Origin of the sequence: Streptomyces sp. NPDC097981 (assembly GCF_040302565.1) — a bacterium.
GTDB lineage: Bacteria > Actinomycetota > Actinomycetes > Streptomycetales > Streptomycetaceae > Streptomyces.
The window spans coordinates 1-54,593 of the sequence record NZ_JBEORW010000050.1 but is presented as its reverse complement, the minus strand read 5'-3'; the positions used below and the strand labels follow the sequence as shown (position 1 = coordinate 54,593).

The following is a 54,593-nucleotide window of genomic DNA, read 5'->3' as shown; positions in this document are numbered from 1 at the left end:
CCACGCCAAAATCCGGTGCCTCGGAGAGCAGGCCATGGCCGTCCTGAAGGGCTGGCGCCTGCTACGCAAGCTCCGCTGCAGCACCAACCGGATCAGCGACATCGTGAAGGCCGTCGTCGTCCTTCACCACGCCTCAACCTGAGGTTGGAAAGGGCTCACTGCCGCGTGACAAGATGCCAGGTCACGATCTACAGCTGGAGTACCAAGCAGAACTCGGCAGACAGCACGGGCTGTCGACCTTTCGGTCGCCCGGCCTTCGGCGCCACGGACACCAGCGTCCCGCGAGCCCGTTCCCGTCGTGGTCACGTGGCCGCGCCGCCAGGGGCCGGGGTCGGCATCAGCGCGTTCCAGAGGGGCGTGGCCTTCGCCGCGGTTGCGAGCACTGAGCTCCTCCCAGTACCAGTCCTGGCCGAGGAGCTGCTTGACGCGCGCGATCGCCTCGGCGTCGGGGCCGCTGTAGTAGTGGACCTTGCGGGTGTTGCCACCGGTGACCATGCGGAACATCACGTCGGCGGTGATCGCCGGGTCGGAGCGGACGAGGTTGAGTTTGCTCCTGCTTGGCGGACAGGTTGGATGTGTCGCTCAGGCCCACATCCACAAACGCGCACCCCACCACGGCCTGCCCCGCTGGGACGACTACACCGTCAGCGGCCGGCCAGCACGATGAATCCGCCGCCGGCAGCATCGGGTACCCGCCGTGCACAGGGTTCCTCCGCAAGCGGCTTCCAGACGGGGAATCGGGGCGATACCCGCAAACGAGGCAGTGGCTCAGCCGGAGTAGGGGCTCCAACGACCCAGACGTGCCAGCTCGGTGCGGGCGGCATCCTCATCCAGACCGAGCGCAGCAGCCACCTGAGCGTCGTCCAGGTCCTGTCGTGTGGCGCGGGCGGCCCAGTAGCCGGCCCGCTCGGCCGTGATCCGCGTCCACCGGGCTGCCCGCACCGCCGCGACGGGAGAGGTCTTGGCCAGCTTGCCGATCTCCTGCTCCAGTTGCTCCAGCAGCATGGTGAGGGTCTCGGGCAGGGGGACGGTCGTCGCCTCGACGGCAGTGGTGTGCCCGTCCCAGTCCCGCGTACAGGCATCCGCCTCGTTGTCGGCGGCCTCGTCGAGTTCCTGCTCGCCGATCGCCTCCCAGTCCAGATGGTGCTCAGGGCCGGTCCAGCCGCAGGAACACACCGCGCGAAGAGCAGCCGCACGCGGTGCGTGGGGGAAGCGGCCGTCGTAGACGCTCCACTGGGACGTTGACTGCACGTGGGAGCCCGACCCGGTGTCGAAGTACGCCGGGCCCGGCACCCTCCCGTCAGCCAGCAGGACACCGACCGCTCCCTCGTGAGAGCTGCCGAACTCCTCGCTCGTCCACGTCTCCCGCTCGCTCATGACACCCCTCCTGCAACCGGCCCCGCGTTCCCGGGCGCCCCGGGGAAGGGGTGCCGGACTACGACGATGCCCCAACCGGCACCACCAGAACGCCCGAATCCACGAACGAGGCGACGGGACGGGCCCCGCTGCAGGACACGCGCCCAGGAGCAGCCCCGGAGCATGGCGGACATGCACCAGGCAGGCCCACGACCGGGCGCAGAACATCCGACGATCCCGGGTCATCGGCATGCCGACCACCGGATCCATGAGGCGCGCGCCCTACTACCAGCGCTTCTACCACGGGTGCGCTGCCTCCTGCGGCAGCGCACCCGTGCCGGGCTGTCGGCGGCGAACCGTCAGCCGCGCCGTCCTTCGCGGGCGAGGGCGGGCACGAAGCGGGCCGCGTCCAGCGTGCCGACGCCGGTGGCCATGTCGTAGCCGTTCACCGCGGTGTAGCCGGTGACGCCCTGGTAGCTGTTGTTCGTACCGTCGTTGACGTCGACGATGCCGGTGGAGCGGTCGTAGGCGGAGCGCCCGTACAGGCAGTACAGCGCCTCGTTGATGTTCCCCAGGCGCTTGCCCGCGGCCTGGTCGGCCAGGGCCACGATGCCGGAAAACAGCGGGCTGGACTCGCTGGTGCCGCCGGAGACGTCCCAGCCGGTGGTCGCCGGGTCGTAGCTGCTGTAGATCCACGCGCCGCCGTCGACCGCGGCGGCCATCGAGATGTCCGGGGTGCCGCGCTGCGCGCCGACGATGTTCTTGACGCCGTTCTGGAAGGCCGGACGCTTGAACACGTGCGACTGGCCTCCGCCGCCTGCGCCGTTGTCGTTGTAGACGCTCTCGGGGGCGGTCCGCTTGCCCGCGTCGTTCAGGTGCAGCTGGGTGCCGCCGATGGAGGTCACCAGCGGGTCGGAGGAGGGCCAGGAGTTGACGGGGTGGTCGTAGTAGGCGCTGCCGTCGGCGTTGTAGTCGGTGGCTCCGCCGTCGCCGGAGGAGGCGAGCACGGTGACGTGGTTGCGCGCCGCGGCCTCGAAGGCGTAGCGCAGGTTCTTGATGCTGGAGAAGTCACCCTTGTCGAAGCCGGGGAAGGTGTTCTCGGTCGCGCCGAAGCTCTGCGTGATCACATCGCCGATACCGCGGTCGATCAGGGACTTCTCGGCGTCCATCATCTCCGGCAGGCCGGTGGTGCCTTCGGTCTCCGCGACCGCCGTCTCGACCAGGACGATCTTCGCGTCCGGCGCCACGGCGTGCGCCATCTCCACGTCGAGGGTCGTCTCGCCGGCCCAGCCCAGCATGTCGGCGTTCTTCGGGTCCCACGCGGGGACGTTGCCCCACTTGACGACCTCCACCTTGGTGCTGGGTATCCCGAACTGCTTGCTGTAGACGTCCAGGTCGTGCTGGACGGTCGGCGAGCCGAAGGAGTCCACGATGACGATCGTGCGGCCCTTGCCGGTGATGCCCGCCTTGTACAGCGGGTTCAGGTTGTACGCCTCGCGGTACTGCAGCGGGGTGTAGCAGGCGATCTTCCACTTGGTCCGGCACTCCTTTATGGAGAGCGGGCTGCCCACGGAGCGGATCAGCTGGTGTCCCGCGACGGCCGGACGGGCCACGGTGCGCGGGACCGCGGAGGTGTGCGGTGCGGAGGCGGTCGCGGTACCGGTCAGTGGGGCGGCCGCCATCGCGGTGAGCGCGAGGCCGGTGGCAGCGGCCGTTGCGGCTGCGGAACGCGGCCACGTACGACGAACTGGATGCATTGCAGACTCCCTGGGGGGGGTGGCACCGCGCAGAGCGGCTTTCGAGATCTCACCCGGCAAGTCATGTGCAGGACAAGGGTATTTGACGCTTGATGCCGAACGCTTTACCTGAATGCGCAGTACGCCGCCTCCACGGCAGCCTCCACCGCCACGCCCCGGCCACCGGCGTGCGCCCGCAGTAGATCCGGCCCCCGGCCGGAGCAAGTCCCGCTCCAGGTCAGCCCTGTCGGGTATGCCCGCGGCGGCCGATTGCCACCCCGGAGCGTCCGCTCACCGAACACCGAACGGCGAAATCCGGACTCGATTCGGCCAATTCATGACGTGCTCCTGACAATGATCGCGATCGCTGGCACTCTCTCCCCATCCCCAGCACGGACCAGCTCCGCCACGCTCTGCCCGGCCGGCCTCATCCCAGCCGCCCGGTAACCCCCCACAGGCAAAAGGAGTCAGCGTGAAGTCCACGCATCGTCGTAACGCCACCGCCACAGGTGCCCTGCTCGCCGCGGCCGCCCTGCTCACCGTAGGTGTCCAGGCAGGCAGCGCCAGCGCGCAGCCCGACGAATCCGCGAACGCCGCGGCCCCCAAGGGCCAGCCGGTGCGCAACCCGGGCGCGCTGCCCGCACAGCTCTCCCCGTCCCAGCGCGCCGAGCTCATAGCCAAGGCCCAGAGCACCACGGCCGCCACGGCCAAGGAGCTCGGCCTCACCTCCCAGGAGAAGCTCCTCGTCCACGATGTGGTCAAGGACCAGGACGGTACCACCCACACCCGGTACGAGCGCACGTACGAGGGACTCCCGGTCCTCGGCGGCGACTTGGTCGTCAACCGTACGGCGGCCAACACGACGCAGAGCGTCAGCAAGGCGTCCACCGCCCAGCTCGCGGGCGTCTCCACCTCCGCCCCGGCCGACGCTCCGGCGGCCGCCTCCACACAGGCCCTCGACGCCGCGAAGGCGGTCGGCTCCAAGGCCACCAAGGCCGACGCCGCGCCCCGCAAGATCGTGTGGATGGCCAAGGGCGTGCCGACCCTCGCCTACGAGACCGTCATCGGCGGACTCCAGGACGACGGCACCCCCAACCAGCTCCACGTCATCACCGATGCCAAGACCGGCGCCAAGCTCCACCAGTGGCAGGGCATCGAAACCGGTGTCGGCAACACCCACTACAGCGGCCAGGTCACCCTCGGCACCTCGAAGTCCGGTTCGAACTTCACGCTGAACGACACGGGCCGCGGCAGCCACAAGACGTACAACCTGAACCACGGTACGTCCGGCACGGACTCGCTGTTCACCCAGACCACCGACACCTGGGGCACCGGAGCCAACTCCAACGCCGCCACCGCGGGCGCCGATGCCGCCTACGGCGCCGGGGTCACCTGGGACTTCTACAAGAACGTCCTCGGCCGCTCCGGCATCCGCGGCGACGGCGTCGCCGCCTACTCCCGGGTCCACTACGGAAACGCGTACGTCAACGCGTTCTGGGACGACGGCTGCTTCTGCATGACCTACGGCGACGGAACGGGCAACAACGACCCGCTGACCTCGCTGGACGTCGCCGGTCACGAGATGACGCACGGCGTCACCGCCGCCACCGCCGGTCTCAACTACAGCGACGAGTCGGGTGGCCTGAACGAGGCGACCTCCGACATCATGGGCACCTCCGTCGAGTTCTACGCCAACAACACCAGCGCGCCGGGCAACTACCTCATCGGCGAGCAGATCAACATCAACGGCGACGGCACCCCGCTGCGCTACATGGACAAGCCGAGCAAGGACGGCGGTTCCGCGGACAGCTGGTACTCCGGGGTCGGCAACCTCGACGTCCACTACTCCTCGGGCCCGGCGAACCACTGGTTCTACCTGGCCTCCGAGGGCTCCGGCGCCAAGACCGTCAACGGGGTCAGCTACGACTCGCCGACCTCCGACGGCCTGCCCGTCACCGGGATCGGCCGGGACAAGGCGCAGCTGATCTGGTACAAGGCGCTCACCACCAAGTTCAACTCCAGCACGGACTACGCGGGTGCCCGCGCCGGCACGATCGCCGCGGCGACCGAGCTGTACGGCGCCGGCAGCCCCGAGGTCAACAACATCACCGACGCGTGGGCCGCCGTCAACGTGGGAGCCCGTTCGAACGGCGGCACCCCCACCCCGGGCAACGTCTTCGAGAGCACCGCCCAGGTCGCGATCCCGGACTCCCCGGGCCCCGCGGTCACCTCGTCGGTCAGCGTCACCGGTGTCACCGGCAACGCGCCGAGCGCCCTCAAGGTCGGCGTGAAGATCACCCACACCTACATCGGTGACCTCCAGATCGACCTCGTGGCGCCCAACGGGACCTCGTACCGCCTGCAGAACTCCTCCTCGGACTCCACGGCGAACCTCGACAAGACGTACACCGTCAACGCCTCGGCCGTCGCGGCCAACGGCACCTGGAAGCTGAAGGTCCAGGACAAGGGAGCCGCGGACGTCGGTACGATCACCGACTTCAAACTCACCTTCTGACCGCCTGACTGCGCATGACCTGAAGCAGTAAACAGCCTGATCCCACGTACACGACACCCCCGCCTCCACAACACAGGAGGACGGGGGTGTCGTGTACGTGTCCACCCAGCTCCGAGACGACAGCGCCCACCTGACCGCCTGGCGCGTGTCCCCGGCGCACGGGTGCGGGCCGTACGGCTGGACCTCGCCGACCTCTCGTCGCTCGAAACATCGGTGGAATCACTGGAGGTGGAACGCCTTGACGCGGTAGTCCACAACGCCGGCGTCGCGCTTGACGACCCGCCGCGCAGGGAGACCGGGGACGGTCACGAGCTCATGTTCGGCACGAACCACCTTGGGCACTTCGCGTTGACCCGGTGGCTGATGCCGCTGCCGTCGGCTGCGCCGGCAGCCCGCGTTGTGACGATGGGCAGCTTCGCGGCGAGGTCCGAGCGGCTCGACCTGGACGACCTGCAGTCCCGGAAGGGCTACCAGCCCAAGCGCACTTACGGACGCTCCAAGTTGGCACAGATGTACTCGCAACGGTGCGGAACCGCCGCCCACCCGCCGCTCCGGCCTTGTTTCACCTATCGAATATCGATAGATTCCCATCGCAACTCGATGGAAGGATGGGCCATGGGAAAGCTGACCGTGCATGCGCTGCGCGCCGTGCTCGTGGTGGTGCTCACCGGCACCGTGTTCGTACAGGCATTGATGGTGTGGGCATTGGCCACCGACCCGGAGGACGGGTCGCTCCCGCTGACCCCGCTGCGCGTGATCACGATCCTGGGCATGGTGTCAGCCCAGGTCGCCCTGGTCTGCGTTTGGCGGCTGGTGACCATGGTGCGACGCGGAACCGTTTTCTCCCACGCCGCCTTCCGGTACGTGGACGGTGTGATCGGCGCGATCGTGGCGGCTGCCCTCGTGTGGTTCACGGTCACGGCCCTCAATGCGCCGGGCCAGCGGGACGACCCGGGTGTCACCGTCATCATGGGCGGGGTTGGCGTGGCCATCCTGGGGGTCGCGCTCATCGTGCTCGTGCTGCGGATGCTGCTCGCCCAAGCCGTCGCGCGCGACGTCGAAGCGGCACAGATGCAGGCCGAGTTGGACGAGGTGATCTGATGCCGATCACCGTCGACATCGACGTGATGCTGGCCAGGCGGAAGATGTCCGTGGGCGAGCTCGCGGACCGCGTAGGGATCACGCCCGCCAACCTGGCGGTACTCAAGAACGGCCGCGCCAAGGCGGTGCGCTTCGCGACGCTCGCCGCGCTCTGCGAGGTGCTCAGGTGCCAACCGGGCGACCTGCTCCGCTGGGAGGCCGAGGACGCCGCGGACGGATGACGTGCCCCAGGGCGGGCCTGGAAGCGCCTGACGCCACCGGCCCGTGACACGTCACGTGGACCACATGGACGCGGATCGCCGATCACCCGCAGCACCATCCCGACCCCGTTGGGGCGGTGCCTGCCTGCGGAAGCGACAGTACGGCGGCGGCCGGGCCGCATCGATGGCCACGCCTTGTACCAGGAGGTGGGCCGCTGGCTAGCCAGCGGTCGCGTCGGCACGGGCGGTCAACTGCGCGGACCGGCGGTCGACGGCAAGAGCCCGCACGGCCGAATACAGCGGAAACTCGGCCCCGGCCTGGATATGTTCCACTGACCGCGACCTGCGTGATCCGTTGCTCGGCAAGCCCGGGAGACCTGCGCCGTGGCGGCCTCGTCGAGCGGTGCGGCGAGGAGCTGCCGAAGCCCAGAGCGTGCCCGGCTCGCCTCGCGGGCCTCCCGCGCATCGCCCATGCTGAGTAGGAGGGCGCCGTCGGCCCTGAGACTTGTCCTTCCCCAGGGCCGAAGTCGGCGCCTGAGAGGAGAAAGTCATGCGCATGCGAAGAATGCTGGGCCTCGCGCTGGCCGCAGCAACCCTTGCCGGCACGAGCGCCATCGGTGCTGTCAGCGCCCAGGCCGCCGCGTCTGTGACCATCACCAGAGACGAGTGCACCGCCGCGGGCGGACAGATCACATCAATCCCCTACGACGGCTACGTCTGCACGTTGCCTGACGGGACCAGGCACCGGATCGCTTGACACGCCTTACGGCCTGAACGTGACGTCATCCCGCCGTCGTCGGCGGGCCACCGCTCCTTCGCAGCCCAGCCTCCAGGCGCTCATCGACTCGCTCACGCGCGTTCCTCGCCTCCCTCACCGCAGGAGAAGTACGCGCCCGGCGCCATTGCCGGCGAAACCCTCAAACGCAGAGCCCGAGGCGAGGTGGGCTTCCTCGACACGGTCGCTTCGGTCCAGGTCGAAGTCACCCGGACTGGTACCCGCACGCGACGACGACCAGAGCAGGCTTGGGGACCCACAGGCGCGACAGACTGCTACGCGCCGCCCATTTATTGGCGTCCGGCGGTCGTCCGGAGTGGATCTCCGCGCGCTTTCATCGCGTTTGCCCGTCGCTGCGGATGGCAGGAGACTGGTGATATCAGCGTGGCCATACCGCTGGAATCCGGGCTGCTTGGCGCCAAATGCTTCGGCCCGCTGTTGTCACATCAGCGGGCCCCTGCTATTTCCTCGCCTCTTTCCATGGCCGGGAACACGAGCAGTGACCTGAGAACATCCAAGCATCAACTGATGAATTGTCAACCGTTGGCCCTCTCGCCCAGGAGGTGTCCCATGAGCGGGACCCGCCCCGTCAACTGCATCATTCCCCCATACATTCTCGACAAGCTCCTGGAGAGCGAAGACCGTGAGGTGCGCCAGGCCGCCTTGGACACGCTGCTGACCACTGCGCGCCTGCGGGGCGAGCGAGCGGTCCGGGCGTCCCTCGCCGGCGCGGCCGCCACCGCCGGTGACGGCAGGCGCACCATGTTCGACTGCGAGCAGGGGGTTTCCCTCCCCAACGCTGTCCTGGTCAGGCCGGAAGACGGACCGCAGTCCGCGGACCCGGCCGTCAACCAGGCGTTCGACGGACTCGGCCTGACGCGCGATTTCTACAAGGAGGTGTTCCAGCGCAATTCGATCGATGACCGGGGGATGCGGCTGGACGGATACGTCCACTTCGACGTGCAATTCAACAACGCGTTCTGGGACGGACGTCAGATGGTCTTCGGTGACGGGGACGGAACGGAGTTCAGCAACCTCTCGGGATCGCTGGACGTGATCGCACACGAGTTGACGCACGGGGTCACCGAGAACACATCAGAATTCGAGTACCACAATCAGTCCGGGGCCCTGAACGAGTCGATGTCGGACGTCTTCGGGTCGCTGGTCAAGCAATGGTCGCTGAAGCAGGCGGCCGAGGACGCGGACTGGCTGATCGGGGCTGAGGTATGGACCCCGGGAATCGCCGGCGACGCCCTACGATCGATGAAGGAGCCGGGGCAGGCATACAACAATCCGCAATTCGGAAAAGACCCCCAGCCCGACCGTATGAGCAAATTCATCCACCTGCCCGACACCCGTAGAGGGGACTTCGGCGGGGTGCACTTCAACTCCGGCATCCCGAACAAGGCGTTCTTCCTGGCAGCCGTGGGCATTGGCGGATTCGCATGGGAGACTGCCGGGGCCGTCTGGTACGAAACACTCAAAGCCTCCAGCAAGGACGCCAATTTCCAGGAATTCGCGGACACCACCTTCCATAAGGCCGGGGAACTGTTCGGCATCGGAAGCCCCGAGCAGTCGGCCGTGCTGGCGGCGTGGCAGGGAGTGGAGATCCAGATCAGCGGGGTCCCGGCGGGGCTCGCCCGGGCACGGAGCTTGCCAGTCGACGGGAACGGCGGCCTGGGCCGGCAGGACGGCCTGGCAGCCCTGTCCAGGCAGATCGGGGAACTGAACGCCAAGGTGACCGGGCTGGCCAAGGAAATGGCCGCACTGAAGGGTGCCAAGTGACCACCGGTCGCGCGCAATGAAGGTGACTCTGCAGTCATACGGCGGGCTGGCGGCGGTAGTCCGCCGCCAGCCCAAGGTGCTGGACACAGCGACCCTGCCCGAGAACGCCGCAGCGGAGCTGACCCAGCTGGTGGCGGCGGCCGTCGCGATGCCCGTGGAGGACCAGGACGACCGTGCCAGGGACGCGATGACCTACACGATCACGGTGGAGGACGACGACCACGCGACGGTCCTCGAACAGTCGGACGCCGCCATGTCCCCGGCGTTCGCAACCTTGCTCACCCGGCTCAAGAAACACCTCGCGCAGCAGGACCGGCCCTAGCACAGCACCAACGGCACCGCCTGGAGCGCATGGAACACGCTGGGCACCTGGGCATTCCAGACCAGCTGACACGCAACCGGCAGCCTCCTCGATCCACCGGACCCTTCCCCTTCCACCCCGAGGCTTCGCTCGTCCACAGCCTCGGAGCCCGGGGCCCCGGTTCCCAGCACCCGCCGGGCTATGAGGCCTTCTCGCACCTGGAACGGGCCGACCAGGTCGTTGCCACGGTACCCGGCGGAGGATGGCAGGCCCACTGGACGGATCAAGGCCCTGAGGGAACGGGCGTGATCAGGCGGCGCCAGCTTCGCCGTCGATGGCGGCGGGGCGGTTCTTGAGCCGGTAGCTGGAGCCGTTGATCAGGACGACGTCGCAGTGGTGGAGGAGCCGGGCCGGCACCTGTCACCCTGAGCAGCCACCAGGGATGACCGGCGGGTCGTCAGGCGACGAGTGCGTAAATGCTGCTGCTGGTCAGCCACAGTCCGGCCAGCAGCGAGAGGGTGACGATCAGCTGGTCCTGGTGATGCTCAAGCCAGGTCCGCAGAGCGTTCAGCCGAGCCTGGGCGGCACCCGGCGCCCAGACGGTGTACAGCTCCATGATCAGGAGACTGAGAGTGGCCAGCAGACAGTAGCCGGTCAGGGCGAGCCAGTCGGAGAGGGAGGAGAGGTCGGCATCGACGACCGTGGCAGCGCCGGCACCGACCAGGGCCCACGGCTGGAGCAGCCAGGCGAGCGCGGCGGCGGTGCCGAGCGAGGCGCCGTCGACGCGGCCCGTCCAACTCGGTGGTTTGTACGGGCGGGGCGGCTGCCGGAACCGGTAGCCGCCGAACAGCACCAGGCCGACGCCGATCGCCAGCTTGGCGGCGACTGCGGCGGTTGACTGCGTGCTGTGGTGGACGGGCGGCGTCCCGCCGGTCAGCAGCACGACACAGGCGACCACCACGACCAGGTCGGCCAGCCAGGACAGCAGGAAGGCGAGGCCCTTGCGAACACCGCGGCGCGATGCAAGCAGCAGGATGAAGGCGCTGTTGTGCAGAGGTCCGAGGGTGATGGCCACGCCGATCACGACCAAGTCGACGACCATCGGCACAACCGCCCCCTCCCGGAGGTCAGGGCCGCCCGGGGTCCCGGACGGGCGTTCTGCACAGGCCTGCCCGGTGGGGTGGGCACGGGTGCCGGCGCCCGCGTGGCACGGTGATCCGACTCTGCGGCTCCTGGCCCGACGGGTCAAGCCAGCCACGCCGGTGCCCCGAACGCCTCCGCCCCGCCACGGACAACGGCATGCGGTGAAGGCGGCCCGTTCGGTGGGGTGAACAGCAGGGCGGGGCGGTTCCGGTCCGCCTTTGGTCGTGAGGCGCAGGCTCGCGGCGTCCTTGCCGGGAGGCACGCCACACTGGCGCCGGTGCTCGCGGCTGAACTGCGACGGGTGTGCTCCCTGCAGCCGGATCCGCCTCTGGAACCGGATCGGGCTTATCGCGGTCACCGCCTGGGCGCGTCGCCGCCTCCACGCGGGGCGTTGCCCGGGCTTGCGTGCAGCAACGCTCGGCGACCGCGGAGGCGGCGCTGACTACCGAGAGGAGACGTGACGTCGCCCCTCATCCGCGTCGAGGCTGCCGCTGTCCTGGCCCTGGCCCTGGCCCTGGCCTAGGAGAGTCTGGCCACAGGGCGTTGGTGGTTACGCGGCGGGCGCTGCCGCTTGTGGTCGTGCTTCCGGCGGCGGCCCCGCGGGGAGGCGGGTGAGCCGGAGCGTGCCGACGTAGGCGACCACCACGGCGGCGATCACCAGCGGCATCACGGTCAGACCCTCCGTGCCGAGGAGCAGGGTGGCCAGCATGACGGAGGTCAGCGGCAGTTTCAGCATCGCCACCGTCATCGCGCCGATCCCGATGGCGAATCCAGCGGTGGTTCCCAGGCCGGGCAGGTGGGAGAGCGCGAGGCCGCCGACCGCGCCCACGAACAGGGCAGGGAAGACCGGGCCGCCGCGGAAGGCGCTCATCGAGGCGCAGTAGGCCAGTGACTTGCACACCAACAGGGCGATCAGGGTGGCCGCCGTGTAGCCCGCGCTGTCCGCCAGCAGCGGGCCGAGTGCGTCTTGGCCGGAGAACAGCACACCAGTGGCCGGCCGCTCAGTGATCACTGCGTACAGCAGCGCGATCACGCCGATGGCGAGGCCCATCAGGACGGTGAGCGGCAGCCGTCGTCGGTCGACCAGGCCTTGCAGGGCGAGCGAGGAACGGCGGATCGCCTCCCCGAGGAGTGCGGCCAAGACGCCCGCGACGATCGCCCAGGCGAACTCGCCGAGAGTGGGCCGGCCGACGGCCGGCACGTGGCTCAAGGCCAGCGAGTAGGTGCCGAGGCCGGTCCAGGCACCGAGACCGGTGAAGATCAGCGACCCGATGCCGGCGGACAGCAGGCCAGGCACCAGCACCACGCCCATCATCGGCCCGCCCAGCCCGGAGGCCTCCATCAGCAGGAAGGCACCGACCAGCGGGGATCCCAGCAGTTCACTGATGGCCGCGAAACTGCCGGCCGCGCCGATCACGGCGACGGCGCTGGGCGGAGCATCTCGTTTCAGCAATCTGACCGCGCCGACGGCGAGCCCGCCGCCGAGCGCGATCAGCGGGGCCTCCGGGCCGAGGACGACCCCCAGGCTGAGCGAGGTGACCGCGGCGATTACCACCCCCGGCACGGCGGCGAACGAGGGTGTGCCCCCGGTCTTGAGGCCTTCGGCCGGCTTGTGGCCGCCACCGCCGGGCAGGTACCGGATCGTCAGGACGACCAGTACACCTGCGACCGCGAGCAGCGGGATCGCCCACCAGTCGGGAGTGCCCTGGAAGCCGAGGCTTTTCGGTAGGTCGCTGTAGACCAGCGACTGGAGTTCGGAGACCAGAGCGAGGAAGCCGAACGCGCCGGCCGAAATCGGGACGCCGAGCAGGGCCGAGATCACCAACACCGACACATATCCGCGGGTGCGGACGATCGCCAGCGGGTCATTCGGCGCTGCAGCGGGCTCGGCGGGCGGTCCGGCTGGCATGTGCATCGTCTCCTCGGAGTCCGGCCCGACCGGAACACCGGTCATACAGGCCTGAGGCTGGTGGTGGCGTGGGCATCGGGCGGTTCGGCCTTTCGGCGGTGACCGGCATCCAAGCCGGGAGCCGACCCGCCCGGACGGTGTCGGCCAGGGCCTGGTGGTTCGCCCGCCGACACCAGCGGGCGTCGGGTGGGGCCTCACCGGTTGCGACCGGCTCCTGCGGGACGGCGTGCCGCGCCGGTGACCCCGTACTCTCGTCGCTGGCCACCGGCTGTCCCTCCTGCCTGGCTGGGCGGCACCACCGCCCGGCGGCCGGTGTGGATCCGTCCTGCGCATCATTGCGGGAACAGACGATTCCGTACCGCTGCGGCACGCTCGGACTCGTGATCCGTGGCAGCCGCCACCGGTCGAAGCCCTCTGTGGCACGGCATGAACCGACCGCCGGAGAGCCGGTCGGGTGGAGCTGGGCGAGTGTGCCGGGCGGCCGACGAGTCCCGGGAACGCCTGGCGGGTCCGTTTGTTCCGGTTCTGCCCTTGGTCAGCGGTCTTCGTCTGCTCGGCTCATCGTGCTTCACCCCGCGCGGGGCGGTTGCCGCGGTGTTCCTGCGCTGCCTCGGACTTCGCCGTGACAGGAAGAACGGGATGCTGGTGGCCAGCGCCTCGATGGCCCGCAGTCCCGGGTACGGGGAGAGGAGGATCAAGCGGACCTGGCGGCCCCCGCCGAAGCCCGCCCGCGGCAGCCGATGAGGTCAGCCTCCTCGGTTTCCCGTCCGGTGGGGAGACGGCTGTCGGCCGGCGGCGACCCCTGCTGTTGTGAAGCCCCGCTGGAAGCACGGCGGATCACGGATCACGGAGCGTCGTGGTGGGCGTCGGCGGACCGGGCGTCGAGCTTGTGCGGCCGGGGTGTGCGCAGGGCCGTGACCAGCCAGGGCTGGAAGGGCAGGTGCCCGGGGATCACGTGCCAGTCGTTGACGGTCCAGACCAGGCGCCAGTACCGGGCGACGAGCGGGTCGTACCCCACCTCGAACTGCCGGGCCATCCATTCCCGCAGCTCGCCGTCTTCGGGCCGGTTGAGTACGGCGGCGAAGCGCGCCACGACGGCGTCGGCCACAAGGACGGCCTGGTCGCTCTCCGGGTCGGTTCCCGCGTCCACCGAGGCGGTGACCGCCTGCCGGGCGAAGCGCACGAGATCTGCCGCTTGCTCCGGCGCCGTACCCGCAAGGGCGTCCTCGTCGGCGGGCGGGAGTGCCGCTTGGGCCAGGAGCGCGCGGAAGGTGTCGTCCGCGATCAGCTCGGTGATCTCCACCCACGCGTCGAGCTGCGCGTCGGACGGGTCATCGGGAAGGTTGGGCACGGCAGTGCGCAGGGCAGCGACTGCATTCTGGGCGGCGGGGGTGCCTGCATGAAGGCTGCCCAGGAAGTCGGCCACCAGGCGGCGTCGTTCGTCGGAGGCGAGACGGGTCAGGCGGTACATACGAGTGATCTCCTCGGGAGTGGAGCCGCGCCCCGCCATGCAGCGCAGCAGGCTCAGCCGCGTGCGCAGGGCCCGGATCTGGAGTTCGACGGCGTCTGCGTGCGCCGTGGCGGCCTCAGTGAGAGTGAGATCGCCGTCGAGAACACGGCGGATGGTGGGCAGGCCGACGTCCAGTTCCCGCAACACGCCGATCGTCCGCAGCCGGTCAAGGGCCGCGTCGTCGTAGCGCCGGTATCCGGCCCGGGTGCGCAGGGTCGGGGGCAACAGTCCGGTGTCCGAGTAGAACCGGATCGTGCGGACCGGGATGCCGGTACGGGCCGAAAGGCTGCCGATCGAGTGCGGGGGCGTCATGCCGTTCATGACAGCAACTCTCCGGTCTCCAGCCACTGGAGAGTCAAGCCGACCAGGGCACCCCGGCCAGAAACCTGCCGGAACGGCAACCGGTGGCGGCAGCGGGAGGAGATCTGGACGCCGCAGGGCTGGAAGCTCCGGCACCGGACGCCGACTGGGTGGCCGGCTTCCACCTCGACGGCAACGGCTCAAGCACCTACGCGAACCGTTGGAACAACGGCCTGAACCAGGTGTGGCACTGACGACAACCGGAACGCCCGCAGATCGCGGGCCCGTGGTCGGCCAGCGCACACGAACGCGCAGGTCACAAGCCCTGGCCTGCCTTGAGGCGCTGATCGGGCATCAGCTGAGCACCAGAGCGGCCAAGCCGAGGTGGATGCCACCGGTCACGTACGACAGGCCGCGGTCTCGGCGCGGGGTGCCGCGGAGCCAGCCGGCGAGTGCGGCGCCGACGAGCGCGTAGCAGAGGTCGAAGGCGAGGGCGATGGCCAGGAAGACCGCGCCGATTACGAGCATGCGGGTGCGGGTCTGCGCGGAGGTCAGGCCGGTGGGCACGAATTGCGGGAGGAAGGCCAGGAAGAACAGGACGACCTTGGGGTTGAGCACGTTGACGAGGACGGCGTCGCGATAGAGCCGGCGCCGATCGGGACGGTCTTCGGCGTCGTCCGCCTCCACGGCGGAGGAGGGCGGGCGGCGGAGCAGCGCTCGTACGCCCAGGCAGGCGAGGTAGCCGGCGCCCGTGTAGCGCAGGACGGCGAAGGCGAGGGGATGGTCGGTGATGACGGTCGCCAGTCCGCAGACGGCGACGAGGATGTGCAGGAGGGTGCCGGTCTCCACTCCGAGGGCCGAGACGACGCCGGCCCGCCGTCCGTCCTGCACGCTGCGCGTGATGATGTAGATCAGGTTGGGTCCGGGCACCGCCACCAGGACGAGCGTGGCGAGCGCGAAGGCGGCGAGTGAGTTCATCCGCGTTCCAGTGCCGTGTGCAACAGGCCCAGGGGCGGGGCGCCGAGGTCGAACAGTGCGTTGTGGAAGCGACGGAGCGAGAAGGCGCTGCCCCAACGGGCCATGGCTTGCTCGCGCAGGTCGCGGATGGCGAACTTGCCCCAGGTGTAGCGACCGTAGGTGGGGTCGAACAGCCCGCGCTCGGCCTCGTGCAGGGCTGCAGGCCCGGACAGCGAGACGTCCTGGGTGAACCGGGCGGCCGCGTCCGACAGGGTCATCGCTCCCGTGTGGAGGCCGATGGCGCAGGCGAATCGGGTGACCCGGCGGAGCGCGTCCTGGGCGACCGCGACCGCGACGCGCGGGTCGCCGTCTCGGAAGCCCTGCTCCAGGGCCAGCTCCTCGCAGTAGTGGGCCCAGCCCTCGATGAAGGCGTCCGAGTGAAGCGTGCGGCGGACATCGGTCGTGGCCCGGCGAAGCGCCCTGCCGTGGCTGGCGTGTCCGGGTGCCACCTCGTGGATGGCCATGTTGGGCATCAGGGTCCGGTTGAAGCCCGTCGACAGCCACTGGTCGCTCTCCGCCCTCGTCCACCCGGTGTCCGGGAGGGAAACGCGGACGGCGCTGGGCACGTCGGCCTCGTAGGGCGCGGATGCGAACAGGCCCGCCAGCGCCCGGCGCTGGGACTCCGGCATCGGCAGGACATCCACCTCGACATCGTGGTGGGGCACCAGATCGTGCCGGGCGGTCCAGGCGACCGTCTCGTCGACGAGCGCCGCGAACTCGCCCAACAGGCCGTCGGCGTCGGGGTGGTCGGCCTGCAGAGCCCGTACGGTATCGGCGGGCGCGGCCGTCGGGTCGACGCGGCGCAGCGATCCGTCGAGCAACGCACGCAGGCGGTCCCGTTCCGCATCCACCCGGGCGGACAACGCGGTGAGGTCGACGGTGCGGGCTTCGGCCGCACCGAGGAGCCGGGCGAGAGCGGGCCCGCCGAGCGCCGCTGACGGCGTCCCCTGGACGGCGGCCCGCTCCAGGTGGGCCACGAAGCGGGCGTGTGCCCGGCCGGCGGCGGCGTGGACCGGCCCGCCCCGGGGGTCGAGGAAGGCGGCCAGACCACGGGCGAGCCGCAGCGTGGCATCGGCCAGCGGCGCGGGGACCCGGTCCAGTGCCTCGACCGCCGCGTCCGGCCACCGGGCCAGGTGGGCCGACCGAGCCGCGTCCCGTTCGTTCTCGGGCGCGTACGGGCGGTCATAGCCGGTCAGGTCCAGGTTCTCGATGTGCCACAGGGGATTGCTGCGGTGCAGTTCGAGTTCGCCGAAGCGGACCCGGAGGGCTTCCTCCGCGGCCGCCGCGTGTGCCTCGTCGTGCAGGTCCGCATAGGGCTCGGTGCCGGCGGGGCCGCCGAGCGCGGCGAGGCCGCGTCGTACGCCGTCCGGCGACAGGTCCTGGACGGTTCCGTCGTACTCGTGCCGTCCCGCGCCGTCCCGCGCCGCGAAGACGGAGAGGTCGCAGACGGCAGCCAGCCGTGGATCAAGAGGTGAGGTGGAAGTCATGCCGTTAGCCTCGCGTGACGGCAGCTCGTGCTCCCGTGCCAATGGAGGGGAATGTGGACCGGAACCGTGAAGCGCCCGAGCTGGACGAGCTGATCGACCTGCTGAGCGACTGGAGTGCGGGCGAGGGACCGCTGTACCAGCGGCTCACCGACGCGTTCGGCCGGGCCGTGCGGTCGGGGGACCTGCGCGTCGGCGACCGCCTCCCGTCCGAGCGGCGGCTCGCCGACGCCCTCTCGGTCAGCCGGGCGACGGTGGTCGCCGCGTTCGACGTACTGCGCGGGTCGGGCCTGGTCGAGACGCGTCGGGGCAGCGGTACGCGGGTGTCAGGAGAAGCGGCCGGCCGCCGGGTGCCGACGGACGGGCGGGTGCGCGGCGGCCGGGCCACCGCGGTGGTCCAACGGCTGATCACCCAACCGCCGGACGTCATCTCGCTGGGGCAGGCGGCCGAGGGCGGTGGTCCGGATCTGGCCCGGGCACTGCTCCGGCTGGTACGCGAAGACCTGCCTGGCCTGGTCCGCGAGGCGGGCTACCACCCGGCAGGGCTGCCCGCGCTGCGGGCGGCGATCGCCGCCCACCACACCGGGCACGGCCTGCCGACGGTGCCCGAGCAGGTGGTGGTGACCACCGGTGCCACCCAAGCGGTCGCCCTGAGCGCCCAGCTGTACCTCGGGCGCGGGACCACCGCCCTCGTGGAATCCCCGGGCTGGCCGGGCTGCCTGGACGTCTTCAGAGCCGCAGGCGCCCGGCTGGTCGGCGTCGCGGTCGACTCCGACGGGGTCCGGATCGACCGGCTCGCCACCGCGCTCGCCGAACACCGGCCCGCGCTGCTCTACCTCATGCCGACCTACCACAACCCCACGGGCAGCCTGATGTCCGCTGGCCGCCGTCACCGGGTGGCCGAGCTCGCCGCCGAACACGGCGTCCCCGTCCTGGAGGACAGCGCCCACGAGGCGGCCCTCGCCCCCGGTCAGGCTCCCCCGCCGATCGCCGCCCACTCCGCCCGGGGAACCGTGCTGACAGTGGGCTCGCTGACCAAGGCCGTATGGGGCGGCCTGCGGATCGGCTGGCTCCGCGCACCCCAGGACATCGTGGCCCGCCTGGCCCGGCTCAAGGCGCTGGGCGACCTCGGCAGCCCGCTCCTGGACCAAGCCCTCGCCGCCCGGCTCCTCCCCGCGCTACCGGCCCTCGCGCCCGAGCGGGCTCGCATCCGCAGCGAGCAGCTCGCCACCATGACCCGGCTCCTCGCCGAACGGCTTCCGGACTGGAGCTGGCAGGAACCGCGAGGAGGCTCCGTCCTGTGGATCCGACTGCCCCCGGGCACGGACGCCCGGATCTACGCCCAGGTGGCACTGCGCCACGGCGCGGAGGTCATCCCGGGCGTCGCCATGGATCCCACGGGCGCCCACGACAGCTACATCCGCCTCCCCTTCTCCTTCGCCGCGCAGACCTCGGCAGAACTGGTCGGCCGCCTCTCGGCGGCCTGGGCCGAACTGTCCCGCAGCGGTGGCCGCGGGCGCCACGGCCTGTCGGCGGGCGGAGCCCCGGACAGCTGAGGCTCGTCGCTCGTGGACCTGGCGCTCGCGCCGGCGATCCCGGGCCGGATGCGCTCGGAGCGGGTCATGCGCAAGCCCGTCCCGGTGTCGTGGATCTGCCACCGCAGGGCGGCCGGCCGACCGAGCACGGTGGCGAGTTCGTCTTCGGCGATCCGGCCGCTCGGGGCGAGGCCACTGTGGTGACGCAGACCAGCACCACCCGGTACGGGACGGCGACCGTGCAGGCGTGGGGCCCGTAAAGGCAGCCGGAGTCGTTGCATTCCGGGACCGCCCATGTGAGGCGTGCCACTGTCCGGGGGCTTCGGGTCCGGCATGCGTGATCATGACCGGATGGACGCTCGTTTCCTTGGCATCTCCGAGCTGGTCGAAGCCCCGTCTGTGGCGGTCGTGGTCGACGTCATGCGTGCTTTCACGGTGGCTGCATGGGCCTTTGCCCAGGGGGCGGAAAAGATCGTTCTTGCTGAGTCGCTGAACGAAGCCCTGGCGCTCAAGGCTCGCCACCCGGATTGGGCAGCACTCAAAGACGGTCCGCCGGCGCCCGGGTTCGACGCCGTCAACTCGCCGGGCCTGCTGCGGTCCATTGACCTTGGCGGACGGACCGTTGTGCAGAAGACCACGGCAGGGACGGTCGGCGCCCTTGCGGTCAAGGAGGCGCCGCTGGTGCTGTGCGCCGGCTTCGTGGTGGCGGAGGCAACCGCTCGGATCTTGCGGACACGCGAGTGTGACAGTGTCACGTTCGTGGTCACTGGCGACGATGGGCATGCCGATGAAGATCTGGCGTGCGCTCAGTACATCGCCCGGAGGGCCACCGAGACGGGGACGGATGCAGCCGAGTTCCTCCGCCGGGCCGGCGAGTCGCGCGCCGCCGCCGAGCTGGCGGAGGGCGTGCGCCAAGGAGCCCATCCTGATGACGTCGCGTTCTGTCTTGAACTCGACCGGTTCCCCTTCGCCATGGTGGCGGCCTTGGAGGACTCGCTCATGGTCCTCCGCCCGTGCGCCGCGCCCTCGCTGACCGGCGAGGCTTCGATCTGATCGCTGGTGAGGTCCGGCCCTCGCCTGCGTGTCGTTTGACGAGGCCGACGGGCCGCATTCCGACCACGGCAAGGCCACTCGGAGGCGGCCCCTGGTCAGGTGAGTACTCCCCCACCTCCACGAGCAGGACTTGGCCTACGTCGCAGTCCTGCACGCGCGCCAGACCTCATCCCCATCCGCACCCCGCCCAGCCCCACCCGACTCCACGACCTGCGCGGCAGGTCCGGCAGGTCCGGCAGGTCCGGCAGGACTTCGCGTACGACCTCCGGGTCTCCTCGCGGCAGGGCCGAAGCGGAGCGGTCAGTCGACGGTGGGCCAGTCCCAGCCGAGCTGGAGGAAGAGGCCGAGGCGGTCCGAGACGCCGCGTATCTCGGTGATGCGGCCATCGGCGATGGTGAAGACGAAGATCGCCTCGTTCTCGAAGTCGCGGCCCGTGGGCACGGGCATGCGGGGGTGCGCCCCGGAGCTGGTGCCGCGCTGGGTGATGCGGGCTACGACCTTGTCGCCTTCGGCGATCAGCTCGTCGACCCTGGCGTGGTAGGGCTTCAGCGCCTGGAGCTGCATGGCGATGGCGGCGAAGGCGGCGCCCGGCTCGTCCGGTTCACCGTGAATGATCTTGTTGTGGTCCACCACGTCGGCCGCCAGATAGTCGCGGAGGCCGGCGAGGCGGCCCTCGTTGAGCGCGGCGAAGAAGCCGTTGACCAGCTGCTTGTTCTGTCGGGCATCCATCCCGAACCCCTCTCTCTTACGGCGTAAGGGTGCGTTGGCTGCTACTCTCGCCTTACACCGTAAGAAAGTCAAGGAGCCGTTGATGGAACCGACCAGCAGACGGGCCGGGCTGACCCGGCAGAAGGTGCTGCGCGCGGCCCTGGACCTCGTCGACCGCGACGGCATCGAGAAGCTGTCCATGCGCCGGCTCGGGGCGGAACTCGGCGTCGAGGCCATGACGCTCTACCACCACGTGCCCAACAAGGCCGCCCTGCTGGACGGCCTGGTCGAGCTGGTGACCTCGACCGTACGGCCGGACAACGGAGGACCGGCCGACCAGTGGCCCCAGCGGCTCCGGTCCTTCGCCGTCGCCTACCGGGCCGAGCTGCTGCGGCATCCCGGGGTGATCGCGCTGGTCGCCACCCGGCCCGTCCGCTCCGCCGCCGCCCTGCGGGTGGCCGAGGACACCGCGGCGGCACTCGGACGCGCCGGTTTCCCTCCGGTCGACGCACTGCGCATCGTCAACTCCGTCGCGACGCTGGTGACCGGGCACTGCCTGGCCGAAGCCGCGAGCACCCCCGGGCACCCCGAACAGGACACGGAGGACGCTCCCGACCTTGCAGGGTTCCCGGTGCTGGCGGCCGCCGTCGCGGGAGGGCTCGGTACGCCCGAGGACCACCAGGCCCGGTTCGAACTCGCCCTCGACGCGCTCCTGGACGGCCTCTCACGCCGCTGACCGCCCGCGGTTCAATGCCCGAGCGGAAAGACGGCCGACGGGTGGTCAGGCGCGGTCGCCCGTCCGAACTACCCGCGAGCGGGAGCGGCCCTGGCATCGCGCCCGGATCCTGCGCGAGTACGCGAGGCCGGGACCGCGGCACCGGCTCTACGGGCGGTGGGGCACGTCCTCGTCCGGGCGGCCCGGGCCCGACTCGGCGGGACCGAGGGAGCGTACGACGCGAGCCGGGTTCCCGACGGCGAGGACGCCCGCCGGGAGGTCCTTGACGACCACGGAGCCGGCGCCGACCACGGTGTCGTCGCCGATGGTGACGCCGGGGCAGACGATGGTGCCGCCACCCAGCCACACGTTGTCGCCGAGGGTCACCGGCAGGCCGCGCTCCCACCCTGCCCGCCTGGCGGCGGGGTCCAGGGGGTGCGTGGGGGTCAACAGCTGGACGTTCGGGCCGATCTGGGTGTCCGCGCCGATGGTGATCGGCGCGGTGTCGAGGAAGACCGCGCCGAAGTTGACGAACGTACCCGCGCCGATCCGGATGTTGCGGCCGAAGTCGCAGTGGAAGGGTGCTCGGATCCGGACCCCTTCACCCACCGAGCCGAGCAGTTCCCGCAGGATCGCATCACGCTGTTCGGACGACAGCGCGACCGGCGCGCTGTTGTACTGCGCGCACAGCCCGACCCGGCGCAGGGTGTCGGATGCGAGTTCGGGATCGTCGGGGAGGAACCACTCACCGGCCTCCATGCGCCGCTGGTTCTCTCCCACGCGGGTGACCTCCGTTCCGCGGCGCATACACCTGGCGCCTGCGCCTGCGCCTTCAGCTGCACGTACGGTCCACGCTCTCCGAGCAACGGACGGCGGTCAAGACCGACCCGGTGGTCACACAGCCCCCGCTCCACCGGGATTCCGTTCCCGCCCGAAGCCGTTACGCACCCCTACGGAGGGGGTCGGCCGGAAAGCGGAACGTGACGGTTGAGCATCTGCCGGCGGAATGCACTCCTTCCCGGCGGACCCGGAGCGCGGGTGGGCCTACCGCGCAGGACAGTGGGTGGCATGACGTACGACGCAGGGCTGGCTCAGCGGATCCGGGAGCGGCTCGGTGAGCAGCCCGCCCTCACCGAGAAGCGGATGTTCGGCGGTCTCGCCTTCCTGCTGCACGGCAGGACAGGCGCCCGGCGCACATCCGGCGCATCGCCGGGACAACGCAGGGGCACTGAGGTCAGCACTGCGCCGGCATGGGTCCCGGCAGGGACGATTCCACCCGGTCACATCTGGGAATCGCTCGCTAGCCTGGAGAGATGGGCGGTGACATCGTGACGCTGTGCCTCGCCGGGGACGTCATGCTCGGCCGCGGCGTCGACCAGATCCTTCCGCACCCTGGTGAACCTTCCCTGCCGGAGGCGTACGTCACCGACGCCCGCACGTACGTCGAGCTGGCGGAGGCAGCGAACGGCACGATTCCGCGTCCGGCGGCTTTCTCCTGGCCCTGGGGAGAAGCGCTGGCCGCCCTCGACGCAGCCGCGCCGGACGCCCGGATCCTCAACCTGGAGACGTCCGTCACCCAGAGCGACGACATCGCCCCCGGTAAATCGGTTCACTACCGGATGCACCCGGCCAACCTGCCGTGCCTGGCCGCCGCCCGTCCCGACGTCTGCAGCCTCGCCAACAACCATGTCCTGGACTACGGCCGTCGCGGGCTCGCCGAAACCCTCGACTCGCTAGCCGCCGCAGGACTGCGGGCGGCGGGAGCGGGCCGCGACCTCGATGAGGCGCGGCGGCCCGTGGTCGTCTCCCTTCCCGGACACCGGCGCGTGCTGGTCTTCTCTTTGGGCATGGCGTCGAGCGGCATCCCCCACACGTGGGCGGCCACTGCGGACCGGAGCGGAATCGACTTCTCCGACGAGGCCTCGCATGCGGCCGCGGCCGAGGTGGTCGGCCGCATCCGGCGGGTGAAACGCCCCGGTGACCTCGTGGTCGTTTCGATCCACTGGGGTTCCAACTGGGGCTACGCCGTCCCGCGCGATCAGATCCGCTTCGCACACGCACTCGTCGACGGCGGGGCGGACGCCGTGCACGGGCACTCCTCGCACCATCCGCGCCCGGTCGAGGTGTACCGGGGGCATCCGGTCCTGTACGGCTGCGGCGACCTGATCGACGACTACGAGGGCATCGGCGGCAACGAGCAGTACAGGGACGATCTGCGACTGCTGTACTTCGTCTCGCTGGAGCCGGACACCGGCCGGCTCGACCACGCCCGCCTCGTCCCCCTGCAAGCCCACCAGATGCGCCTGCGACACGCCGCGCGCAAGGACGCCGAGTGGCTCCACGGGGTTCTCGCCCGCACCAGCCGCACCTTCGGCACCCACATCACCCTCGACCCGGAGGGGACCCTCATGGTCCACCCACCGCAACCAGGTGCACCCGGCCGCACTCAGCGCGATCCGATCACCTCATGACCGGGCGCTGACGCCTGGCACCCGACACCGGCCATCGCCTCGACGACAGCCGGGTTCACGGCGCCGGCCGGAGCCCGGAGCCGCCGGCCCTCCGGCGCCTCCCCGGTATCACCGCCGGCCGGCACCGGCTGCCCCACCTCTCGGGACCGTGCTCAGGAGTTCACCTCCTGCAGGTAGTCGGAGTTCTCGAAGAGCCACTCGATGGTTCCGTACAGATCCAGCAGGATGTCCGCACGCTCCTCCACGAGCAGCACCAAGATCTTCCACTCCCGCTGTGCCCGCTGATTCGTACCGGAGGCTGCCCCCGCACACTGCACCCGGATGTCCCTGAGGTGCTCCTGGTGCGTGCTGAGGCTCTGCAGGACCGTGTCCCTGTCCATCGCGGTCTGGCTCCCGAAATCCTGTGCAAGACCTCCGAGATAGGAACCGTAGGAGCGCAGGCGGCTGGACACGCGCCCGGAGCGGACGGAGCCGAACTCGGCCGGTCCGACGGCCTGGAACCTCTCCCGCAGCCCGGCGACCTGCCCTTCTCGTGGCACAGGGTGGCGACCAGCTGCTCCACCGCGTTGCCTTCGTCGGCGGTTCCTGTACGGCTCGCGGGCTCCGCCCGGACTGCCACGGGCTCCCCGCCCCCCGGGCTCTCCCGCGTCTGCCGCAGGGGCTCCCTCAGGGACTGGAGGTTCGCCAGTCCGGCGTCGACGTCGAGGGCGCCGCCGATCACACGGCGCAGCTTCCCTGTGTGTGCGAAGAGAAGCGCATCGAGGAGGGCGTCGGCCTCACCGTTGTCGTCCCACTGATCACTCATTCGAAGCACCTGCCTCGTTCCGGCCGGCTTCCGCGACGAGCAGAAGGTCCTTCAACCTCGCCCGTCCGCGCTTGGCATTCGTGCGCAGGGCCGCCTCGGTCTTCCCCGTGAAGTCCGCGATCTCCGCGTACTCGAACTCGTCCAGCTGCCACGCCAGGACCTCCCGCTGCGCCGGCGAAAGCTGCTGGATCGCATGCACGATGCGACGCTGGGCCTCAGTCAGCATCACCTCGAGGATCGGGCACGTTCCCCCGGGTCGGTCGGGCACCGGATCCGTGGGCGACTCCCGGTGATGGGCCTGACGGAGGTAATTCGTCCATGCGACCTTCCTGAGGTAGGCGGCCGGATACTCGATCGTCCGCAATCGGTCCGGAAGGAGCGCGATGAACGCCTCGTGCGCCGCATCGGCGGCCTCGTAGGGCGTTGCACCCCGATAGATCAGGTGCACGGTCACGGCACGCATCTCCTTGTCTTGGACGGGGTTCGCCGGCCCCGGGGGAACGGCGGGAAGTGGCTCCACCCCTCGAACGGGCCATCGAAGGCTCACCCCGGCCACAGACGGCCCCTTCTCGCAGGTTGAGCTTGTGCGCGGGCCACCCGTCGGCCCGGCAGTCGAACGCTTGGCGGAGCCACTTCTCACCGTTGGCGTGGGGCCGCTGGACCCCGTCGCAGACAGTTCCGCCGGAGGGCCACCGCAATCCCCGCGCACGCCCTCACCCACGAACACATGGACGCCCTCCACACGTTCCTGCTGCGACGCATCGGCCACCTCCTCGCAGTTCACCCACCCCGCACCGAGGAGCACCGGGCTGCCGATGCCCTGCACAGAGCGGTAAAGATCACCTGGGGCGAACTCGAAGACTGCTACGACTTCCTCCACCGAGGCGAGGAGGACATGGAAGTCGAACTCGGCGAAACCTGGGACCGCCTGCGCCTGTTCAGCCGCTCCTGGAACGGCACACCGGACTACGACGAAAGCCTCTGGCCCCCGATCCGCTACGCCCACCTGCTCTTCACCGCCACCCCGATGGACCACGAAGAGAGGCCACGACACACCAGTCCCTGAGACGGTGTCCTATGTGGTGAGGCGGACGAGCCGCTTGTGGCAGCAGATGGCGGCGGCGAGGCCGAGAAAGGCCAGGCAGTTGCGGGGGGGACGTTCATAGCGGTGGCTGAGTCGGTGTCCGCCCACAGCAGCTTCTCCTGCTCGGCGAGGACGTCGGGCTATGAGCGTCCCGGTGTCGACGGCCAGGCCCGAGCCCAGAGCGACCTTCAGAGGCCTTGAGGCGTGGGCGCCGAAGCCCGCCTGGGTCGATCACAACGCGGCCAGGAACCGGGCATGCAGGAGGCGTACGGCCGGTGAGTGCTCGTCGGGGCGGGTGACGAGGCCGAGCCGGGCGTGTGCGGCGGCGTCGGTGAGCGGGACGGCCCGCAGGCCGGAGCCCTGCGCGGAGGAGGCGCTGAGGACGGCGACGCCCGCGCCTCGCTCGGCGAGACGGAGCAGCGCCGCCGGGGAGCTGGCGTCCAGCTCCACGCGCGGGTCGAGGCCGAGTCGGCGGCAGGAGTCTTCGTAGGCGGCGCGGATGCCGGTGCCCCGGGGTAGGCAGAGGATCTTCTCTCCCCGGAGGGCGATGAGGGGAAGTTCCGCCCGGTCGAGGGGGTGCCCGGCCGGAACGACGGCGGCGATCGGCTCGTCGATGACGACGCTCGCCTGCAGGCCGGTGGCTGCCTGGCCCGTGTAGCCGACCAGGGCCAGGTCGAGGGAACCGGAGAGGACCTGGGACTGCAGGTCGTCGGAGTCGCTCTCGTGCAGGCTGAGTTCGATGCCAGGGTGGGTGCGGCCGAGGTCGGCGAGGGTGTCCAGGAAGGACGGGATGGAGCAGCCCGTGATCATGCCTATCCGGACGCGGCCGCGGACGGCCTCGGCGAACTCGGCGGCGGTGTGCCGGATGGCGTCGAGGGTGGCGAGCGCGTTCTTCGCGAGGGGTAGTACGGCCTCGCCGGCCGGGGTGAGGCGCACGTGACGGCCGGAGCGGTCGAAGAGCCGCTGACCCAGCTCACGTTCCAACTTCGCCACCTGGGTGCTGATGCCGGACTGGCTGACGTGCAGGCGGTGGGCCGCGCCGGTGAACGTGCCCTCGTCCACGACGGCGGCGAAGTAGCGCAGCTGATGCATCTCCATATCTGATGATGATAGATCGGATCGGATTCATCTGTTGGACGGATGAATGGCGTCTGGGCAGGATGGAGGCATGACGACGACGAAGACCGCACGAGAGCTTGCCGAGACCTACTTCTCCGCGTGGGAGGCGGGCGACTTCGAGACGATGCGCGGGCTGCTGGCCGAAGACGTTGACTTCGTCGGGGCGCTGGGAACGGCGCAGGGGACGGAGGAGGCTCTGGCCGGGCTCAAGGGTCTCGGGCAGGTACTGGAGAAGATCGACGTGAAAGTGCGGGTCGCGGAGGGCGACGAGGTGATCACCTGGTTCGATCTGTGCACCGCCATCGCGCCGCCCGCGCCGACGGCGAACTGGATGCACGTCGCGGGTGGAAAGATCGTCCGGATCCGGGTGACGTTCGACCCGCGCGGGCTCCTGGATGGATTCGCGAAGTCGAGCTGAACGGGAGTGAGCGCGCCTCCTGGCCGGCTGTCATCGGCAGCCAGGCAGGGGGCGCGCAAGGGCCAGCTCCCAGCTACCCAGCATGACCGTCCACGGGACCGGGACGACACCGGTCCTGGTGGAAGCAGGCTGATGTCGCAGCGCTGACGGACGTGATGCAGTCCTTCCGCGCGACGCCCGGCTTCCCGCCCGGCCACAACGCCGTGATGCCCGCAACCGACGACAGCCGGCAGGCTACGACGCACTCGTGGACCTGACGCTCGTGGCCTCGGCGCTCGCGGGTGACCGCGCTGAACTGGGTGGGCCAGGTCGCGGGCGGTGATCAGATGCGACCGGTTGCCGCACCGTACGCCTCTCCAGCGGACGCAGGCGTGGTGCCCTGACCTTCGGGACGCGGCGACGTAGAGTCGAGAGATGTGATCAACGGAGCGCATGTCATCCTCTACAGCCGCGATGCAGAAGCGGACCGAGCCTTCCTGCGGGACATTCTCGGTGCGAAGAGCGTCGACACCGGCGGTGGCTGGCTCGTCCTGCAGCTGCCGCCCGCTGAGGTGGCTGTCCATCCGACGGACACGGACCAGAAGCACGAGCTCAACTTCATGTGCGACAACGTCGAGGCGACTGTTGCCGAGCTGAAAGACAAGGGCGTGGAGTTCACCGCACCGGTCAGTGAGCAGCGGTGGGGCAAACTCACCGCCTTCCGGCTGCCCGGCGGTGGTGAGGTGGGGCTGTACGAGCCCCTGCATCCGACCGCGTACGATCTCTAGCTGCGACCGTCCACATTCACCGGGTTGCGGGACTGGCTGCGCACAGCGAGCCCGTCATGAGCGACGTCCATGTGGTTCTCCCCGCACATGCGTCCCCCGGAACACCCGCGGGACAGAAAATGGACATGCCTGCGCGGAGCGTTTCAGCGGAGCGATCGAGGCGTCTTGCAGATCAGCCGCGGTCCTCCCATTGCGCCGTGCAGAACCGGGCCTCGCTCACCACGGTGTCCCCGGCTCTAGCTGGCCCCCGAGTCAGTACCTGTAACACGGCTCGTCAGTTGACTGCACCGACTCAGTGAACGGCTCAGTGGTGGCGGCACGTCGGGCTGCCCGACGTTCCAGAGCCTTGTTCGTGAACGCGCCCTGCCCGAAACCGTGCTTGGGCCTCCCGGTCGCGATGCACGGGGAAACCTGAGGAAGCCGAGACGCAACGGTGACGTCAGCAGCGAAGGATGGGGCATGTCCGTTCCCGACCCAGGCGGTGAGTTCCTGTGGTTGCCCACCACGTGAATGAGTCGGCGGATGCCAAGGTGCCTGGCGAGCCCTCCCCCGTACATCGTTTGCCGGCTCTGCCCGGCGATCACAAGCCGACGAGTGAGCACACTCCCAGCCGCCTGGCCGGAGAGCTGGCGTCCGTTCTCCCGCCGAGTCACTTCCCCGGGCCCTACAGTGCGGCGGGTGCCGAAGCCAGGGCCCGTGAGATCGACGCTCAGGTGCAGACCGACCCCTTCATGCCCATCGCCCAGCTTCAGCGGCTGTTGCGCGAACGCGACGAGCTCCTGCCCTTGATCGACTCACCACCGCGGGTCTCCGACGCGAGGCCCGCATCCACGGGACTCGCGGGCGGGCTCCGGCTCGACGCCGGGGCACGCTGGGCGCCGGTGGAGCTGATCGGCCTGACGGGCGCAGTTCCTCTGGCGGCAGGCATGACGATGGTGCCGATCGGCACCGGGCCGCCGCCGGTTCCGCCCTCGGTGCTCTTCCCCGAGCTGGCGGCCCCCATAGCCGAGGCCGGCACCGCCGTCGGCGCCGCTGAGGCCGGTGGCGCGGCGCTGGGCGCGGCCGAGATCGGAACGGCCGCAGCGGGCGCGGAGCTGGGTACCGCGGCGGCCGCGGCCGGCGGAACCTCCCTGGTGCCCGTGGTCGGCTGGGTGGTGGCCGGCGTGATCGTCATCGGCGTCGTCGGCTACTTGGTGTACCGGCACTGTTCGACGTCGGTGGCGGTGCCCGCCCGGCCACCGGAGCCGGTGCACGCTCCCGGAGCGCCAGGCGGCGGTCCGGTCTCTCTGCCCGGCGCCCCTCCGGCGTCCGGCCCCGTTTCGGCCCCCGGAGCAGCAGCCCCCGGCGCCGTGTCGCTGCCCGGCGCGCGAACGGGTGGACCGGCCACGTTCCCCGGTGTCCCGCACACCGGGGACCTGGTACTGGCCTCGCGGGCCCCGACCAACCGCACCGACTTCACCGGTCCCCATGCCCGGGACGACGCGTTGCGACGCGCCCGCGAACTGGCCCGCAGCCTCATCAACGGCGACCTCGAAGTACTGGAGAACGTCGATGTGTTCCGGACGCCGGAGGAGAACGGGCATGTCACCTACTACCGTCGGGTGGGGTCCACCGCCCACATGCGAGGAGCTGAGCCGTGGGGCAACATCGTGGCCATCGTCGAGCACAAGGCCGACCCGACCCAGCCGCCCCACTTCCATGTCGTACGGCCGCCCTTCAGCGGCAAGCGGATCGAGCACGGCGGCGAGTACTACGAACCCTTCGCCGGTACGGGCGATCAGCACCTGACGTACTGGCTCCCGGGCACCGCCCCACCGCGTTGACACCGCCGCATCCAGCCGGGCCGGGGACGCCGACGGGGCGGCGTGCACCGACGCGGTGTCGGAGTACGCCGCCCTCGGGCGGGACGAGCTGCGGGAGGCGGTCCGCGTGCGCTCAGGCCAGTGGCTCGGCGACGAGCTCAATCACGTCTGCGGGTCCCGCTCGGAACGCCGGACTGGCCGCGTCGGCCTCGATCATGTGCGGGGTGGCATCGTGTGCGGCGAGCGCCGACTTCGACGACCACTCTTCGATGAGAACGAAACGGTCGGGATCGCCGCTCACTTGGTGCAAGTCGTATTGCAGGCATCCGTCTTCGGCCCGCACGATGGGCGCGAGGCGCTCGTATGCGTCGATTTGCTCCTGCCCGCGACCCGGAAGAGCCGTGATCAGGATGACGAGGCGTATCGGCTGTGACATGCGCCGAATCCTAGATCGACAAGCTGGCGGCAGCGAGGCACTTTCCCGCGAGTGCACCCGGCATGCCGGGCGGGAGCCGAGATATTCCGTGCAGTGCCGGTCGGTGGACGTGCAGACTCACCCCATGGCAGACATGTGGGCGTTCCGGGACGCGGTCAGCCGCTGGGCGGCCGGCGGTCCCGGAGGACCGGCGAGTGATCTGGCTGTGCAACTGGGGCTGCGGACGGCGGTGCTGCTGGAAGGACCCAGTGACCTCGCGGCCGTCGAGGCGATGGCCGCACGGCGTGACCGGGACCTTGCCGCCGAAGGGGTGTGCGTGGTGCCGATGGGCGGGGCGATGAACGTCGGCCGCTACGCCGGCCTTCTCGGGCCGCCCGGTCTTGGCCTGCGCCTGACAGGACTGTGCGACGAGCGCGAGCAGCGCTACTACGACCGCGGCCTGCAGCGGGCCCAGGCGCCATGCCCGGGCTTCTTCGTGTGCGTGGCGGATCTGGAGGACGAGCTCATCCGCGCGCTGGGAACGGCGAGGGTCGAGGAGATCATCCGGGCCGAGGGCGACCTGCGTGCCTGGCAGACCTTCCTGCGCCAGCCCGCACGCCACGGCCGGCCCCTGCAGCAGCAGTTGCGGCGCTTCCTCGGCACGAAGAAGGGCCGCAAGATCCGGTACGGCCGTCTCCTGGTGGAGGCCCTCAACCCCGGAGAGGTACCGGCCCCGCTCGACAGCCTCCTCACGAGCCTGTGACCAACGCCGGACGCCCCGCCACTTCCACTCGGCGCTCCCCGCATGTCCGACGACATCGACCAGCGCGGCATCGGTCTCCTCGCCCCCGTTTGGCACCTCCTCGACCTCACCCCGGCCGGCCACGGTCGACGGCACCTTGGCCCGGGCCCCGTTTGCCATGCGGAGCCCCGTCTCAGTCGGCGGCGGAGCCCGGATCGTCGAGTTCGTGCAGCCCCGCCGGGTCCTCGTCGACCAGTACCTTCCCGGTCGCGGTGACGAAGCGCTGGGCGTGGCCCCGGTGGACGCAGAGGAGTTGGTCGCGGGTGCCGGTCCGGTCCCGGTGCACGGCCAGTGCCGGACCGTATTTGCTGTTGTGGTCGGCCATCTCGATGTCCGTGGTCCATCGGGTGCCGTCGAAGGCGGACCACCACAGTTGCTGGCGGGCGGGGTCGCGGTGGACGCACATCAGTTTGCCGTCGAAGACGGCCAGGCCGATGTTGCTCCGGGTACGGTGCCCGGGCAGTGCGCCCTCGGAGGTCCAGGTGGTGCCGCGCAGGCGGGTCCAGTGGATCGCCCCGTCCTTGGGGTTGCCGTGCAGCAGGTGGAGGGCGCCGTCGTACACGGCGAGCGCCGGGGACCTCGTGGTGGCGCAGCCGGGGACGGGTTCGGGGGTCGTCCAGCTGCGGCCGTCCCGGCTGGTGGTGACCATGATGCGCTGGGCGGCGTCGGCGTAGGCGAGGTGGAGGGTGTCGTGGAAGACGGCCAGCGCCGGGCCGTAGACGCTCTCGGCGTTCGGGACCGGCTGGTCCGGGCTCCAGGTGCTGCCGTCGTACGAGGTCAGCGCCATGCTCCAGTCGCCCGAGCCGCCGCGGTGCGCGCAGTACAGCCGGTCCTGGAACACGGCCAGGGCCGGGCTGCCCAGGGTGTGGTGGGCGGGGAACGGCCGGTCCTCGGACCAACTCCCGTCCGCGTGATGCGCGGTCCACCACAGGCCGGGGTCATCGCCCCGGCCCTCGTAGACGCAGTACAGGTCATCGCGGAAGACGGCCAGGGCAGGGGTTTCGGAGGCGTAGCGGGTCGTGAACGGGGTTTCGGCTCCCCAGCCCGCGCCCGGTGCGAACACGCTGAACCACAGGCCGGTCTCGCGCGGCGCCGCGTCGAGGGCCCGGGGGGCGAGGAGGGTGGGTACGGCCCACGGCGAGAGCAGCTCGCACCCGGCGCCCCGGGCGGCCTCCCGGATCCGTTCGGCACGTCCGGCGAGCCGCGCGCCGACGGCTTCGGCGAGGGCCTCGGGCAGGGCCCCGGCGAGCACGTCCTCCACCAGGCCGGGGAATCCGCTGCCGGGCCCGGTGTCGTCGGGGGCCACGAGGCCGTCGACGGCCCGCTGGTCGAGGCGGAGGGCGAAGCCCCACTCCAGCAGGCGGACGGAGACGGCTGCCCCCGCCTCGGCGAGTTCCTCGCCCGCCCGTTCTGCGCGTTCCACGGCCTTGGCCGACGGGGTGTCCGCGCCGAGGTCCGGTGCCGTGCTGTTCTCCCGCCCGGGGGCGGTGCCTTCGATCGCCATGGTGTCTTCCTGACTGCAGGGCCGCGGGCGGGCCGGCCCGCCTTCCGCGCGGTGCGCGGGCGAACCGTCCGGACGCGCGGACATGGACGCTTGCGGCCCGCTCCCGGCGAGGTCTGCGCCGGTCTGCGGGCTTCCCAACGGTTCACCGGTCGTGCCGGTGCGGACAAGTGGGCGGTCGGCTGCCTGCCGTCGGCAAGCGCGCACCTGGGTCGTGTGTGCGCGGTGCGCTGACGTGCGGGGTGCGCTGACGGAGAAGGTGCGCCGGGCCTCGGACCGGTGGGGCGGGGCGGGGACCGGGGACGTCGTGGCAGGGCCTGTTCCGGATTCAGGGGAGGTCTGCGGGAACGGGTGGCCGCCGTGGCCGCGCGGTGTGCGGCAGCGGGTGGATCCGGTCGCCCGCTCTGATCGTCCCGCCGCGGACCACTTCGGCCCGCAGCCCGCCGCGGTGCAGCAGGCCTCGGATCAGGCCGGGGCGGACCAGTTGTTCGAGGCGGGCGCAGGGTTCGCTGAGTTTGAGGCCGCGCAGGATCACCGCGCCGATCTGGAACTCGTGGTCCACCAGCGGGTTGAGCCGGATGTCGCGGCAGACGAGGTTGCGGCGGCATTCGGCGGGGGTGAGCGTGATGCCGTGTTCGTGGGCCAGGGCGTCGAGGGCCTCTGCCTCGATGAGGGTGACGTCGCAGACCCCGGACGCCCGGCCGGTCCCCCGGCGGCGGGGCCTGGGGCCCTCACCCGCCCAGTAGTTGCGGTCCCCTGCCAGGCCGCGGCCGGTCACCGCGCGAGCCTGCGCGACGCAGAAGGTGGGCTCGCCGGTGTGCGCGGCGAGGTGCAGGGAGGTGACCCGGCCGGGTCCGGGCGGCGGCGAGGTCTGCGCCATGGGCGGTTCACCCCTTCAGGAAGTGGTCCGTGAGGGAGCGGAGGGTACGGAACTGGTTCACGTCGATCTGGTCGAGCTGTAGTTCCCGGCCGATCAGGTCCTCCAGCAGCAGGATGAACTCCATGAAGCCGAGCGAGTCGATCAGCCGGTTCTCGATCAGGTCGAGGTCCTCCGGGATCTCCTCGACGGTGGGGTTGCGTTCGCGCAGCCAGTCCACGACCGGCTTGGTCACGTCGTCCATGGTCACCTCTCCTCGGTCCGGTGCAGCTCTTGGGGCTTGCTCGTGCGCGCGGCGGTGACGTTCGCGGGGGCCGGGGAGGCTGCGCGGGGCCGGCGGGCGCTCTCGTATTCCCGGCGGACCCGGGCGACGGTGACTGCGGCCGGGTGCCGGTCGGTGACGCGGGTGCAGGACCGGCCGCAGTACATGGCCATCTCCTCGATGCGTCCGGTGGTGACGTCACCCGGGGCCGCCGCGCTGTAGCGCGGTACCGGGTACTTCCGGCCGTCCACCCGGGTGGTGGCGATGAAGGTGGCCGGGGCGCGGTCCGTGGCGGTGGTGAGGGCGGTGCGCAGGACGCGGTGCGGGCGGTGCGGCCAGCCGATGTCGAAGAGAGAAGTGATGAGGGTGTCGTCGGCCACGGCCTCGACCACCCGCCGTTTGAACTCCGGGTGCGCGGTGGATTCCGCGGCCGGGACGAAGAGGGTTCCGGCCATGGCCCCGTCCGCGCCGCGCGCCACGGCGTCCGCGAGGTCCTTCCCGGTGGCGATCCCGCCGGCGACGGCCAGGACCGCATGTGGGTGGCGGGCCCGGACGGCGGCCAGCAGGAGGCCCACGGGCTGTCGGCCCAGCAGATGGCCGCCGGCTTCGGTGCCCTGGAGGACCAGGACGGCCGCGCCCTGCCCGAGGGCGGTGCCGGCGTCCGTGAGGGTGCCGACCTGGACCACCAGCGGGTGTCCGGCGGCCCGCACGGCCCGGGCCGCTTCGGCGTCGGGCAGCCCGAACGAGGTGACGAAGCCCCCGCGGGGCAGTTCGGGCAGGACGGCCCGGAGCTGGTCCAGACAGCCGGCCGGCCCGGTGACCTCGGGGACCACGTTCACCCCGAACGGGCGGGAGGTGGCGGCCGCCACCTCCCGGACCAGCCGGGCGGCCCGCGCGGGCGGCTCCTTGTACAGCGCGAGGGTGCCGCCCGCTCCGGCCCGGGACACCTCGGCGCACAGAGCGGGGCCGGCGACGGCGCCCATCCCGGCTTGCAGCAGCGGCAGTTCGAGCCCGAGCCGGTCGGCCAGCCGGGTCACGGGCACTCCCCCGCCTGCCGTACCGCGCGGTGCGCGGCGGCCAGGTCCCCTTCGAAGAGGTCAGCCAGGGCGTGTACCCAGCGTTCCAGGCCGAAGGCGACGCAGCCGGTGAAGGCCGGGCGGCCTGCGTGGCGAATGGCGCGGTGCTCGCCGAAGAAGTTGCGGTGGTTGTTGGTGGAGGCGATGGCGGTGCCGTCGGTGTGCAGGTACTCGTGCTTGACCGGGGCGAGCAGCTGCATGACGGTGCGGGCACCGTCCTTCCGGAAGAACGGGTCGGTGGCGGGCTGCCGGTCCAGGGTGAGGCCTAGGGCCGCGCCGAAAGCGGCGATCCGCTCCTGGTGCCGGTCGAGGTGGGCCCGTACGGCTTCGGCGGAGCCGACGCACACGATCTCCCTCATGGTGAACCCCCAGAGCCTGCGCAGCCCGTCGTGGTGGTCCTCGTTGCGGAAGCACTGCGCGGCGGTGGTGATCAGGACGGGGGTGTCGGCGCTGGTGCCGGTGAGGTGCAGGAAGCAGCCGTAGCAGGCCGCGGAGGGCAACAGGTGGGTGGCGTCGGCCAGCTCGGCCGCGGGCAGTGCGGTGGCCCCGGGCGGGGCTGCGGCGAGGGCGGCCAGCCGGTCGGGGCGGATCCGGGTGACCGCGCTGCCCAGGTGCGGGAAGTTGCGGAAGTAGTCGAGGGTCCGCAGGTCTTCGGCCCGCAGCAGCGGTGGGTAGCTCTGCTGCCGGGCTCCGGCCTCGGTGCCCCAGCGGGTGAACACCGCGTCCAGTGCGTCCTTCAGCAGAACGGCGGGTTCGTCGAGGGTGGCCAGTCCGTCCCGGACCGACCAGGTGGTTCCGGTGTTCCCGGTGGCGGTGGGGTCAGCGACCGGCATCGAACACCCCGATCCGGTTGAGGAAGTCGGTGGTCTTGTGCAGGACCTTGACGTGGGCGGCCTGCCGGGCGGGGTGGGCGAGCAGCCGCCGGCGCAGCGCGAAGCCGTCCGCGAGGCCCGCGTCCCGGTAGACGGCCGGGTTGTAGAAGGACTCCATGCTGGTGGTGAGGTAACGGCCGAGGTAGCTGCGCAGTTCGAGCCGGGCCATCTCGTCCAGGCCGCTGTCGAGGAGCCGCTCCCACAGCAGCTGCACCAGGCGGCGGCCGAAGGCGATGTGCCGGGACTCGTCCTGGTGGTGCAGCCGGTTGATGTGCCGGATGGTCGGGTGCAGCCGGCTGTCGGCGGCCAGGTGGACGTTGTAGTGGTCGACGATCTGCTCGAAGATCAGGATCCGGGCGAAGACGAGGAAGTTCTCGATGTCCGGGGCGCGTGGAGCTTCGGGCAGTTTGATCGACTTGTCGGGATAGATCTTGCCGGCGTACTTGAGGCAGAAGGTGGCGAAGAACCACATGTGGTCGTTCTCCTCACCGATGAAGTGGTGGAAGAACTCGGAGGGGAGCTCGAAGCCCGGCGTGTGGATGCGCCGGGTGACCTCGATGAGCAGTTCGCGTATGCCGTGCACGTTGAGGCTGTAGAAGTTGACGCTCTCCCACCGGCTCAGGGCCCGGAGCCGGGCAGGGCCCAGTTCGTCCATCAGCTCGGTGCCGTGCACGGAGAGAAGTTCGGGGGACATCCAGAGCCCGTCGGTGGGGATCGCGGGTGGCCAGTCGAAGGTGGTGAACGGGTTGTAGTAGTCCGCGGTGGCCTTGTCGGAGAGCCGGTCGAGCAGGTCCCTGAACTCGGTGCCGACGGCGGGGGCGGTGCCGGTCGCTCCGGCGGGCGGGGTGTTCTGGGGGCGCACGGGCGTCACTTCTTCCATCGGACGGCCGACAGCAGGGCACGGTGGAGTTCGGGGGTGGCCGCGGCCACGCAGGACCGCTGGTTGGTGATGCTCAGGTCGGTCAGGACGGTGTCGCCGAGCGGCTGTCCGTAGGCGTCGGTGATGACCGCCCCGGCCCTCTCGGCGAGGAAGACGGCCGCCGCGATGTCGTACGGGAACAGGTGCAGGACCCGGCCGTTGCCGGCGCGTTCGAACTCGGGCAGCAGCGCCGGGTCGTCGCGCAGCAGCCGGTTGCCGATGTCCACGTAGGCGTCGAGCTGGCCGGTGAGCAGCCGGGAGATGGACCAGGTGGCGCTGTTGAAGACGAAGACACCGCCGGTGTTGGCAGAGCGGTCGATGAGGTGGCCGTAGGCCTCGGTCATCAGACGGGCCGGGTGGCCGTTGAACTCCAGGGACCAGAACATCCGCGCGGGGTCGGTGGTGCGGGTCAGCGCCGGGACGGGGTGGTCGTATCCGTGCGCGGTGATGCCGGGCGTCGCCAGGTCCCCGTAGAGGTAGGCGCCCGTGCCCAGTTCCATCAGCAGCGCGTGCTCGACGTCGGCGATGCGGGGGCGCTGCGACATGCGGGCGACGGCGACCGAGACGGTGGCCGACTCCAGGCCGGCGACGGCGGGCCGGGTGCCGTCGATGGGGTCGACGACCAGCAGATGGGCCGGGTCCGTGCCGTGGTACTGCAGGCCGCGGTCCTCTGAGTAGACGGCGACGGGCAGATCGTGGCCGGCGACGTACTTCCAGACGGCCGCCTCCGCGACCTCGTCGAGGCCGAACTGGGCGTCCCCGCCCGGCGAGTGGCCCCGGACCAGACGACTGCCGGACCGGTGCCGGGCAGCCAGTACGGCCTCGCGGACGGCACTGGCGAGGCCGGTCACGTACTGCCGCACGGCCGCGGCGGGCGGAGGGCCGCCGCGCTCGGGGCCGGTCATGCGGCGGCCTCGGCGGCGAAGAGGGCTTCGAGCCGGTCGCAGAGCAGATCGGCCTCGGCGCGGGTGAGGATCAGCGGCGGGCGGATCTTGATCACGTTGCCCCGGCCGTAGCGGGAGGTGCGCAGGATCAGGCCGTGGTCCATGCCGCGCCGGGCCAGGGCCTGGGCCCGTTCGCTGTGCGGGCGTCCCCGGTCGTCGCCGATCTCGATCCCGATCATCAGGCCGAGACCGCGCACGTCCACGACGGCGGGGTGCCGGGCGGCCAGCGCGCGCAGCCGTTCCATGACGTGGGCGCCGACCTCCCGGACGTTCTCCAGGAAGCCGGGACGGCCGATCACGTCGAGGGTGGTGGCCGCCGCGGCGGCGGCGAGGACGTTGCCGCCGTAGGTGAAGGAGTGGTGGTCGCTGCTGAGCCCGGACATCCGCTCGTCGGCGACGATGGCCGCGATCTGCGCACCGGAGCCGCCGAGGCCCTTGGCGGTGGTCAGGATGTCGGGCCGGACCCCGTAGTGCTCGGCGGCGAACATCCGGCCGACCCGGCCTATGCCGGTCTGGATCTCGTCGAAGACGAGGACGATGCCCCGTTCGTCGCACAGGGCGCGCAGCGCGGGCAGGTAGCCGTCGGGGGGCACTATGTTGCCGCCGCTGCCGGAGACCGGTTCGACGACCACGCAGGCGACACTGCCGGAACTGGCGTGGTCGAGGAAGTCGTTGATGCGCTCGACGCAGAGCATGCCGCAGCTGTCGGGGCCGGCCTGGCGGTAGAAGCAGCGCAGGCAGTAGGGGTCGGGGACCTGGAGGACGCCGGGCATCAGGTGCGGGAAGGGAGCCTTGCGGAAGGACTCGCCCGACATGGTGGTCGTCATCATGGTCTGGCCGTGGTGGCTGCGGAACAGGGTGATGACGTCGCGGCGGCCGGTGGCGAGCTGTGCCATCTTGACCGCGCCCTCGTTGGCGGTGGAGCCGCCCGACACCTTGAGGTGAACCTTGGTCAGGTTCGGCGGGGTGACCTCGACCAGCCGCCGGACCAGCTCGTTGACGGGGGCGGTCTGGAAGGTCGAGGTGGTGTGCACCAGCCGCTCGGCCTGGTCGCGCATGGCCTTGACCACTTCGGAGTGCCCGTAGCCGAGGCTCAGGTTGAAGGTGCCGGACGCGCAGTCGAGGTACTCGTTGCCGTCGGTGTCGTACAGGTGGACGCCCTCGCCGTGGTCCATCTCGTACGCGCTGACCGGGTAGTACAGGTGGCTCTGTGCGTAGCTCAGGGCATCGCCGAGGACGTCGCTCCGGGCACCGTTTCGCGCGTCGCTCGGGGCATCGCGCCGGGCACGCATCAGGTCGGCCATGTGTCTCCTGTCGACTTCCGCCCCAAGGGCATGACGGACGGCGTATATCAAAATCTCCGGACAGTGGAATGGAGGTTCCCTCAGGAACTACGAGGCGGGAATTCACACATCCAGGACGAAGGTGAACGCGGCGTCCCATCCCTCAGACGTCTCCCGTACATCCATCAGACATTCTGGCCGGAAATACTTGTCAAGGTGGTTTCGGCGTTCGCCCGGGAAATACAGCATCGTGGTCAGCACGGCTCCGCCGGGCGGCTGCACCTTCACGTGCACGTGCCGCGTCCGGCCCGGGTACACGGCGGGCAGTACCGTCTCCAGCCGCCACTGCCCCTCGGCGTCCGCGAACTGGTGGCCGCGCAGCCGAAAACCGTCGCCGTCGTAGACCCCGTCCTCCCCGACCTGCCAGAAGTCGAGCAGGGTCCCCCCGATCGGCTTGCCCTCGGAGGTGCGCACGGCGCCATGCAGCAGCATTGGAGCGCCTCCTTCCACATCGCCCCGGAAGCTGGTCCTCAAGGGGGTGTCGGGCTTGTAGTACGGCCCTTCACGCAGGGCGGGCGTGGGCGGCGTCCCGTTGCAGCGAACGGTCGGCGTGAGCGCCTTCAGGACATTTTCCGGACTTCCGGTCTCCACTGAAGAATTCTCCCTTGGTCAAGGGGCTTTCACTGTGATCCACGCAGACTAACCGGCCTTCCCGATGCTGAGAAGAAGGCCATACATCGCCTCTTCGCCATTTATTCGACGTTTATTGCCAGGGCGGCGCGATCCGCACCGGCAGAAGTTGTCCCCTGTGAAAAGGGTGACGCACGGGCCGGATGGAAAAGAAGGGACAACGGGTGGCGCCCGCCCGGCGGGCCGCGGTCAGTACCGGTCTGTGGCGGCCCGGTGCAGCACGGCGCGGGTGCGGGCGAAGTAGGCCGGGTCGGGTGGTGCGGTGAGGATGTCCGCGAGCGCGAAGAGGTCCAGCGTCCGGCTGAGCCGCAACCAGTCCCCGGGCAGTCGGCCACTGCCGCCCCGGAAGCCCTCGACAAAGCCGGCGGTGAAGGAGGGCGGGTACTCGTGGGCGAAGCGCAGCATGTTCCCGACGTCGAAGAGCGGGGAGCCGCTGAACGCGAGCTCCCAGTCGAGCACGGCGGCCACCGCCCACTGCCCGGCCCGCCGCTCGACCAGGAGGTTCTTCGGGTTGAAGTCGCAGTGCACCAGGCTGCGTTCACCCGCCACGGCGGCAAGTGCCCGGGGCCCGCGGCCGGCAAGGGCGCGCAGTACTGCCGCATCCGTGCAGCTGAGCGGCCCGTCCGCGGCCGCGGTGGCCAGACAGCGGTCGACGAAACCGGGCAGGTCACCAAGAGGAGCCGCGTCGTCCGGGGCCGGAACCAGGGAAGAGTCACCGAAGGCGCCCGGTCGGGGCAGCCTGACCCGGCCGATCAGCGCCAGTACCGCGCCGACGGCCCGGCCCAGGTCCCGGGCTTCCCCTCTCGCCGGGCCGTCCGCGAGGACCTGGCTGAGCGGGATCCCGTCCACGAACCGGTAGAGCAGGGTGGGGCGGCCCGTGGCCCGACCGTGCGGATCGGACGCGACCACCGCGGTCACCGGGACGGTACGGGCCGCCGCCCGGACCAGGACGGCGACCTCCACCGCACAGGTGTTGCGCGGGACCCGGCTGCCACTGGGCCGGTAGCGGCGCAGCACGTAGCGCTCCGCGCCCGGCGCGCCGGCGGGCTGGGCCGTGAGCAGGGCCATGTCGTTGGTGAACCCGCCGGGCAGCGGCTCCACCTCGTGCAGGCAGGCCCCGGGCAGGGCGTGCCGGGTCAGCCAGGCGTGGGTGGCCGGGTCGAGGAGGCCCACCGGATCGGGGCGCGTCACACCGGCCAGCCTGCCCGGCCCGGAGCCCTCCTCATACGCCCCTTCCCCCCGATGGCCCAGCGCCGGAACGCGGCTGCTGCTCCGCAGCGGCGGCCGCTTCGGCCGCCAGGACCAGTCCGCCCGCCGGTCCGGCGAGCCGGCCGAGCCGTGCCGGGACCACGAACTCCGCGGCCGCGTGCTCGGGCAGCCCGGGGTATCCGGCCAGCGCCGCGGTCAGTTCGGTGCGGAGCAGCGGGAACAGTCCGGGGAGTGCCGCGACGCCGCCGCCGATCACGATCCGCTGGGGCGCGGTCGTGTAGACGATGTTGCGCAGCCCTGCGGCCAGGTACGCCGCCTCCAGCCGCAGGGCGTCACGCAGTACGTCGCCGGTCAGATCTTCGGCCGGGGTCCCCCAACGGGCGCCCATCGCCTCGCCGCCCGCCAGCCCCTCCCAGCAGTCCCCGTGGAAGGGGCAGGAGCCGGGGAAGGCGTCGCCCGCGATCCGGGGCACGCAGAGGTGGCCCATCTCGGTGTGGACCAGGCCGCTGACCGCCTTGCCGCCGATCACCGCGCCGCCGCCGATGCCGGTGCCGACGGTGAGGTAGACGTAGGTGTCCAGGCCGCGCGCCGCGCCCCAGCGGCCCTCGCCGAGGGCCGCGCCGTTGACGTCGGTGTCGATGGCCACCGGTACGCCGAGCGCGGCGGCGACCGGACCGGCGACGTCCACCCCGGACCAGCCGGGTTTGGGGGTCGCGGCCAAGTGGCCGAACTTGGCATGGCCCGGGCGTAGTTCTAGGGGCCCGAAGGAGGCGATGCCGACTGCGTCCAACGGTCCGCTGTCGGCGGCCGTCTCCTGGAAGAAGGCGATGGCCCGGGCCAGGGTGGGGCCCGGTTCACCGGTCGGGAACCGGGTCTCGGCCTCGATCCGGTCGGGGGCCGAGCCGACCAGGCAGACGAACTTGGTTCCGCCGGACTCGATCGACCCGAGCCGCGGCCCGCTCACGCGTCCACCGGCCAGCCGTCGGCGCCGACCGGCCCGGAGTACGAGCGGATGACGACCTTGAGCGCGTCGTAGCGCGGTGTCCGTCCGGGCCCGCCGTCCCCGCTCGGGGTGAGCCCGCCGAGCGCGGCGAAGGCTTCTGCGTACCGTTCGAGCGGGAACTCGTACGTCACCAGCCGCTCCAGGACCGATCCGCTGCCCGTGCCACCACCGAATCGTTGTGAACCTGAGAGTTCGGCGGCCAGGTCCACGGCGACCGGGAAGATGTCGGCCCGGTAGTCCCCGGCGCCGATCAGCCGGATGCCCCGGTTGGTGAGCTGGAGGGGGCGAACCGGCACGGCGTAGGTGTCGTCGAAACCCATCACCACCACCCGGCCGCCGTCGTCGATCAGCCGCAGCGCAGCGTCCAGGCCGACGCCTGTGGTGTCGAACACGACGGAGGGACGCTCACCGCCCGATGCCTTCGCCACCGCTTCGGCCGGGTCCGCTGCGGCCACGTCCACCACGTGCGCGAACTGCTCGCCGGCCCGCTCCAGACGGTAGCCGTCCTGTTCGGCGACGATGACCCGGCGCGCCTGGCGGGCGGCGACCAGTGCGGTCAGCATCCCGATCGGGCCCGCGCCGAGCACCACCACGGTGTCGTCCAAGGTGACGGATGCGGCCTGGACGTTGTTCAGGACGCAGGCGAGCGGCTCGATCAGCACCGCGCTGCGGAAGGACAGTCCGGCGGGAACCCGTTCGACGAAACGTTCCGGCATGGTCACCGCCTGCGCATACGTGCCGTCGCGGTCGACGCCGACTTCGGTCCCGGCCTTGTGACGGCAGAAGTTGGTCGCTCCCCGGCGGCACGGGACGCACCAGCCGCAGTACAGCGTGGGGTTGACCACCACCCGGTCCCCCACCGCAACCGAACGCACTCGTGGCCCGGCCTCCCGCACCACACCCGCCGACTCGTGCCCGAGCACCACGCCCGGCCGGGCCGGGAACCGCCCGAGCAGGATCTTGCGGTCCGTTCCGCAGACGCCCGTACCGACGATCTCCACCACGACGTCATCACCGTTCACGAGCTGCGCGTCGGGCCAGTCCTGCAGTTCGGCGGAGCCTGGACCCAGATAGACGAGAGCGCGCACGAGACCTCCCCATCGGTGTTCGGAGGGCGACGCTAGCCCAGCCGAACGCGGCCGGACACAACGCCTCTGAGCCACTCCGCGGCCGCGGCCGACCGGACCCTGCCGCCACGGCCTCCGGGGCGGCAGGAGTGTTGGCTGGCCAGAGCCTCGTGTACGACCTGTCCGAATCCACGAGTCCGGTCGCATCCATTCGCCACCGGAGTCCGAGATTCGGTGGCAGCAGGCAGCAGGCGGTTCCTCGTGGGCGATCTACTGTGCGAGCACGGTGGTCGAGGCACGTGTTCCACGGTGAGAACGAGGCACTGCAGCTCGATCCGCTGCGGCCTCCTGCGGGCCCGCCACCAGGGCGCCCGCGCCCGTACGACTGACAACAGCTCACGGGCTGCCGCCCTCACGGAGGTGCCTGCTGAACGATACCCTCCGACGGAGCCTACGGCTCCGTTTTCCCGGAACTCAGTGATCGAGATACCGCAAGGTGCCACCCTTGAAAGCCACTCAAGGAGGCGGAATGTCACGTCCGGCGCGGTTGTCGGTGACGCTCGTGGGAACTGCTGCCACGTTCGGATGCTGCTTGTGGTTGACCCGGGCGGCATCGTTCGGATGGCTGCCACACGACGAGAACAACAGATGGGCGCTGGCGATCGCCTTCGCGAGCGCCGTCGCAGGCCTGGTCTGCACCGCCGGGATCTCGTGGGCGAACTCGGCATCGCCGGCCGCGGCAGGACCGCCGGCCGCGCCGGAATCGCCGGCCGCGGCGGAAGCACCTACGCGCAAGGTCCGGCAACGAGCTCGTGTCTCCGGGCGGGCACGGGTCAACCAGGTCGCCGGGAACCAGTACGCCGGGGCCGGATCGCCGGGTGCCGGCGCCGACGCCGGCACCCCCGACGACGTCGACCAGCGGCTCAGGGCGTCAGGCAAAGCCCACGTCAACCAAACCGCTGGGGATCAGTCCATCAGTGGGAAGCCCGGCGGTGGCCAGTAAGAATGCAGCCCGGTGGCGCAAACAGCGCGCCAGGGGGTCCGGTCACGCCCGGATCAACATGGTCAGCGGCGACCAGTACGTTCTCGCGCCGTACAACGGGCCCGAGCCGCGGGCCCTGGCCGGTCTGCCGGCCGCCCCGGCGCAACTGTTCGGTCGGCAGGCCCAGCTCCGAGAGGTGCTGGCCCTTCTCGACCCTGCAGACGAGAGCCCCTCGGCAATCACCGTCTCGGCGATTTCCGGGCTCGCCGGCGTCGGCAAGACCGCCCTGGCCCTGTACGCCGCGCACGAGGCGGTCACCCGCGACTGGTTCCCCGGCGGCGCACTCTTCGTCCCCCTGGCCGGCGTCGACCCGGCCGACGGCGTCAGCGCCGACCAGGCACTGGGGGCCGTACTGCGCGCACTGGGCGTCAGCGACAACGACCTGCCGCCGGCCCTCGACGAGCAGGCCGCCCTGTACCAGTCCGAACTGGCCCGGCGGGCCGACCGGGGTGAGCGCCTCCTCGTAATGGCCGACGACGCAGCGTCCGCCGCCCAGGTTCGCCGGCTGGTCCCGGGCACCCCACTGCACCGGCTGCTCGTGACCTCCCGGCACTCTCTCGCCTCTCCGACGTTCCCCGCCCGCCTGATCGACCTCGGCGAACTTGCTCCTGACCAGGCAGCCGATCTGATCTCCGGCGCTCTCCTGCACGCCCGCGGACACGACCCCCGCCCCGGCAGCGAACGGGCGGCGCTCGAAGCGATGGCGGAACACTGCGGCCACTTGCCGCTGGCCCTGCAGATCGCCTCCGCCCTCCTCATCGCCGACCCCGGCCTGCCGGTCGCCACCTTGGCGGCCGATCTCTCGGACATCCGCACCCGCATCAGACTGCTGAGCTACGACACCGGTGACGGCCAGTCGCTCGCCGTCCGGCCCGCGTTCGACCTCTCCTACCGCCGTCTGGGCGACCGGCGAAGTGAGAGCCAGGTGCTGATCAACCTGGTTGTGGTGCTGATGAAGACACGCCGGTTCACGGACGCCGTCAACACCCGCAGGCAGGCAGCCCTGATCTCCCGTGAACTCGGCGACGCCTACGGCGGCAGCCGGGCCGCGAACCGGGTCCTGGAGATGGAGGAGCGGATGAAGGGCCGGACACAGAAACCGCAGCTGTAGTCCGCGATCGCCGACGGTCGTTCCGGCCCAGGTCGAGGTTCCTTCCTCCGGAAGGACGTGCCGGACTTCCTGGTGCACCCACCCGGGGGCTGTGACCTTGCGCAGCGGCACCGCTCGGCGCCCGGCCGGGCCGGCCGGGCGTGAGGGCCCTACAAGAAGCGGCCGGCCGGCCTGCGATGATCGTGGACATAACAATAGGCCGAAGGAGCAGAAGCAGTGATCAGTCGCTGGATCGTCCGTGCAATACCCGTACTCGCGCTGGCCGGGCTGCTGCTGAGTCCGCAGGCCGAGGCTCAGGCTGCGCCGGTGTCGGCCCGTCCGGTTGCGGCCACCGCCGCTGTGGCGCAGCTTCCGTCCCAGGGTGCACCGGCCCGGGCAGCGTCTGCGCAGGTCCGGCACTCGGCAGTCGGATCCGCCAACCTCGTCGACGGCGACAAGAAGGGCGACAAGAAGAAGGACAAGAAGGGCAAGAAGAAGGGCTTCTTCAAGAAGTTGGGCATCGCCGCTCTCGTCGGCACCGTCCTCATCGTTCTGCTCGTCATCGCCGTCATCGTCGCGATCGTCTTCGCCGTCCGGCGGCGCCGCAGGGAGGCGTGAGCTCCTTCGGGGGGCTTGCGACTCACGCGGCAGGAACACCGGGCACGATCGCGGCCGTCGGGTTCGAGGGGCGCCGCAGTGCGGCGACCGCCTCGGCGGCGATACCGGGTGAGTGGGTCGGACACCGCCGTGGACTGGGCTGCGGCGATGCGCGCACGCGTACCCGACCCGATGTACCGACCGGCCGATCCGGTCAGGGCGGTGCTTCGCGTTGGCTGTGCCGGCCCGCATGCTCGGCCACACAAGGGGTGCCCGCCCGGCCGGGTACGCCGGTCGACATGCGCACTGCATCCCCCTTGCCGTCCGCCACGTCGGCGAATCACGTGGCGATCGCTCCGTGCCGGGTGCACAGAAGGGGAGGTGAGTGGCGTGTCCGCGGTGGACGTGAGGGATGGGAAGGCCGTTGGTGAGGGGGCGGCCGGACCGGTGATACACCCGCGCGGGTTGGTGGACCTACGGGGGCAGCGCGGAGGACCGGTCCTGATGTCGTACCCGGCAGGTGCTGTGGTGGTGGTGTCCGGACTGCCCGGCAGCGGCAAGAGCACCCTGCTCCGCCGTTGGTCATGCACGGCGCCCGTCGTCGACCCCCGGGCTTCCCACGTCGCCTGCGAGGCAGTGATGCCCGCGTGGCTGCCGTACGCGGTGTACCGCCCGTGGGCTCGGCTCAGGCACTTCTGGTGGCTGTGCACCGAAGTCCGCTCCGGGGGACCGCTTCTGGTCCACGACTGCGGCAGCCGGAGCTGGATGCGGCGGTGGCTCTCCTGGATGGCGGGGCGCCGCGGCGGTGAGCTGCACGTTGTCCTGCTGGACGTCGGAGTGGCCGAGGCCCTGGCCGGGCAGGAGGCGCGGGCCCGATGGGCCTCGCGCCGGGTGTTCGCGCGACACCGGCAGGGATTGGGCCGACTGCTCGGGACACTCTGCCTGCACGGCTCGACTGCGGTGCGGGAGGCGGTCTCGGTGGTGCTGCTCGACCGGGTTTCACGGGAACGCATGGCAGCGGTGGAATTCGGCCCCGAGCGCCGCCGCTCCGAGAACGCCTAATGGCCTCTGACGGATCGCCGCTGAGCACGCCGCCGGCAGCTCTACGTGCGGCCTGGCCGGCCCCAAGGCCCCGGCCCCAAGGCCCCGGCCAGGCCTCGTGGTCCTGCGCGGCAGCACCCCGACGGGGGCGGTTCGCACCGGGAGACCCCATACTCGTTGATCGTTGCTGGGCCATCGAGTGTATGAGCCGGGCGGGTTGGAAAGGCTGATGGGGGATATGACAGACGTGAACGATCTGGCCGTGCCAGAGGTGGTGGAGAGTCCCGCCCTGCCGACACCGCCCACTGGCGGTCTGGCGCAGTGGTTGCTGCGCCACCGGGTACAGCCGGTCGGTCCTGCGGCAGGCGAGGGGCACACCGAGCCCCATGCTTGGTGGAAGGTGATGTGCCTGACCGGGGTGGACTACTTCTCCAGCCTCGCTTACGTTCCGGCGATCGCCGCGCTCGCGGCGGGCGCGGTCTCACCGCTGGCCACACTGCTGATCGTGGCTCTGACCCTGCTGGGAATGCTGCCGATGTACCGGAGGGTCGCCCGCGAGAGCCCCCACGGGGCCGGGTCGGTCGCGATGCTCGAGGATCTGCTGCCGTTCTGGCGGGGCAAGCTGTTCGTCCTGGTGCTGCTCGGCTTCGTGGCCACCTCGTGGATCATCACGATCACGCTGTCCGCGGCAGACGCTTCCGTGCACGTGGTGGAGAACCCGTTCTTCCCGCAGGCCCTGCACGGCCACGAGGCCGCCCTCACAGTGGGTCTCCTGCTGCTGCTCGGCGGGGTGTTCCTGCTCGGGTTCAGCGAGGCGGTCAGCGTCGCGATCCCCCTGGTCGCCGTCTTCCTGCTGCTCAATGCGGTAACCATCGCCGTCGGTGTCGTCGACGTCATCACTTCACCCGGCGCCTGGTCGGCATGGACCGACGCCCTCGTGGACGGGGGAGGCGGGCTCGGCGACCTGGCCGGGCCCGCACTGCTGGCGTTCCCGCTCCTGGTACTGGGTCTGTCAGGCTTCGAGACGGGAGTGAGCATGATGCCGCTCATCGCCGCCGACGGCGAGGACCCCGAGCAGCGGCTGCAGTCCCGGATCCGCAACTCCCGGAAGCTCTTGACCACCGCAGCTGCCGTCATGAGCGTGTACCTGCTGGCAGCGAGTTTCGTCACCACGGTCCTCATTCCGCACCAGGCGTTCGAGCCGGGCGGCGCGGCCAATGGCCGTGCCCTGGCCTATCTGGCCCACGAGCACGTGGGAGAAGCCTTCGGCACCGTCTACGACATCAGCACCATCCTGATCCTGTGGTTCGCGGGAGCCTCCGCGATGGCGGGACTGGTCAACATCGTTCCGCGCTACCTGCCCGACTACGGCATGGCCCCGGAGTGGGGCCGGGCCGTACGCCCTGTCGTGCTGGTCTACACGGCCCTCTGCGTCGTGATCACCATTGCCTTCGACGCCGATGTCAACGCCCAGGCCGGCGCGTACGCCACCGGCATACTCGCCATGATGGTCTCCGGCTCCTTCGCCGTCACGGTCTCGGCCCTGCGGCGCCGCCAACGCGCGACCACTGCGGGCTTCACCGTGCTCACCGCGGTGCTGCTCTACGCGCTGGTGGCCAACATCATCGACAAGCCCGACGGCATCACCATCTCCGGCCTTTTCATCGCCGGAATCATCGCCGTCTCCCTGATTTCCAGGGTTTCCCGCACCACCGAACTGCGGGCCGACCGCATCGTCTTCGATCCATCTGCCCGGCAGTTCATCACGGACACCCTCGCCTACGACAACGCGATCAACATCATCGCCAACCGCCGACAGGCAGGCGACGGCGCCGAGTACGCCGACAAGGAACGCGAACAGCGCGGCAACAACCCGGTACCCGGTCCGGCCGACGTGATGTTCGTGGAGATCGACGTCGTCGACCCCTCGGACTTCAGCGAAACCCTCACTGTCCACGGGGTGCAGGTCGACGGGTATCGAATCCTGCGCGCCGAGGCCCCGGCAGCGCCGAACGCCATCGCCGCGATCCTCCTCGCCCTGCGCGACACGACCGGCGTGCAGCCGCACTGCTTCTTCGCCTGGGCCGAAGGAAGCCCCCTGACCCACATGTTCCGCTACTTCCTCCTCGGCCGGGGCGACACCGCTCCCGTGACCCGCGAGATCATCCGCAAACACGAACCCGACCCGACCCGTCGCCCCGGCATCCACGTCGGAGGCTGACCCCTCGGTCACGACTGCGTCGCAGCCTCACGGTCAGCGGTGAGGCTGCGACGCAGCATGTCGGGCCCCGCGAAATGGGACCGGCCCGGCCACAACCGCACCCCCGACGCAGCGCTGTGGCGCCCGGATTCACCGCGGTCGGCCCATCCGCCGGCTCTCCGTCAGGACTTCCGCCTTGATGGGCCGTCCTCGTCGGTGAGGAATCAGACGTGTCGCAGTTCGGCGGGCGCCAAGGGCCGAGGCCGAGAACCGCGGTGTGGGCATTCGGCCTGCAAGCGCCACTGGTGCAAGGTCAGCCCCGGGCGAGGAGGCGGGCCGCATTGCCGCCGAGGACCAGGTCGCGGACCGCCGGATCGGCCACGGCGGCCTCGACCGTGTGCCGCGCCGCGACCACGTCTCCGTAGGGGGTGTTCGACCCGAAGAGGCAACGCTCGGGCAGCTCACGGACCGCAGCCCGGACGGCGAACACCTGTAGCGCGCTGGAGAGGTCGATGTGGAGGTTCGGCGTCTCCCGGGCCAGATCGACCAACTCCAGCCAGTTGAGCCCGCCGAGCGCACCGACGACGACCGGTACCGTGCGATAACGCGCAGCCAGCGAAGCGTACGTCCGCAGATCGTCGGCGGTGTTCGGCGCGAAGCCGTGGACCAGGACCGGAACACCACCGTGGTCGGCGCTGACCGCGAGCGCCGGCTCGATGAGGTGCGCCTGGCCGGGAGCGGGGGTCAGTTCGCCGATTCCGACGAAGCCGGGGCGGGCGAGCATGTCGTCCAGCCGGGCCCGGGCCTGGCTCGCGGTCGTGGGCGTCGTGGTCAACCGCAGATTGGCCAGAGCGACGGCCTCGCCGGGATGGGCGTCGAGGGCATCGCGGAGCTCGTCCATCGCCGCGTGGAACTCCTCCTCGGGACCGGCCTCGCCACCGATCACCGCGGCCAGCCGGGCGAACTCCGCTCGCAGGCCGTCGAGAGTCGTCGGCGCCTCGGGGTGGATGCGCGTGGACTGCAAAACCGTGCGGCCGACACCGGCTTGCCGGGCTCGGGCCAACTGGGCCGGGACGTCGACCGTGACGTGTGCATGAAAATCGGTGATCATGGATCCACGCTAAACTTTGACACCGATGTGAAGGTCAAGTCCGCGAGGGGGGGAGAGGGGACGGCCATGCGAGTCGGCGAGCTCGCACAACGGACCGGGGCCAGCCCCCGGGTGCTGCGGCACTACGACGCGAACGGGCTCCTGCCCTCGCACCGCCTGGCGAACGGCTACCGCGACTTCCCCGAGCACGCGATCGAGCGGGTCCGTCGTATCAGACTCCTGTTGGGCATCGGGCTGGACCTCAAAGACGTCGCGCTGCTGCTCCCCTGCTTCGCCGAGGACGGCAAGCTCACGCCGTGCGACCGGGCCCAGGAGCGGCTCCTCGGGCAGATCGCGGACATCGACGCCAGGATGTCCGCTCTGCGGACGACCCGGCGGATGCTGACCAGGGAACTTCGACAGTGGGACCGGGGCCCCGGCCCGGACGGCGAGGCGGCACCACACTCGGCAAGGCGAAGTGCGCACGTGCCTCGAAATCCCGGACAACCGGCCGGGCAGGTGAGGATCAGCCCGCATGCCTCACGTGCCTGACGCTTCCCGGACGGACAAAGGCGTCGATCACACGACGGAAAGCACGATCTTGCCGGTGGTACGGCCGGTCTCCCCCAGCGTGTGGGCGGCGGCGGCCTCTGCAAGGGGGAAGACCTCATTGGCGATCACGCGCAGACGACCCTCCTCGACCAGGGCACTGATCTCGCGCAACCCCGTCTGATCGGGCTCGACCAGCATGAACACCGCGCGCACCCCGGCCGCTTCCGCCTCCTCGTGGGGGAAGGTGTCATCGAGCGGCAGGACCGAAACCAGGATTCCGCCTGTGCGCAGGGAGCGCAGGGAGCGTGCCCGGTCCGGGCCGCCGAGGGTGTCCAGGACCACGCCCACGTCGCGGGCGGTCTCGGCGACGTCCTGGGTGCGGTAGTCGATGAGTTCGTCCGCCCCGAGTGTGCGCAGCAGTTCGTGTTTGGCGGCGCTGGCGGTACCGATCACGTGGGCGCCCCTGGCCTTGGCTATCTGGATGGCCAGGTGGCCGACGCCGCCCGCGGCGGCATGAACGAGAACGCGCTGGCCGGGCCGGACGTTCGCGGTGTCGACCAGGGCCTGCCAGGCGGTGAGCGAGGCCAGTGGCAGGGCACCGGCCTGGATGTGGTCCAAGCCCTTGGGGCGCGGGGCGAAATGGCGGGCCGGGGCGGTGACGTACTCGGCGTAGGCGCCGGCCGGGTGCGGGAAGCGCGGCATCCCGAAGACCTCGTCACCCGGGTGGAAGAGGGTCACACCGTCGCCGGTCTCCTCGACCACCCCGGAAACGTCGAAGCCCAGGGTGAAAGGGAGCTTGGCGCCGTTGGCGAACACACCCCGCTCGCGGATCTTCCAGTCGGCCGGGTTCACGCCCGCCGCGTGCACGCGGACCAGGATCTCCCCCCGGCCCGGCTGCGGGCGAGCCGTCTCCACAACGTTGAGGACGTCAGGGGCCCCAGGTCCGTTCTGGAAAATAGCCCGCATGGTCGCGGGTGCTGGGCTGGTGGTGACTCGGCTCGTGGTCATGTTTCTCTTTCCGGTAGCACTTGCTCTGTGCCGTGCTGGTTTCCTCGGGTATGCCGTCAGCCTGCCGGAACCGGGAGGGCCCCAGTAGCGGCCTGATGGCCATGGCCTGAAAGGATCTGGCCATGCATCACGTCGGCGTTCTGGCCCTGGACGGAGTCGTCCCCTTCGAACTCGGCATCCCCGGCCGCGTCTTCGGCGCCGCCCGCGACGGAGACGGCAACCGGCTCTACACCGTGACCACCTGCAGCCTGGACGGCCGCCCGGTGCGGGCCGATGCCGACTACGGCCTCAGCGTCGCCCACGACGCCTCACTCCTGGCCCGCGTCGACACCGTCGTCATCCCTCCCTCCCAAGCCCTCGGCCCCATTCGCGAGGAGGGCCGCCTGCCCGCGGCACTGCACGACTGCCTGGCCGCCATCCGCCCCGGCACCCGGATCGTGGGCATCTGTACCGGCACTTACGTGCTGGCCGCCGCCGGACTGCTCGACCACCGGCCCGCCACCACCCACTGGCGGGAAGCGGACCGCATGCAGCGGATGTTCACCACCACCCGCATCGACCCGGGCGTCCTGTTCGTCGATGACGGTGACGTCCTCACCTCTGCCGGAGTCGCCGCGGGCATCGACCTGTGTCTGCACATCGTCCGCCGCGATCACGGCAGTCGGATCGCCAACGAGGTCGCCCGCTCCTGCGTCGTACCGCCCTGGCGGGACGGCGGCCAGGCCCAGTACATCGAGCGGCCCGTTCCCGACTCCGCGGCCTCCAGCACCACCCCCACCCAAGCATGGGCTCTGGAACACCTCACCGAACGCCTCACCCTGAGCGACCTCGCCGCTCACGCCAACATGAGCGTGCGCACCTTCACCCGCCGCTTCCGCGACGAAGTCGGCACGACCCCCGTCCAATGGCTCACCCGCCAACGCATCGACCATGCACGCCACTTGCTGGAAACCACCGACTGGCCCGTCGACCGCGTCGCCCATCAGGCCGGCTTCGGCACCGGCGTCTCCCTGCGTCAGCACTTCCAGGCTGCCGTCGGCGTCACCCCCCGGGCATACCGCCGTACCTTCCGCCCCGTCGCCACGGCCGGCGTCGTAGACACAACCCGCGGCCGGAACCGTTCGACGAACCCGGGGTGAGCGAGGCGCCGCCACGCCGGTGTGCGCGACCCGTTCGGCAACATCTGGTGGGTGTCGAGCCGGGTCGACGCCCTAGGCCGCATCGGCGATGCGCGTGACCTCTTCCGCCGGCTCCGGCGCGGCACACTCGGCATCGGTGAACACCGTGGCCTCACGCCAGACCGCGACCAGGTGGAGGCGCTCCGCGGACCCTCCGGCGCGCACCGCGTCCGAGGCCCCATCTGCAGCCGGCCGGTGTCACCTGCTGAACCCCAGGCCGGTCAGCAGCACGTCGATGGCGAGCTCGGTCGCCTCCGCGAGGGGCGTGTCGTCGAGGAGGGATCCGAGGGCCAGTGTCGCCAGGCCGTGCAGGGCGGAGAAGGCGACTTGGGCGAGGCGGGCGGGGTCGCCCGCGCGCGCGTCGCCCTCCCGCTGCGCCTGCGCGATGAGCTCTGCGGTGGTCTCCAGGCTCCGGTGCCCGAGCTCCTTCAGTTCTGCGCTGGAGTCGTCGGCGTGCTTGGCCGTGAACATCAGGTTCAGCAGGGGCGCATGCGTGACGGCGAATTCCACGTACGCCCGCCCCAGCGCAGACAGGCGAGCCGATACCGGGCCGGGGGCCTCGACCGCGGTCCGCAGACGCTCGTTCAGCCGGGTGAAGCCGCTGACGGCGAGGGCGTCCAGCAGCGCCTGCCGGTCGCGGAAGTGGCGGGACGGCGCTGCATGGCTCACGCCGAGATCGCGCGCCAGCGCCCGGAGAGACAGGCCGTCCACGCCCGACTCGACGAGGACAGCCTCCGCGCGCTCCAGCAGAGCGGCCCTGAGATTGCCGTGGTGGTAGGACCCCTCGGTCAAAGCGGCCCCTCCTCTCCTCATGTTGTCATTGACTACAATGATGACGCCGCCTACATTTCAGTGATCACCGATGCACGGAAACGGAGCAGACGACCATGCCTATGACATACCAGGGGACCGTGGCACTGATCACCGGGGCGAGCGCCGGTCTCGGTGTCGAGTTTGCCCGCCAGTGGGCCGAGCGCGGAGCAGACGTCGTACTCGTCGCCCGGCGCCTCGACCGGCTCGAAGAGCTTGCGACGGGCCTGGAGAAGCGATACGGCGTCACCGCGCACGCCATCGCTGCCGACCTCGCCCGACCCGGCGCTGCGGCGACACTGCGTGCAGAGCTCGACGCCCGCGGGATCTGCGTCCACACCCTCATCAACAACGCCGGCTTCGGCAGCTACGGCCCCTTCGCGCGGCAGGACGCGTCGCAGATCAACGAGATGATCCAGCTCAACGTCGTGGCCGTCGCCGAGCTCACCCGGACGTTCCTGCCCGATCTGGCGGCCGACGGCCGGGGCGCCCTGGTCACCGTCGCAAGCGCCGCGGCCTACCAGCCGACTCCCGCGATGGCGGTCTACGGTGCCACCAAGGCCTTCGTCCTGAGCTTCACCGAGGCCGTCGGCTACGAGACCCGCACCTCTCCCCTGCGTGTGCTCGCCGTATCACCGGGCCCGGTCGGCACCGAGTTCTTCGACGTCGCCGGCAGCCGCAACGCAGCCGTCGGCCGGATGGCCACCCCTGAGCAGGTCGTGACCGCCACGCGGCGCGCTCTGGAACGCGGCAAGACCCCGCCCAGCATCGTCGCCGGGCTCGGCAACCGCATCTCCACCCTCGCCTCCGCCCTGACCCCCCGTCGCATCACTCTGGCGGTATCGGGAAGGCTCCTCAAGGCCTGACGCAGACACCCGGCCCCGCCACCGCACACCAAGGGCCTGCACCCCGGGTCGCGTGCAGCTCGGGCTCGGCGCGGAGCTCGCCTCGTACCGGCCTTCACGGCTGCCGGCGTAGATCCAGCCGTTGGCGGTGTCCGGCGCGAGGACCTCGCACGCCCCCAGGCCGGTGGGCGGGGGTAACGCTGCGGGTTCGGCGCCGCAGGGGCCGCCGCTTTCCGGCGGGCTTGGCGGGCGTATACGCAAAGACGCTCGGCCGGGAAGTCCGGGCCGAGCGTTTTCGTGCGTCTGCTACCGCTGGCGGCTTAGTACCAGTGGTGGGCCTGCCAGAACTTCCAGGCACCGACCGGGCTGCCGTAGCGCGAGTTCATGTAGTCCAGGCCCCACTTGATCTGGGTGGCCGGGTTGGTCTTCCAGTCCGCGCCCGCCGAGGCCATCTTCGAGCCCGGCAGGGCCTGGACCAGGCCGTACGCGCCCGAGGAGGAGTTCGTGGCCGTGTGGTTCCAGCCGCTCTCACGCGAAACGATGTTGTTGAACGCCGCGAACTGCGCCGGGTCCTTGATCATCTGCTGGGCGATCGCCTTGGCGCTCGTCGG

55 protein-coding genes and 4 pseudogenes are annotated in these 54,593 nt (G+C 70.7%); 26 read left to right on the top strand and 33 right to left on the bottom strand.

The annotated features are described in order from the left end of the window. Nucleotides 1–142, top strand: a pseudogene (locus ABTY04_RS34125) (IS5/IS1182 family transposase); the annotation flags it as partial. Nucleotides 143–768: 626 nt separating this feature from the next. Here the strand turns inward: ABTY04_RS34125 and ABTY04_RS34120 are convergent. Together ABTY04_RS34120 and ABTY04_RS34115 are read right to left on the bottom strand one after the other, a co-directional pair. Beyond that, nucleotides 769–1,377 (bottom strand): hypothetical protein, encoded by a 609-nt coding sequence (locus tag ABTY04_RS34120; protein ID WP_352217323.1) that lies wholly within the window; start codon nucleotides 1,375–1,377, stop codon nucleotides 769–771. 338 nt (nucleotides 1,378–1,715) lie between these two features. Next, nucleotides 1,716–3,113 carry a S53 family peptidase gene (locus ABTY04_RS34115; protein WP_352217322.1) on the bottom strand — a complete coding sequence of 466 codons (1,398 nt, stop codon included), beginning with the start codon at nucleotides 3,111–3,113 and terminating at the stop codon, nucleotides 1,716–1,718. A gap of 451 nt (nucleotides 3,114–3,564) precedes the next feature. Between ABTY04_RS34115 and ABTY04_RS34110 the strand changes: the two genes are divergently transcribed. The 7 genes and pseudogenes from ABTY04_RS34110 (at nucleotide 3,565) to ABTY04_RS34080 (ending at nucleotide 9,790) form a co-directional block, all read left to right on the top strand. Next, a complete protein-coding gene (locus ABTY04_RS34110; RefSeq protein ID WP_352217321.1) occupies nucleotides 3,565–5,607 on the top strand; it encodes a M4 family metallopeptidase in 2,043 nt (680 codons plus the stop codon). Between the two features lie 141 nt (nucleotides 5,608–5,748). Continuing rightward, a pseudogene (locus tag ABTY04_RS34105) lies at nucleotides 5,749–6,120 on the top strand (SDR family NAD(P)-dependent oxidoreductase); the annotation flags it as partial. Nucleotides 6,121–6,222: 102 nt separating this feature from the next. Beyond that, nucleotides 6,223–6,708 (top strand): DUF2975 domain-containing protein, encoded by a 486-nt coding sequence (locus ABTY04_RS34100; RefSeq protein ID WP_352217324.1) that lies wholly within the window; start codon nucleotides 6,223–6,225, stop codon nucleotides 6,706–6,708. After that, nucleotides 6,708–6,929, top strand: a complete 222-nt coding sequence (locus ABTY04_RS34095; RefSeq protein WP_352217320.1) for a helix-turn-helix domain-containing protein — start codon at nucleotides 6,708–6,710, stop codon at nucleotides 6,927–6,929. The genes ABTY04_RS34100 and ABTY04_RS34095 overlap by 1 nt, the downstream gene beginning before the upstream one ends. Nucleotides 6,930–7,458: 529 nt before the next feature. Then, a complete protein-coding gene (locus tag ABTY04_RS34090) occupies nucleotides 7,459–7,665 on the top strand; it encodes a hypothetical protein (RefSeq protein WP_352217319.1) in 207 nt (68 codons plus the stop codon). A 588-nt stretch (nucleotides 7,666–8,253) separates the two neighbouring features. After that, nucleotides 8,254–9,468, top strand: coding sequence for a M4 family metallopeptidase (locus ABTY04_RS34085; RefSeq protein ID WP_352217318.1), 1,215 nt, complete (start codon nucleotides 8,254–8,256; stop codon nucleotides 9,466–9,468). A 16-nt stretch (nucleotides 9,469–9,484) separates the two neighbouring features. Next, the gene (locus tag ABTY04_RS34080) at nucleotides 9,485–9,790 is read left to right on the top strand and encodes a protealysin inhibitor emfourin (RefSeq protein ID WP_352217317.1); all 306 of its coding nucleotides are present in this window, start codon (nucleotides 9,485–9,487) and stop codon (nucleotides 9,788–9,790) included. 288 nt (nucleotides 9,791–10,078) lie between these two features. Here ABTY04_RS34080 and ABTY04_RS34075 read toward each other — a convergent pair whose 3' ends face one another. The 4 genes from ABTY04_RS34075 to ABTY04_RS34055 all read right to left on the bottom strand — a co-directional run bounded on the left by ABTY04_RS34075 (nucleotide 10,079) and on the right by ABTY04_RS34055 (nucleotide 14,652). Further along, nucleotides 10,079–10,186, bottom strand: coding sequence for an ATP-binding protein (locus tag ABTY04_RS34075; RefSeq protein WP_502996773.1), 108 nt, complete (start codon nucleotides 10,184–10,186; stop codon nucleotides 10,079–10,081). Nucleotides 10,187–10,226: 40 nt separating this feature from the next. After that, a complete protein-coding gene (locus ABTY04_RS34070) occupies nucleotides 10,227–10,871 on the bottom strand; it encodes a GAP family protein (RefSeq protein ID WP_352217316.1) in 645 nt (214 codons plus the stop codon). A gap of 591 nt (nucleotides 10,872–11,462) precedes the next feature. Further along, entirely contained in the window at nucleotides 11,463–12,821 is a 1,359-nt protein-coding gene (locus ABTY04_RS34060) for a chloride channel protein (RefSeq protein ID WP_352217315.1), read from the bottom strand. 844 nt (nucleotides 12,822–13,665) lie between these two features. Beyond that, nucleotides 13,666–14,652 carry a MerR family transcriptional regulator gene (locus ABTY04_RS34055; protein ID WP_352217314.1) on the bottom strand — a complete coding sequence of 329 codons (987 nt, stop codon included), beginning with the start codon at nucleotides 14,650–14,652 and terminating at the stop codon, nucleotides 13,666–13,668. Between the two features lie 83 nt (nucleotides 14,653–14,735). Here ABTY04_RS34055 and ABTY04_RS34050 point away from each other — a divergent pair, with 83 nt between their 5' ends. After that, nucleotides 14,736–14,885 (top strand): hypothetical protein, encoded by a 150-nt coding sequence (locus ABTY04_RS34050; protein WP_352217313.1) that lies wholly within the window; start codon nucleotides 14,736–14,738, stop codon nucleotides 14,883–14,885. Between the two features lie 100 nt (nucleotides 14,886–14,985). On the opposite strand, the gene ABTY04_RS34045 is transcribed toward ABTY04_RS34050, so the two are convergent. Together ABTY04_RS34045 and ABTY04_RS34040 are read right to left on the bottom strand one after the other, a co-directional pair. Further along, nucleotides 14,986–15,609: a LysE family translocator gene (locus ABTY04_RS34045; protein WP_352217312.1), complete on the bottom strand. Its 624-nt coding sequence runs from the start codon at nucleotides 15,607–15,609 to the stop codon at nucleotides 14,986–14,988. Beyond that, nucleotides 15,606–17,135: a DUF885 family protein gene (locus tag ABTY04_RS34040; protein WP_352217311.1), complete on the bottom strand. Its 1,530-nt coding sequence runs from the start codon at nucleotides 17,133–17,135 to the stop codon at nucleotides 15,606–15,608. The genes ABTY04_RS34045 and ABTY04_RS34040 overlap by 4 nt, the downstream gene beginning before the upstream one ends. 53 nt (nucleotides 17,136–17,188) lie before the next feature. Between ABTY04_RS34040 and ABTY04_RS34035 the strand changes: the two genes are divergently transcribed. The 3 genes from ABTY04_RS34035 (at nucleotide 17,189) to ABTY04_RS34025 (ending at nucleotide 19,720) form a co-directional block, all read left to right on the top strand. Further along, complete coding sequence (locus ABTY04_RS34035; protein WP_352217310.1) at nucleotides 17,189–18,688, top strand: aminotransferase-like domain-containing protein; 1,500 nt, start codon at nucleotides 17,189–17,191, stop codon at nucleotides 18,686–18,688. A gap of 89 nt (nucleotides 18,689–18,777) precedes the next feature. After that, the gene (locus tag ABTY04_RS34030) at nucleotides 18,778–18,927 is read left to right on the top strand and encodes a hypothetical protein (protein ID WP_352217309.1); all 150 of its coding nucleotides are present in this window, start codon (nucleotides 18,778–18,780) and stop codon (nucleotides 18,925–18,927) included. A gap of 91 nt (nucleotides 18,928–19,018) precedes the next feature. Then, nucleotides 19,019–19,720: a 2-phosphosulfolactate phosphatase gene (locus tag ABTY04_RS34025; protein ID WP_352217308.1), complete on the top strand. Its 702-nt coding sequence runs from the start codon at nucleotides 19,019–19,021 to the stop codon at nucleotides 19,718–19,720. Between the two features lie 300 nt (nucleotides 19,721–20,020). Here the strand turns inward: ABTY04_RS34025 and ABTY04_RS34020 are convergent, their stop codons facing one another. Continuing rightward, nucleotides 20,021–20,449: an ester cyclase gene (locus ABTY04_RS34020; RefSeq protein ID WP_352217307.1), complete on the bottom strand. Its 429-nt coding sequence runs from the start codon at nucleotides 20,447–20,449 to the stop codon at nucleotides 20,021–20,023. A gap of 82 nt (nucleotides 20,450–20,531) precedes the next feature. On the opposite strand from ABTY04_RS34020, the gene ABTY04_RS34015 reads away from it, so the two are divergent. After that, nucleotides 20,532–21,164 carry a TetR/AcrR family transcriptional regulator C-terminal domain-containing protein gene (locus ABTY04_RS34015; RefSeq protein WP_352217306.1) on the top strand — a complete coding sequence of 211 codons (633 nt, stop codon included), beginning with the start codon at nucleotides 20,532–20,534 and terminating at the stop codon, nucleotides 21,162–21,164. 147 nt (nucleotides 21,165–21,311) lie between these two features. Here the strand turns inward: ABTY04_RS34015 and ABTY04_RS34010 are convergent, their stop codons facing one another. Continuing rightward, complete coding sequence (locus ABTY04_RS34010; RefSeq protein ID WP_352217305.1) at nucleotides 21,312–21,923, bottom strand: sugar O-acetyltransferase; 612 nt, start codon at nucleotides 21,921–21,923, stop codon at nucleotides 21,312–21,314. 533 nt (nucleotides 21,924–22,456) lie between these two features. Between ABTY04_RS34010 and ABTY04_RS34005 the strand changes: the two genes are divergently transcribed. Then, nucleotides 22,457–23,614 carry a CapA family protein gene (locus tag ABTY04_RS34005; RefSeq protein ID WP_352217304.1) on the top strand — a complete coding sequence of 386 codons (1,158 nt, stop codon included), beginning with the start codon at nucleotides 22,457–22,459 and terminating at the stop codon, nucleotides 23,612–23,614. A 152-nt stretch (nucleotides 23,615–23,766) separates the two neighbouring features. Here the strand turns inward: ABTY04_RS34005 and ABTY04_RS34000 are convergent, their stop codons facing one another. Together ABTY04_RS34000 and ABTY04_RS33995 are read right to left on the bottom strand one after the other, a co-directional pair. After that, on the bottom strand, nucleotides 23,767–23,994 hold the full coding sequence (locus tag ABTY04_RS34000; protein ID WP_352217303.1) for a hypothetical protein: 228 nt from the start codon (nucleotides 23,992–23,994) through the stop codon (nucleotides 23,767–23,769). Nucleotides 23,995–24,411: 417 nt separating this feature from the next. After that, entirely contained in the window at nucleotides 24,412–24,873 is a 462-nt protein-coding gene (locus ABTY04_RS33995) for an RNA polymerase sigma factor (RefSeq protein ID WP_352217302.1), read from the bottom strand. Nucleotides 24,874–25,146: 273 nt separating this feature from the next. On the opposite strand from ABTY04_RS33995, the gene ABTY04_RS33990 reads away from it, so the two are divergent. Beyond that, nucleotides 25,147–25,485: a hypothetical protein gene (locus tag ABTY04_RS33990; protein WP_352217301.1), complete on the top strand. Its 339-nt coding sequence runs from the start codon at nucleotides 25,147–25,149 to the stop codon at nucleotides 25,483–25,485. A gap of 9 nt (nucleotides 25,486–25,494) precedes the next feature. Here ABTY04_RS33990 and ABTY04_RS33985 read toward each other — a convergent pair. Together ABTY04_RS33985 and ABTY04_RS33980 are read right to left on the bottom strand one after the other, a co-directional pair. After that, nucleotides 25,495–25,608 (bottom strand): annotated as a pseudogene (locus ABTY04_RS33985) (IS5/IS1182 family transposase); the annotation flags it as partial. 126 nt (nucleotides 25,609–25,734) lie between these two features. Continuing rightward, a complete protein-coding gene (locus tag ABTY04_RS33980; protein ID WP_352217300.1) occupies nucleotides 25,735–26,601 on the bottom strand; it encodes a LysR family transcriptional regulator in 867 nt (288 codons plus the stop codon). Between the two features lie 70 nt (nucleotides 26,602–26,671). Between ABTY04_RS33980 and ABTY04_RS33975 the strand changes: the two genes are divergently transcribed. From ABTY04_RS33975 to ABTY04_RS33965, 3 genes are all read left to right on the top strand, one after another. Beyond that, entirely contained in the window at nucleotides 26,672–27,040 is a 369-nt protein-coding gene (locus ABTY04_RS33975; RefSeq protein ID WP_352217299.1) for a nuclear transport factor 2 family protein, read from the top strand. A gap of 416 nt (nucleotides 27,041–27,456) precedes the next feature. Continuing rightward, nucleotides 27,457–27,807, top strand: coding sequence for a VOC family protein (locus ABTY04_RS33970; RefSeq protein WP_352217298.1), 351 nt, complete (start codon nucleotides 27,457–27,459; stop codon nucleotides 27,805–27,807). 713 nt (nucleotides 27,808–28,520) lie between these two features. Further along, entirely contained in the window at nucleotides 28,521–29,630 is a 1,110-nt protein-coding gene (locus ABTY04_RS33965) for a hypothetical protein (protein WP_352217297.1), read from the top strand. Nucleotides 29,631–29,742: 112 nt separating this feature from the next. On the opposite strand, the gene ABTY04_RS33960 is transcribed toward ABTY04_RS33965, so the two are convergent. Further along, nucleotides 29,743–30,045: a putative quinol monooxygenase gene (locus tag ABTY04_RS33960; protein WP_352217296.1), complete on the bottom strand. Its 303-nt coding sequence runs from the start codon at nucleotides 30,043–30,045 to the stop codon at nucleotides 29,743–29,745. A gap of 124 nt (nucleotides 30,046–30,169) precedes the next feature. Here ABTY04_RS33960 and ABTY04_RS33955 point away from each other — a divergent pair, with 124 nt between their 5' ends. After that, the gene (locus ABTY04_RS33955) at nucleotides 30,170–30,787 is read left to right on the top strand and encodes a TOPRIM nucleotidyl transferase/hydrolase domain-containing protein (protein ID WP_352217295.1); all 618 of its coding nucleotides are present in this window, start codon (nucleotides 30,170–30,172) and stop codon (nucleotides 30,785–30,787) included. Nucleotides 30,788–30,959: 172 nt separating this feature from the next. Here the strand turns inward: ABTY04_RS33955 and ABTY04_RS33950 are convergent, their stop codons facing one another. The 13 genes from ABTY04_RS33950 to ABTY04_RS33890 form a co-directional block, all read right to left on the bottom strand. Further along, entirely contained in the window at nucleotides 30,960–32,330 is a 1,371-nt protein-coding gene (locus ABTY04_RS33950; protein ID WP_352217294.1) for a hypothetical protein, read from the bottom strand. A gap of 325 nt (nucleotides 32,331–32,655) precedes the next feature. After that, the gene (locus ABTY04_RS33945) at nucleotides 32,656–33,207 is read right to left on the bottom strand and encodes an MOSC domain-containing protein (RefSeq protein ID WP_352217293.1); all 552 of its coding nucleotides are present in this window, start codon (nucleotides 33,205–33,207) and stop codon (nucleotides 32,656–32,658) included. A gap of 7 nt (nucleotides 33,208–33,214) precedes the next feature. Then, nucleotides 33,215–33,448, bottom strand: a complete 234-nt coding sequence (locus ABTY04_RS33940) for an acyl carrier protein (RefSeq protein WP_189747628.1) — start codon at nucleotides 33,446–33,448, stop codon at nucleotides 33,215–33,217. A 2-nt stretch (nucleotides 33,449–33,450) separates the two neighbouring features. Then, on the bottom strand, nucleotides 33,451–34,503 hold the full coding sequence (locus tag ABTY04_RS33935) for an NAD(P)H-dependent flavin oxidoreductase (protein WP_352217292.1): 1,053 nt from the start codon (nucleotides 34,501–34,503) through the stop codon (nucleotides 33,451–33,453). Next, nucleotides 34,500–35,375 (bottom strand): class-II aminoacyl-tRNA synthetase family protein, encoded by an 876-nt coding sequence (locus ABTY04_RS33930; protein WP_352217291.1) that lies wholly within the window; start codon nucleotides 35,373–35,375, stop codon nucleotides 34,500–34,502. Before ABTY04_RS33930 ends, ABTY04_RS33935 begins: the two co-directional genes overlap by 4 nt. After that, nucleotides 35,362–36,276 (bottom strand): diiron oxygenase, encoded by a 915-nt coding sequence (locus tag ABTY04_RS33925; protein WP_352217290.1) that lies wholly within the window; start codon nucleotides 36,274–36,276, stop codon nucleotides 35,362–35,364. The genes ABTY04_RS33930 and ABTY04_RS33925 overlap by 14 nt, the downstream gene beginning before the upstream one ends. 5 nt (nucleotides 36,277–36,281) lie before the next feature. Next, a complete protein-coding gene (locus tag ABTY04_RS33920) occupies nucleotides 36,282–37,238 on the bottom strand; it encodes an inositol monophosphatase family protein (RefSeq protein ID WP_352217289.1) in 957 nt (318 codons plus the stop codon). Next, the gene (locus ABTY04_RS33915; protein WP_352217288.1) at nucleotides 37,235–38,581 is read right to left on the bottom strand and encodes an aspartate aminotransferase family protein; all 1,347 of its coding nucleotides are present in this window, start codon (nucleotides 38,579–38,581) and stop codon (nucleotides 37,235–37,237) included. The genes ABTY04_RS33920 and ABTY04_RS33915 overlap by 4 nt, the downstream gene beginning before the upstream one ends. A 102-nt stretch (nucleotides 38,582–38,683) precedes the next feature. Next, complete coding sequence (locus ABTY04_RS33910; RefSeq protein ID WP_352217287.1) at nucleotides 38,684–39,211, bottom strand: dioxygenase family protein; 528 nt, start codon at nucleotides 39,209–39,211, stop codon at nucleotides 38,684–38,686. Between the two features lie 228 nt (nucleotides 39,212–39,439). After that, nucleotides 39,440–40,441 (bottom strand): phosphotransferase, encoded by a 1,002-nt coding sequence (locus ABTY04_RS33905; RefSeq protein ID WP_352217286.1) that lies wholly within the window; start codon nucleotides 40,439–40,441, stop codon nucleotides 39,440–39,442. A 31-nt stretch (nucleotides 40,442–40,472) separates the two neighbouring features. Further along, nucleotides 40,473–41,423, bottom strand: a complete 951-nt coding sequence (locus tag ABTY04_RS33900) for an ROK family protein (RefSeq protein ID WP_352217285.1) — start codon at nucleotides 41,421–41,423, stop codon at nucleotides 40,473–40,475. Continuing rightward, nucleotides 41,420–42,550, bottom strand: coding sequence for a zinc-dependent alcohol dehydrogenase (locus ABTY04_RS33895; protein WP_352217284.1), 1,131 nt, complete (start codon nucleotides 42,548–42,550; stop codon nucleotides 41,420–41,422). The genes ABTY04_RS33900 and ABTY04_RS33895 overlap by 4 nt, the downstream gene beginning before the upstream one ends. Nucleotides 42,551–43,045: 495 nt before the next feature. Then, nucleotides 43,046–43,468: a hypothetical protein gene (locus ABTY04_RS33890; RefSeq protein ID WP_352217283.1), complete on the bottom strand. Its 423-nt coding sequence runs from the start codon at nucleotides 43,466–43,468 to the stop codon at nucleotides 43,046–43,048. Nucleotides 43,469–43,521: 53 nt separating this feature from the next. On the opposite strand from ABTY04_RS33890, the gene ABTY04_RS33885 reads away from it, so the two are divergent. The 4 genes from ABTY04_RS33885 (at nucleotide 43,522) to ABTY04_RS33870 (ending at nucleotide 48,520) form a co-directional block, all read left to right on the top strand. Then, nucleotides 43,522–44,682, top strand: a complete 1,161-nt coding sequence (locus ABTY04_RS33885) for an ATP-binding protein (RefSeq protein ID WP_352217282.1) — start codon at nucleotides 43,522–43,524, stop codon at nucleotides 44,680–44,682. A gap of 216 nt (nucleotides 44,683–44,898) precedes the next feature. After that, nucleotides 44,899–45,279, top strand: coding sequence for a hypothetical protein (locus tag ABTY04_RS33880; protein WP_352217281.1), 381 nt, complete (start codon nucleotides 44,899–44,901; stop codon nucleotides 45,277–45,279). Between the two features lie 483 nt (nucleotides 45,280–45,762). Beyond that, nucleotides 45,763–46,320, top strand: a complete 558-nt coding sequence (locus tag ABTY04_RS33875; RefSeq protein WP_352217280.1) for an ATP-binding protein — start codon at nucleotides 45,763–45,765, stop codon at nucleotides 46,318–46,320. 217 nt (nucleotides 46,321–46,537) lie between these two features. Then, the gene (locus tag ABTY04_RS33870; protein WP_352217279.1) at nucleotides 46,538–48,520 is read left to right on the top strand and encodes an APC family permease; all 1,983 of its coding nucleotides are present in this window, start codon (nucleotides 46,538–46,540) and stop codon (nucleotides 48,518–48,520) included. Nucleotides 48,521–48,812: 292 nt separating this feature from the next. Here ABTY04_RS33870 and ABTY04_RS33865 read toward each other — a convergent pair whose 3' ends face one another. Further along, nucleotides 48,813–49,610, bottom strand: coding sequence for an amidohydrolase family protein (locus ABTY04_RS33865; protein ID WP_352217278.1), 798 nt, complete (start codon nucleotides 49,608–49,610; stop codon nucleotides 48,813–48,815). 66 nt (nucleotides 49,611–49,676) lie between these two features. Between ABTY04_RS33865 and ABTY04_RS33860 the strand changes: the two genes are divergently transcribed. Further along, on the top strand, nucleotides 49,677–50,141 hold the full coding sequence (locus ABTY04_RS33860) for a MerR family transcriptional regulator (RefSeq protein ID WP_352217277.1): 465 nt from the start codon (nucleotides 49,677–49,679) through the stop codon (nucleotides 50,139–50,141). A gap of 27 nt (nucleotides 50,142–50,168) precedes the next feature. Here ABTY04_RS33860 and ABTY04_RS33855 read toward each other — a convergent pair whose 3' ends face one another. Continuing rightward, the gene (locus ABTY04_RS33855; protein WP_352217276.1) at nucleotides 50,169–51,149 is read right to left on the bottom strand and encodes an NADP-dependent oxidoreductase; all 981 of its coding nucleotides are present in this window, start codon (nucleotides 51,147–51,149) and stop codon (nucleotides 50,169–50,171) included. Between the two features lie 122 nt (nucleotides 51,150–51,271). On the opposite strand from ABTY04_RS33855, the gene ABTY04_RS33850 reads away from it, so the two are divergent. Continuing rightward, nucleotides 51,272–52,288: a GlxA family transcriptional regulator gene (locus tag ABTY04_RS33850; protein ID WP_352217275.1), complete on the top strand. Its 1,017-nt coding sequence runs from the start codon at nucleotides 51,272–51,274 to the stop codon at nucleotides 52,286–52,288. Nucleotides 52,289–52,363: 75 nt separating this feature from the next. On the opposite strand, the pseudogene ABTY04_RS33845 reads toward ABTY04_RS33850, so the two are convergent. Then, a pseudogene (locus ABTY04_RS33845) lies at nucleotides 52,364–52,498 on the bottom strand (carboxymuconolactone decarboxylase family protein); the annotation flags it as partial. A 27-nt stretch (nucleotides 52,499–52,525) separates the two neighbouring features. Beyond that, nucleotides 52,526–53,119, bottom strand: a complete 594-nt coding sequence (locus ABTY04_RS33840) for a TetR/AcrR family transcriptional regulator (protein ID WP_352217273.1) — start codon at nucleotides 53,117–53,119, stop codon at nucleotides 52,526–52,528. A gap of 95 nt (nucleotides 53,120–53,214) precedes the next feature. Between ABTY04_RS33840 and ABTY04_RS33835 the strand changes: the two genes are divergently transcribed. Next, nucleotides 53,215–54,003, top strand: coding sequence for an SDR family NAD(P)-dependent oxidoreductase (locus ABTY04_RS33835; protein ID WP_352217272.1), 789 nt, complete (start codon nucleotides 53,215–53,217; stop codon nucleotides 54,001–54,003). A gap of 299 nt (nucleotides 54,004–54,302) precedes the next feature. On the opposite strand, the gene ABTY04_RS33830 is transcribed toward ABTY04_RS33835, so the two are convergent. Next, a partial coding sequence (locus ABTY04_RS33830) for an aggregation-promoting factor C-terminal-like domain-containing protein (protein ID WP_352217271.1) occupies nucleotides 54,303–54,593 on the bottom strand: 291 nt, incomplete at its 5' end.

Bases quoted from the DNA above. Each gene is read 5' to 3' on its own strand.
- ABTY04_RS34120 (WP_352217323.1), bottom strand. From the start codon at position 1,377: ATGAGCGAGCGGGAGACGTGGACGAGCGAGGAGTTCGGCAGCTCTCAC.
- ABTY04_RS34115 (WP_352217322.1), bottom strand. From the start codon at position 3,113: ATGCATCCAGTTCGTCGTACGTGGCCGCGTTCCGCAGCCGCAACGGCC.
- ABTY04_RS34100 (WP_352217324.1), top strand. From the start codon at position 6,223: ATGGGAAAGCTGACCGTGCATGCGCTGCGCGCCGTGCTCGTGGTGGTG.
- ABTY04_RS34095 (WP_352217320.1), top strand. From the start codon at position 6,708: ATGCCGATCACCGTCGACATCGACGTGATGCTGGCCAGGCGGAAGATG.
- ABTY04_RS34090 (WP_352217319.1), top strand. From the start codon at position 7,459: ATGCGCATGCGAAGAATGCTGGGCCTCGCGCTGGCCGCAGCAACCCTT.
- ABTY04_RS34085 (WP_352217318.1), top strand. From the start codon at position 8,254: ATGAGCGGGACCCGCCCCGTCAACTGCATCATTCCCCCATACATTCTC.
- ABTY04_RS34080 (WP_352217317.1), top strand. From the start codon at position 9,485: ATGAAGGTGACTCTGCAGTCATACGGCGGGCTGGCGGCGGTAGTCCGC.
- ABTY04_RS34070 (WP_352217316.1), bottom strand. From the start codon at position 10,871: ATGGTCGTCGACTTGGTCGTGATCGGCGTGGCCATCACCCTCGGACCT.
- ABTY04_RS34060 (WP_352217315.1), bottom strand. From the start codon at position 12,821: ATGCCAGCCGGACCGCCCGCCGAGCCCGCTGCAGCGCCGAATGACCCG.
- ABTY04_RS34055 (WP_352217314.1), bottom strand. From the start codon at position 14,652: ATGAACGGCATGACGCCCCCGCACTCGATCGGCAGCCTTTCGGCCCGT.
- ABTY04_RS34045 (WP_352217312.1), bottom strand. From the start codon at position 15,609: ATGAACTCACTCGCCGCCTTCGCGCTCGCCACGCTCGTCCTGGTGGCG.
- ABTY04_RS34040 (WP_352217311.1), bottom strand. From the start codon at position 17,135: ATGACTTCCACCTCACCTCTTGATCCACGGCTGGCTGCCGTCTGCGAC.
- ABTY04_RS34025 (WP_352217308.1), top strand. From the start codon at position 19,019: ATGGACGCTCGTTTCCTTGGCATCTCCGAGCTGGTCGAAGCCCCGTCT.
- ABTY04_RS34020 (WP_352217307.1), bottom strand. From the start codon at position 20,449: ATGGATGCCCGACAGAACAAGCAGCTGGTCAACGGCTTCTTCGCCGCG.
- ABTY04_RS34015 (WP_352217306.1), top strand. From the start codon at position 20,532: ATGGAACCGACCAGCAGACGGGCCGGGCTGACCCGGCAGAAGGTGCTG.
- ABTY04_RS34005 (WP_352217304.1), top strand. From the start codon at position 22,457: ATGGGCGGTGACATCGTGACGCTGTGCCTCGCCGGGGACGTCATGCTC.
- ABTY04_RS34000 (WP_352217303.1), bottom strand. From the start codon at position 23,994: ATGGACAGGGACACGGTCCTGCAGAGCCTCAGCACGCACCAGGAGCAC.
- ABTY04_RS33990 (WP_352217301.1), top strand. From the start codon at position 25,147: ATGGACGCCCTCCACACGTTCCTGCTGCGACGCATCGGCCACCTCCTC.
- ABTY04_RS33980 (WP_352217300.1), bottom strand. From the start codon at position 26,601: ATGGAGATGCATCAGCTGCGCTACTTCGCCGCCGTCGTGGACGAGGGC.
- ABTY04_RS33975 (WP_352217299.1), top strand. From the start codon at position 26,672: ATGACGACGACGAAGACCGCACGAGAGCTTGCCGAGACCTACTTCTCC.
- ABTY04_RS33960 (WP_352217296.1), bottom strand. From the start codon at position 30,045: ATGTCACAGCCGATACGCCTCGTCATCCTGATCACGGCTCTTCCGGGT.
- ABTY04_RS33955 (WP_352217295.1), top strand. From the start codon at position 30,170: ATGGCAGACATGTGGGCGTTCCGGGACGCGGTCAGCCGCTGGGCGGCC.
- ABTY04_RS33950 (WP_352217294.1), bottom strand. From the start codon at position 32,330: ATGGCGATCGAAGGCACCGCCCCCGGGCGGGAGAACAGCACGGCACCG.
- ABTY04_RS33945 (WP_352217293.1), bottom strand. From the start codon at position 33,207: ATGGCGCAGACCTCGCCGCCGCCCGGACCCGGCCGGGTCACCTCCCTG.
- ABTY04_RS33940 (WP_189747628.1), bottom strand. From the start codon at position 33,448: ATGGACGACGTGACCAAGCCGGTCGTGGACTGGCTGCGCGAACGCAAC.
- ABTY04_RS33930 (WP_352217291.1), bottom strand. From the start codon at position 35,375: ATGCCGGTCGCTGACCCCACCGCCACCGGGAACACCGGAACCACCTGG.
- ABTY04_RS33920 (WP_352217289.1), bottom strand. From the start codon at position 37,238: ATGACCGGCCCCGAGCGCGGCGGCCCTCCGCCCGCCGCGGCCGTGCGG.
- ABTY04_RS33915 (WP_352217288.1), bottom strand. From the start codon at position 38,581: ATGGCCGACCTGATGCGTGCCCGGCGCGATGCCCCGAGCGACGCGCGA.
- ABTY04_RS33875 (WP_352217280.1), top strand. From the start codon at position 45,763: ATGTCGTACCCGGCAGGTGCTGTGGTGGTGGTGTCCGGACTGCCCGGC.
- ABTY04_RS33870 (WP_352217279.1), top strand. From the start codon at position 46,538: ATGACAGACGTGAACGATCTGGCCGTGCCAGAGGTGGTGGAGAGTCCC.
- ABTY04_RS33865 (WP_352217278.1), bottom strand. From the start codon at position 49,610: ATGATCACCGATTTTCATGCACACGTCACGGTCGACGTCCCGGCCCAG.
- ABTY04_RS33860 (WP_352217277.1), top strand. From the start codon at position 49,677: ATGCGAGTCGGCGAGCTCGCACAACGGACCGGGGCCAGCCCCCGGGTG.
- ABTY04_RS33855 (WP_352217276.1), bottom strand. From the start codon at position 51,149: ATGACCACGAGCCGAGTCACCACCAGCCCAGCACCCGCGACCATGCGG.
- ABTY04_RS33850 (WP_352217275.1), top strand. From the start codon at position 51,272: ATGCATCACGTCGGCGTTCTGGCCCTGGACGGAGTCGTCCCCTTCGAA.
- ABTY04_RS33835 (WP_352217272.1), top strand. From the start codon at position 53,215: ATGCCTATGACATACCAGGGGACCGTGGCACTGATCACCGGGGCGAGC.